The organism is Pseudomonas sp. H9 (assembly GCF_004353925.1).
In the GTDB taxonomy this organism is placed as follows: Bacteria; Pseudomonadota; Gammaproteobacteria; order Pseudomonadales; family Pseudomonadaceae; genus Aquipseudomonas.
Genome location: NZ_SMOK01000027.1, coordinates 171,952 through 227,543, shown reverse-complemented (window position 1 = coordinate 227,543; position 55,592 = coordinate 171,952). Strand labels below are relative to the sequence as shown.

Annotated in this window: 56 protein-coding genes, 2 tRNA genes and 3 pseudogenes (2 of these 61 only partly in view); 30 read left to right on the top strand and 31 right to left on the bottom strand. The window is 59.3% G+C overall.

Features of this window, described 5'->3' with window-relative positions; all coding sequences use genetic code 11:
• The 3 genes in view from E1573_RS21225 to glyA are tightly spaced (at most 20 nt apart) and all read right to left on the bottom strand, a layout consistent with a single transcriptional unit that may run on beyond the window.
• On the bottom strand, window positions 1-258 hold the 5' portion of the coding sequence (locus E1573_RS21225; protein ID WP_133216526.1) for a sarcosine oxidase subunit delta. Its footprint begins 72 nt before the window's first position; 258 of the gene's 330 nt are visible here — the first part of the coding sequence; its start codon is at window positions 256-258; the stop codon falls past the left edge of the window.
• A gap of 14 nt (window positions 259-272) precedes the next feature.
• Window positions 273-1,523: a sarcosine oxidase subunit beta family protein gene (locus E1573_RS21220; RefSeq protein WP_133216525.1), complete on the bottom strand. Its 1,251-nt coding sequence runs from the start codon at window positions 1,521-1,523 to the stop codon at window positions 273-275.
• A 20-nt stretch (window positions 1,524-1,543) separates the two neighbouring features.
• The gene (gene glyA, locus E1573_RS21215) at window positions 1,544-2,797 is read right to left on the bottom strand and encodes a serine hydroxymethyltransferase (protein ID WP_133216524.1); all 1,254 of its coding nucleotides are present in this window, start codon (window positions 2,795-2,797) and stop codon (window positions 1,544-1,546) included.
• Between glyA and E1573_RS21210 the strand changes: the two genes are divergently transcribed.
• The 3 genes from E1573_RS21210 to E1573_RS21200 all read left to right on the top strand — a co-directional run bounded on the left by E1573_RS21210 (window position 2,787) and on the right by E1573_RS21200 (window position 5,754).
• Window positions 2,787-3,857: a hypothetical protein gene (locus E1573_RS21210; protein ID WP_133216523.1), complete on the top strand. Its 1,071-nt coding sequence runs from the start codon at window positions 2,787-2,789 to the stop codon at window positions 3,855-3,857. The two genes, glyA and E1573_RS21210, sit on opposite strands and share 11 nt — an antisense overlap.
• Window positions 3,858-3,878: 21 nt before the next feature.
• The gene (locus E1573_RS21205; RefSeq protein WP_133216522.1) at window positions 3,879-4,601 is read left to right on the top strand and encodes a hypothetical protein; all 723 of its coding nucleotides are present in this window, start codon (window positions 3,879-3,881) and stop codon (window positions 4,599-4,601) included.
• Between the two features lie 112 nt (window positions 4,602-4,713).
• On the top strand, window positions 4,714-5,754 hold the full coding sequence (locus tag E1573_RS21200; protein WP_133216521.1) for a low specificity L-threonine aldolase: 1,041 nt from the start codon (window positions 4,714-4,716) through the stop codon (window positions 5,752-5,754).
• 107 nt (window positions 5,755-5,861) lie between these two features.
• On the opposite strand, the gene E1573_RS27310 is transcribed toward E1573_RS21200, so the two are convergent.
• From E1573_RS27310 to gbcB, 5 genes and pseudogenes are all read right to left on the bottom strand, one after another.
• On the bottom strand, window positions 5,862-6,590 hold the full coding sequence (locus E1573_RS27310; protein WP_371925204.1) for a methyl-accepting chemotaxis protein: 729 nt from the start codon (window positions 6,588-6,590) through the stop codon (window positions 5,862-5,864).
• Window positions 6,591-6,722: 132 nt separating this feature from the next.
• A pseudogene (locus E1573_RS27305) lies at window positions 6,723-7,754 on the bottom strand (cache domain-containing protein); the annotation flags it as partial.
• A gap of 200 nt (window positions 7,755-7,954) precedes the next feature.
• Window positions 7,955-8,257 (bottom strand): cell division protein ZapA, encoded by a 303-nt coding sequence (locus E1573_RS21190; protein ID WP_133216519.1) that lies wholly within the window; start codon window positions 8,255-8,257, stop codon window positions 7,955-7,957.
• On the bottom strand, window positions 8,254-8,484 hold the full coding sequence (locus E1573_RS21185) for a hypothetical protein (protein WP_133216518.1): 231 nt from the start codon (window positions 8,482-8,484) through the stop codon (window positions 8,254-8,256). The genes E1573_RS21190 and E1573_RS21185 overlap by 4 nt, the downstream gene beginning before the upstream one ends.
• Before the next feature lie 224 nt (window positions 8,485-8,708).
• Complete coding sequence (gene gbcB / locus E1573_RS21180) at window positions 8,709-9,806, bottom strand: glycine-betaine demethylase subunit GbcB (protein ID WP_133216517.1); 1,098 nt, start codon at window positions 9,804-9,806, stop codon at window positions 8,709-8,711.
• Between gbcB and E1573_RS26780 the strand changes: the two genes are divergently transcribed.
• Together E1573_RS26780 and gbcA are read left to right on the top strand one after the other, a co-directional pair.
• Window positions 9,805-9,948, top strand: a complete 144-nt coding sequence (locus E1573_RS26780; RefSeq protein ID WP_165957369.1) for a hypothetical protein — start codon at window positions 9,805-9,807, stop codon at window positions 9,946-9,948. The two genes, gbcB and E1573_RS26780, sit on opposite strands and share 2 nt — an antisense overlap.
• Window positions 9,949-10,092: 144 nt before the next feature.
• Complete coding sequence (gene gbcA, locus E1573_RS21175) at window positions 10,093-11,385, top strand: glycine-betaine demethylase subunit GbcA (protein ID WP_133216516.1); 1,293 nt, start codon at window positions 10,093-10,095, stop codon at window positions 11,383-11,385.
• 652 nt (window positions 11,386-12,037) lie between these two features.
• Here the strand turns inward: gbcA and E1573_RS21170 are convergent.
• The 6 genes from E1573_RS21170 to E1573_RS21145 form a co-directional block, all read right to left on the bottom strand.
• Window positions 12,038-12,808: an electron transfer flavoprotein subunit beta gene (locus tag E1573_RS21170; protein ID WP_133216515.1), complete on the bottom strand. Its 771-nt coding sequence runs from the start codon at window positions 12,806-12,808 to the stop codon at window positions 12,038-12,040.
• A 13-nt stretch (window positions 12,809-12,821) separates the two neighbouring features.
• Window positions 12,822-14,045 carry an electron transfer flavoprotein subunit alpha/FixB family protein gene (locus E1573_RS21165; RefSeq protein WP_133216514.1) on the bottom strand — a complete coding sequence of 408 codons (1,224 nt, stop codon included), beginning with the start codon at window positions 14,043-14,045 and terminating at the stop codon, window positions 12,822-12,824.
• Window positions 14,045-15,994, bottom strand: a complete 1,950-nt coding sequence (gene dgcB / locus E1573_RS21160; protein WP_133216513.1) for a dimethylglycine demethylation protein DgcB — start codon at window positions 15,992-15,994, stop codon at window positions 14,045-14,047. The genes E1573_RS21165 and dgcB overlap by 1 nt, the downstream gene beginning before the upstream one ends.
• Window positions 15,995-16,110: 116 nt before the next feature.
• Window positions 16,111-18,171, bottom strand: coding sequence for a dimethylglycine demethylation protein DgcA (dgcA, locus tag E1573_RS21155; RefSeq protein ID WP_133216512.1), 2,061 nt, complete (start codon window positions 18,169-18,171; stop codon window positions 16,111-16,113).
• 15 nt (window positions 18,172-18,186) lie between these two features.
• Entirely contained in the window at window positions 18,187-18,717 is a 531-nt protein-coding gene (locus E1573_RS21150; RefSeq protein WP_133216511.1) for a DUF5943 domain-containing protein, read from the bottom strand.
• Between the two features lie 77 nt (window positions 18,718-18,794).
• Entirely contained in the window at window positions 18,795-19,772 is a 978-nt protein-coding gene (locus E1573_RS21145; RefSeq protein ID WP_133216510.1) for a dipeptidase, read from the bottom strand.
• 250 nt (window positions 19,773-20,022) lie between these two features.
• On the opposite strand from E1573_RS21145, the gene E1573_RS21135 reads away from it, so the two are divergent.
• Entirely contained in the window at window positions 20,023-20,424 is a 402-nt protein-coding gene (locus E1573_RS21135; protein ID WP_133216508.1) for a lysozyme inhibitor LprI family protein, read from the top strand.
• Window positions 20,425-20,475: 51 nt separating this feature from the next.
• Here E1573_RS21135 and E1573_RS21130 read toward each other — a convergent pair whose 3' ends face one another.
• Window positions 20,476-21,423: a GlxA family transcriptional regulator gene (locus E1573_RS21130; protein ID WP_133216507.1), complete on the bottom strand. Its 948-nt coding sequence runs from the start codon at window positions 21,421-21,423 to the stop codon at window positions 20,476-20,478.
• A 143-nt stretch (window positions 21,424-21,566) separates the two neighbouring features.
• Between E1573_RS21130 and choX the strand changes: the two genes are divergently transcribed.
• The 5 genes from choX (at window position 21,567) to E1573_RS21105 (ending at window position 25,350) form a co-directional block, all read left to right on the top strand.
• Complete coding sequence (gene choX, locus E1573_RS21125) at window positions 21,567-22,511, top strand: choline ABC transporter substrate-binding protein (RefSeq protein ID WP_133216506.1); 945 nt, start codon at window positions 21,567-21,569, stop codon at window positions 22,509-22,511.
• Window positions 22,512-22,598: 87 nt separating this feature from the next.
• Window positions 22,599-23,483 (top strand): 3-keto-5-aminohexanoate cleavage protein, encoded by an 885-nt coding sequence (locus tag E1573_RS21120; RefSeq protein ID WP_133216505.1) that lies wholly within the window; start codon window positions 22,599-22,601, stop codon window positions 23,481-23,483.
• Between the two features lie 15 nt (window positions 23,484-23,498).
• On the top strand, window positions 23,499-24,464 hold the full coding sequence (locus E1573_RS21115; protein ID WP_133216504.1) for an L-carnitine dehydrogenase: 966 nt from the start codon (window positions 23,499-23,501) through the stop codon (window positions 24,462-24,464).
• Between the two features lie 13 nt (window positions 24,465-24,477).
• A complete protein-coding gene (locus E1573_RS21110) occupies window positions 24,478-24,948 on the top strand; it encodes a thioesterase family protein (RefSeq protein WP_133216503.1) in 471 nt (156 codons plus the stop codon).
• Between the two features lie 147 nt (window positions 24,949-25,095).
• Complete coding sequence (locus E1573_RS21105; protein WP_133216502.1) at window positions 25,096-25,350, top strand: hypothetical protein; 255 nt, start codon at window positions 25,096-25,098, stop codon at window positions 25,348-25,350.
• 475 nt (window positions 25,351-25,825) lie between these two features.
• On the opposite strand, the gene E1573_RS21100 is transcribed toward E1573_RS21105, so the two are convergent.
• A complete protein-coding gene (locus E1573_RS21100) occupies window positions 25,826-26,929 on the bottom strand; it encodes a GlxA family transcriptional regulator (RefSeq protein WP_133216501.1) in 1,104 nt (367 codons plus the stop codon).
• Window positions 26,930-27,322: 393 nt separating this feature from the next.
• Window positions 27,323-28,699, bottom strand: coding sequence for an L-serine ammonia-lyase (locus E1573_RS21095; RefSeq protein ID WP_133216500.1), 1,377 nt, complete (start codon window positions 28,697-28,699; stop codon window positions 27,323-27,325).
• A gap of 450 nt (window positions 28,700-29,149) precedes the next feature.
• On the opposite strand from E1573_RS21095, the gene E1573_RS21090 reads away from it, so the two are divergent.
• The 3 genes from E1573_RS21090 to choV all read left to right on the top strand — a co-directional run bounded on the left by E1573_RS21090 (window position 29,150) and on the right by choV (window position 32,187).
• Window positions 29,150-30,097, top strand: a complete 948-nt coding sequence (locus tag E1573_RS21090) for a choline ABC transporter substrate-binding protein (protein WP_133216499.1) — start codon at window positions 29,150-29,152, stop codon at window positions 30,095-30,097.
• 66 nt (window positions 30,098-30,163) lie between these two features.
• Window positions 30,164-31,012, top strand: a complete 849-nt coding sequence (gene choW, locus E1573_RS21085) for a choline ABC transporter permease subunit (RefSeq protein ID WP_177494595.1) — start codon at window positions 30,164-30,166, stop codon at window positions 31,010-31,012.
• A complete protein-coding gene (choV, locus tag E1573_RS21080) occupies window positions 31,009-32,187 on the top strand; it encodes a choline ABC transporter ATP-binding protein (RefSeq protein ID WP_133216497.1) in 1,179 nt (392 codons plus the stop codon). The genes choW and choV overlap by 4 nt, the downstream gene beginning before the upstream one ends.
• A 63-nt stretch (window positions 32,188-32,250) precedes the next feature.
• Here the strand turns inward: choV and hisF are convergent, their stop codons facing one another.
• The 6 genes from hisF to E1573_RS21050 form a co-directional block, all read right to left on the bottom strand.
• A complete protein-coding gene (gene hisF, locus E1573_RS21075; protein ID WP_133216496.1) occupies window positions 32,251-33,021 on the bottom strand; it encodes an imidazole glycerol phosphate synthase subunit HisF in 771 nt (256 codons plus the stop codon).
• An 84-nt stretch (window positions 33,022-33,105) separates the two neighbouring features.
• Window positions 33,106-33,855 (bottom strand): 1-(5-phosphoribosyl)-5-[(5-phosphoribosylamino)methylideneamino]imidazole-4-carboxamide isomerase, encoded by a 750-nt coding sequence (gene hisA, locus E1573_RS21070; protein ID WP_133216495.1) that lies wholly within the window; start codon window positions 33,853-33,855, stop codon window positions 33,106-33,108.
• Window positions 33,856-33,939: 84 nt separating this feature from the next.
• Window positions 33,940-34,203, bottom strand: coding sequence for a DUF2164 domain-containing protein (locus tag E1573_RS21065; RefSeq protein ID WP_133216494.1), 264 nt, complete (start codon window positions 34,201-34,203; stop codon window positions 33,940-33,942).
• Entirely contained in the window at window positions 34,204-34,842 is a 639-nt protein-coding gene (hisH, locus tag E1573_RS21060) for an imidazole glycerol phosphate synthase subunit HisH (protein ID WP_133216493.1), read from the bottom strand. It abuts the gene before it with no gap.
• The gene (gene hisB, locus E1573_RS21055) at window positions 34,842-35,435 is read right to left on the bottom strand and encodes an imidazoleglycerol-phosphate dehydratase HisB (protein ID WP_028942262.1); all 594 of its coding nucleotides are present in this window, start codon (window positions 35,433-35,435) and stop codon (window positions 34,842-34,844) included. Before hisB ends, hisH begins: the two co-directional genes overlap by 1 nt.
• Window positions 35,436-35,650: 215 nt before the next feature.
• Window positions 35,651-37,306, bottom strand: a complete 1,656-nt coding sequence (locus E1573_RS21050) for an OFA family MFS transporter (RefSeq protein ID WP_133216492.1) — start codon at window positions 37,304-37,306, stop codon at window positions 35,651-35,653.
• A 378-nt stretch (window positions 37,307-37,684) separates the two neighbouring features.
• On the opposite strand from E1573_RS21050, the gene E1573_RS21045 reads away from it, so the two are divergent.
• The 6 genes from E1573_RS21045 (at window position 37,685) to E1573_RS21020 (ending at window position 43,111) form a co-directional block, all read left to right on the top strand.
• Window positions 37,685-39,937, top strand: coding sequence for an AsmA family protein (locus E1573_RS21045; RefSeq protein WP_133216491.1), 2,253 nt, complete (start codon window positions 37,685-37,687; stop codon window positions 39,935-39,937).
• The gene (mutY, locus tag E1573_RS21040) at window positions 39,934-41,001 is read left to right on the top strand and encodes an A/G-specific adenine glycosylase (protein ID WP_133216490.1); all 1,068 of its coding nucleotides are present in this window, start codon (window positions 39,934-39,936) and stop codon (window positions 40,999-41,001) included. Before E1573_RS21045 ends, mutY begins: the two co-directional genes overlap by 4 nt.
• Window positions 40,998-41,270 carry an oxidative damage protection protein gene (locus E1573_RS21035; RefSeq protein ID WP_133216489.1) on the top strand — a complete coding sequence of 91 codons (273 nt, stop codon included), beginning with the start codon at window positions 40,998-41,000 and terminating at the stop codon, window positions 41,268-41,270. Before mutY ends, E1573_RS21035 begins: the two co-directional genes overlap by 4 nt.
• Window positions 41,271-41,361: 91 nt before the next feature.
• Window positions 41,362-41,437, top strand: a tRNA-Phe gene (locus E1573_RS21030).
• Between the two features lie 144 nt (window positions 41,438-41,581).
• Complete coding sequence (gene ppk2 / locus E1573_RS21025) at window positions 41,582-42,592, top strand: polyphosphate kinase 2 (RefSeq protein WP_133216488.1); 1,011 nt, start codon at window positions 41,582-41,584, stop codon at window positions 42,590-42,592.
• Between the two features lie 78 nt (window positions 42,593-42,670).
• Window positions 42,671-43,111, top strand: a complete 441-nt coding sequence (locus E1573_RS21020; RefSeq protein ID WP_133216487.1) for a hypothetical protein — start codon at window positions 42,671-42,673, stop codon at window positions 43,109-43,111.
• Window positions 43,112-43,186: 75 nt separating this feature from the next.
• Here E1573_RS21020 and gabP read toward each other — a convergent pair whose 3' ends face one another.
• Entirely contained in the window at window positions 43,187-44,581 is a 1,395-nt protein-coding gene (gene gabP / locus E1573_RS21015; protein WP_133216486.1) for a GABA permease, read from the bottom strand.
• Between the two features lie 233 nt (window positions 44,582-44,814).
• The gene (locus tag E1573_RS21010) at window positions 44,815-44,994 is read right to left on the bottom strand and encodes a hypothetical protein (protein ID WP_133216485.1); all 180 of its coding nucleotides are present in this window, start codon (window positions 44,992-44,994) and stop codon (window positions 44,815-44,817) included.
• A gap of 196 nt (window positions 44,995-45,190) precedes the next feature.
• Between E1573_RS21010 and E1573_RS21005 the strand changes: the two genes are divergently transcribed.
• The 5 genes from E1573_RS21005 to E1573_RS20985 are packed head-to-tail and all read left to right on the top strand — an operon-like array spanning window position 45,191 to window position 49,442.
• The gene (locus E1573_RS21005; protein ID WP_133216484.1) at window positions 45,191-45,964 is read left to right on the top strand and encodes an ABC transporter ATP-binding protein; all 774 of its coding nucleotides are present in this window, start codon (window positions 45,191-45,193) and stop codon (window positions 45,962-45,964) included.
• Between the two features lie 13 nt (window positions 45,965-45,977).
• On the top strand, window positions 45,978-46,739 hold the full coding sequence (locus E1573_RS21000) for an ABC transporter substrate-binding protein (protein ID WP_133216483.1): 762 nt from the start codon (window positions 45,978-45,980) through the stop codon (window positions 46,737-46,739).
• Window positions 46,740-46,795: 56 nt separating this feature from the next.
• Entirely contained in the window at window positions 46,796-47,491 is a 696-nt protein-coding gene (locus tag E1573_RS20995; RefSeq protein WP_133216482.1) for an ABC transporter permease, read from the top strand.
• On the top strand, window positions 47,488-48,177 hold the full coding sequence (locus tag E1573_RS20990; protein WP_133216481.1) for an ABC transporter permease: 690 nt from the start codon (window positions 47,488-47,490) through the stop codon (window positions 48,175-48,177). The genes E1573_RS20995 and E1573_RS20990 overlap by 4 nt, the downstream gene beginning before the upstream one ends.
• Window positions 48,178-48,221: 44 nt before the next feature.
• The gene (locus E1573_RS20985) at window positions 48,222-49,442 is read left to right on the top strand and encodes a methyltransferase (protein ID WP_133216480.1); all 1,221 of its coding nucleotides are present in this window, start codon (window positions 48,222-48,224) and stop codon (window positions 49,440-49,442) included.
• A 239-nt stretch (window positions 49,443-49,681) separates the two neighbouring features.
• Here E1573_RS20985 and mdtI read toward each other — a convergent pair whose 3' ends face one another.
• Window positions 49,682-50,011: a multidrug/spermidine efflux SMR transporter subunit MdtI gene (gene mdtI / locus E1573_RS20980; RefSeq protein WP_133216479.1), complete on the bottom strand. Its 330-nt coding sequence runs from the start codon at window positions 50,009-50,011 to the stop codon at window positions 49,682-49,684.
• Window positions 50,005-50,364, bottom strand: coding sequence for an SMR family transporter (locus tag E1573_RS20975; RefSeq protein ID WP_133216478.1), 360 nt, complete (start codon window positions 50,362-50,364; stop codon window positions 50,005-50,007). The genes mdtI and E1573_RS20975 overlap by 7 nt, the downstream gene beginning before the upstream one ends.
• Window positions 50,365-50,834: 470 nt before the next feature.
• Between E1573_RS20975 and E1573_RS20970 the strand changes: the two genes are divergently transcribed.
• On the top strand, window positions 50,835-51,059 hold the full coding sequence (locus tag E1573_RS20970) for a hypothetical protein (protein ID WP_133216477.1): 225 nt from the start codon (window positions 50,835-50,837) through the stop codon (window positions 51,057-51,059).
• Window positions 51,060-51,133: 74 nt separating this feature from the next.
• A tRNA-Thr gene (locus E1573_RS20965) sits at window positions 51,134-51,209 on the top strand.
• 129 nt (window positions 51,210-51,338) lie between these two features.
• On the opposite strand, the gene E1573_RS20960 is transcribed toward E1573_RS20965, so the two are convergent.
• Window positions 51,339-51,554 (bottom strand): type II toxin-antitoxin system RelB/DinJ family antitoxin, encoded by a 216-nt coding sequence (locus E1573_RS20960; protein WP_133216476.1) that lies wholly within the window; start codon window positions 51,552-51,554, stop codon window positions 51,339-51,341.
• A 113-nt stretch (window positions 51,555-51,667) separates the two neighbouring features.
• The gene (locus tag E1573_RS20955; protein ID WP_133216475.1) at window positions 51,668-51,988 is read right to left on the bottom strand and encodes a DUF6124 family protein; all 321 of its coding nucleotides are present in this window, start codon (window positions 51,986-51,988) and stop codon (window positions 51,668-51,670) included.
• A gap of 462 nt (window positions 51,989-52,450) precedes the next feature.
• Between E1573_RS20955 and E1573_RS20945 the strand changes: the two genes are divergently transcribed.
• On the top strand, window positions 52,451-52,648 hold the full coding sequence (locus tag E1573_RS20945) for a hypothetical protein (protein WP_133216473.1): 198 nt from the start codon (window positions 52,451-52,453) through the stop codon (window positions 52,646-52,648).
• Between the two features lie 61 nt (window positions 52,649-52,709).
• On the opposite strand, the pseudogene E1573_RS27300 reads toward E1573_RS20945, so the two are convergent.
• Window positions 52,710-53,306, bottom strand: a pseudogene (locus E1573_RS27300) (methyl-accepting chemotaxis protein); the annotation flags it as partial.
• A gap of 261 nt (window positions 53,307-53,567) precedes the next feature.
• Window positions 53,568-54,527 (bottom strand): annotated as a pseudogene (locus tag E1573_RS27295) (cache domain-containing protein); the annotation flags it as partial.
• A 299-nt stretch (window positions 54,528-54,826) separates the two neighbouring features.
• Here E1573_RS27295 and E1573_RS20935 point away from each other — a divergent pair.
• Both E1573_RS20935 and E1573_RS20930 read left to right on the top strand, forming a co-directional pair.
• Window positions 54,827-55,027, top strand: a complete 201-nt coding sequence (locus E1573_RS20935) for a hypothetical protein (protein ID WP_133216471.1) — start codon at window positions 54,827-54,829, stop codon at window positions 55,025-55,027.
• A 94-nt stretch (window positions 55,028-55,121) separates the two neighbouring features.
• Window positions 55,122-55,592, top strand: the 5' end (the start) of a protein-coding gene (locus E1573_RS20930) for an NAD(P)/FAD-dependent oxidoreductase (protein ID WP_133216470.1). The gene runs 909 nt beyond the window's last position; the window shows 471 of its 1,380 coding nt (coding positions 1-471); its start codon is at window positions 55,122-55,124; the stop codon falls past the right edge of the window.

Genomic DNA, 55,592 nt, shown 5'->3' with positions numbered 1-55,592 from the left:
GCCGATTGGATAGGTTTCCAGGATTTCGTAAGTCACCGTGTCACGGGTGGCGTTGAAGTACTGGCGGCAACCGGCGGCGTGAATCCACAGCTCGTGGTGCAAGCCGCGTGGGTTATCGCGGAAGAACATGTAGGTGCCCCACTCCTCGTCGGAGCAGGCGGTAGGGTCCAGCGGCCGCGGAATATGCGCCTGGCCTGCGGCGTGGAACTCCTCTTCGGAGCGCAGCTCGCCGCAGTGGGGACAGAAGATATGCAACATGGGAAATTCTCCTGTTAGTGGGCGACAGCGGCGGCGCCGTGCTCGTCGATCAGTGCACCGTTGTAGAAACGGTCGATGGAAAAGGGTTTGGCCAGCGGGTGCATTTCGCCCTTGGCCAGACTGGCGGCGAAAACGTTGCCCGAACCCGGCGTGGCCTTGAAGCCACCGGTGCCCCAGCCACAGTTGAAGAACATGTTCTTCACCGGGGTTTTGGAGATGATCGGGCAAGCATCCGGCGTGGTATCGACGATGCCGCCCCACTGGCGGTTCATGCGCACCCGGGAAAGGATCGGGAACATTTCGACGATGGCTTGCAAGGTGTGCTCGATCACCGGGTACGAGCCGCGCTGACCGTAGCCGACCCAGCCATCGATACCGGCGCCGATCACCAGGTCGCCCTTGTCCGACTGGCTGATGTAGCCGTGCACGGCGTTAGACATGATCACGCTGTCGATGATGGGCTTGAGCGGTTCGGATACCAGCGCCTGCAGCGGGTGCGATTCGATTGGCAGGCGGAAACCGGCGAGCTTGGCCATGTGCCCGGAGTTACCGGCGGTGACCACGCCAACACGTTTGGCGCCGATGAAACCTTTGTTGGTTTCAACGCCGATGACCACACCGTTTTCCTTGCGAAAGCCGATCACTTCAGTTTGCTGGATCAGGTCCACGCCCAAGGCGTCAGCAGCACGGGCATAGCCCCAGGCCACGGCGTCATGACGGGCGACACCACCGCGCCGTTGCACGGTGGCGCCAAGGATTGGGTAGCGGGTGTTTTTCGAGCAATCCAGGTACGGAATCTCGTCGGCAACCTGTTGGGTGTTGAGCAGTTCACCGTCAACGCCATTGAGGCGGTTGGCATTGACTCGACGTTCGGAGTCGCGGATGTCCTGCAGGGTATGGCACAGGTTGTAAACGCCACGCTGGGAGAACATCACGTTGTAGTTGATGTCTTGCGACAGGCCTTCCCAGAGCTTCATGGCGTGCTCATAGAGGTGTGCCGATTCATCCCACAGGTAGTTGGAGCGCACGATGGTGGTGTTACGCGCGGTGTTGCCGCCCCCCAGCCAGCCCTTCTCGACCACGGCTACGTTGGTGATGCCGTGCTCTTTGGCCAGGTAGTAGGCCGTGGCCAGGCCATGCCCGCCACCGCCGACGATGACCACGTCGTAGACCTTTTTCGGAGTGGGCGTGCGCCACATGCGCTGCCAGTTTTCGTGGTGGCTGAGCGAGTGTTTGAAAAGGCCGAAGCCCGAGTAACGTTGCATAGTCTTCACTCCTGAACCACTCAGCGGTAAACCGGGAAATCTGCACAGAGTGCCGACACGTTCTTCGCGACATTGGCCTCGACATCGGCATCACCGAGGTTGTCGAGGATGTCGCAGATCCAGCCGGCCAGTGCCTCGCACTGCGCGACTTTGAAGCCACGACTGGTCACTGCTGGCGTGCCGATACGCAGGCCGGAGGTCACGAACGGCGACTGAGGATCGTTCGGCACAGCGTTCTTGTTGACGGTGATGTGCGCACGTCCCAGTGCCGCGTCGGCATCTTTGCCGGTCAGCCCCTGACGGATCAGGCTGACCAGGAACAGGTGGTTGTCGGTACCGCCGGAGACCACATCGAAGCCACGCGCGACAAACACCTTGGCCATGGCCTGGGCGTTGTCGATCACCTGCTGTTGATAAGTCTTGAAGCCCGGCTCCAGCGCCTCTTTGAAGCACACCGCCTTGGCGGCGATCACGTGCATCAGCGGGCCACCCTGGGCGCCGGGGAATACCGCAGCGTTGAGTTTTTTCTCGATCTCTTCGTTGCTACGCGCCAGGATCAAGCCGCCCCGTGGACCACGCAGGGTCTTGTGGGTGGTCGTGGTGACGACATCGGCGTACGGCAGCGGGTTCGGGTACAAGCCTGCGGCAACCAGGCCAGCCACGTGGGCCATGTCGACAAACAGGTAGGCACCGACTTTGTCGGCGATCTGGCGAAAGCGTGGGAAATCCAGGGTTTTCGAATAAGCCGAGAATCCGGCGACAACCATCTTCGGCTTGTGCTCCAACGCCAGGCGCTCGACTTCGTCGTAGTCGATCAAACCGGTTGTGGTGTCGATGCCGTACTGCACAGCGTTGTACAGCTTGCCCGAGGACGACACCTTGGCACCGTGGGTCAGGTGACCGCCGTGGGCCAGGCTCATGCCCAGAATCGTGTCGCCCGCTTGCAGCAGGGCCAGGTACACGGCGCTGTTGGCCGACGAACCGGAGTGCGGTTGCACGTTGGCGTAGTCGGCACCGAACAGCTGCTTGGCGCGGTCGATAGCGAGTTGCTCAACTTTATCCACATGCTCGCAACCGCCGTAATAGCGCTTGCCTGGGTAGCCTTCGGCATATTTGTTGGTCAGGCCGCTGCCCTGGGCCTGCATCACGCGCTTGCTGGTGTAGTTCTCAGAAGCGATCAACTCGATGTGATCTTCCTGCCGTTGTTCTTCGGCATTGATCGCCGCCAGCAGTGCATCGTCGTAACCCTGGATCTGGTCTTGCTTGCTGAACATCGCGTTTCTCCCGGCAGCGGCATCGGTTCTTGTCGGGCAATTGCCCTTTTGCAGCGATGGTATGACCGACGCAGACCGCCCAGATGCCTGCGCACGCCGTGCAGTGGCGCGTTTACGACATGCGTGCCGACACAAGGGGTTCAAGGGAGAGGGCTGCCAGCTAAGCCAAGGCTCGCGATACCCGCTACGCGAAGGGCTGGGCAACCAGACAATGAACACTTTTTCATTGCATCTAACAACTATTAAAACTGTCAGTTGCATAGCAATTTTACAAATCTTAATTTATTGCATACCACCAAACACAGAGTATGCAGCCATGAGCACAGACAAATTAAATAGCCCTCTTTCTACGCCTGAATCGGTAGCTAACCCTGCCCCTGCGTCAACGCCCCTTAAAGTTGCCGACCCATTAAACCTTCTTAGTGCAGGCGTGGGTGACACCTACGAGCGATATGCCGTTGTATTTCGAGCATTCGTTCTCGGCGCAACAAATGTCGAAGTTTATTTGAGAGACAATCAAGGCAAAGATTATTATTCGACAACAGACCTAGAGACTGTCAAAGGCTACGCCAACCGAAATGATTTATTCTTTACGAACGGCATCTTCAACAGCACTACCAAAAGCGTGCGTCAAACCGAAACCTTTTTAAACCATCACCCAGTACCCCTACAAACACAAGACAAGGGTGAGCATTTTGAAGGTGTATTCAGTCTCGTACGCGACGCAGGCTTCTACGTCAACAGGAACTATCACACCGTTCTAGATCGCTTAATCCTGGAAGACTCCACCACCTACACTTTCATAATCCGAACCACAGACGGCAAAGCGTTCCATCAAATTGGAACAATTGAAGATATTGACAAGTACGCCAAACCTGGCGATTTCAGCATCAATTCGCAGAACAGCCTCTCGATTTGTTACGGGGATCGAATTTCCAACTCGAAAGTCGTGCCGGCGTTTACCTCGGTACAGATCAACCTCAAGAAAAATGTAGTGCCAACACCCCAAGAAGCAATAGATAAGGCCTCAGAGCAGCGCAATTTAGACAGAGACCGCTAGTTCGTCTAAAAGGAATTCGTCATGAACAGTTTCGAAAATCCGGTGCCTACTCGCGCAGCACTATTAAAATCATATGGCACGACACAAGCAGCACAAAACCCTCAAAGCCTGCTGCATGCACACATGGGCAGTTATTACCCTGGCCGCAGTGTCAATCAACGGGTCACCCTACGTTTGATTGAACTGAGCGGCCCCGATGAGGCCACCATTATTATTCGCGTGGAGAACACTCATTACTCAGCTACGGTCAGCCGAGATCTTGCCTACGCTTACGCTGACGCGTTTGACATTATTGTAGAAAATGGTCAGTTCCGTCATATCTCGGAAAAAATTGTTTCTGATACAAACAAGCCCGTAGAGCTGATTACCCTGGAACTCCCACCGGACAGACCAGAACAAGGAGAAAAAAAACCCATTGCACTCTATGCGCCAAAAAATACGGTAATCAGCATCGCCGGAACGTTTGATACCATTAAGCACAGAACGCTGTATCACTTCAAAAATAACACCTCAAAAATTGTTGCGACGACAATCGGCAATAGGGTTTTTGAGCATGAGGTTGATAGCGACACTTTCGGGACATTTGTAGTTCCAGGCGACTTCACCATCTACGAGAATTCGGGCTACATCAGCCTTGTCACCCTGCGCACAATGCCGTTTGACAACCATATTCGCGGAGAAGATTCCCCTATCGTACTGCCTGAAATTTCAAGGCCTGCAAATACCTTAAATATTTTCAGGTAGGCCGACGTGTCCAACGGCAGCTCTGTCGCCCTTCTCGACGGCAGCACTGCCTATGGGCAGCTGTGAGGCGATGATTTAGAGTGCTGTTCTGCGTCGTTCACAGGACAGTGTCATGAAAGATCAAAGCCAGCAATTTGCCAGCGACAACTATTCCGGTATCTGCCCTGAAGCATGGGCAGCCATGGAAAAAGCCAATCAAGGCCATGACCGCTCCTACGGCGATGACCAGTGGACCGCTCGTGCCGCCGAGTATTTTCGCAAGCTGTTCGAAACCGACTGCGAAGTGTTCTTCGCCTTCAACGGCACCGCCGCAAACTCCTTGGCGTTGTCGTCGCTGTGCCAGAGTTATCACAGCGTGATCTGCTCCGAAACGGCCCACGTCGAAACCGACGAATGCGGTGCGCCAGAGTTTTTCTCCAACGGCTCCAAGCTGCTCACCGCGCGCACGGTGGCCGGCAAACTAACCCCCGAATCGATCCGCGAGATCGCCCTCAAGCGCCAGGACATTCACTACCCTAAACCGCGTGTGGTCACCATCACCCAGGCCACTGAAGTCGGCACCGTGTACCGCCCGGACGAACTCAAGGCCATCAGCACTACCTGTAAAGAGCTGGGCCTGAACCTGCACATGGACGGCGCCCGTTTCAGCAACGCCTGCGCCTCGCTCGGCTGCACACCGGCTGAGCTGACCTGGAAGGCCGGCGTCGATGTGTTGTGCTTTGGCGGCACCAAAAACGGCATGGCGGTAGGAGAGGCCATTTTGTTCTTCAACCGCAAACTGGCTGAAGACTTCGACTACCGCTGCAAACAGGCAGGTCAGTTGGCTTCGAAAATGCGCTTTCTGTCTGCCCCGTGGGTCGGCTTACTGGAAGATGGGGCCTGGCTCAAATACGGCGCCCACGCTAACCGCTGCGCGAAGTTGCTCAGTGAACTGGTCAGCGATGTACCAGGGGTCGAACTGATGTTCCCGGTTGAAGCCAACGGGGTGTTCCTGCAAATGTCGGAGCCTGCCCTGGAAATCTTGCGCAACAAGGGCTGGCGCTTCTACACCTTCATTGGTAGCGGTGGTGCACGGTTCATGTGTTCGTGGGATACCGATGAAGCGCGGGTGCGTGAACTGGCGGCAGACATCCGCAGTGCCATGGGCGCCTGACAACAAACTCCGCACTGTCGCGGGGCAAGCCCGCTCCCACAGGGTTCACACAAACCTCTGTGGGAGCGGGCTTGCCCCGCGATCTGGTCACCGATCCATCCGTTCGATTAAAGCCTGAAGCCACCCATCTGCCGCGCCAGGTCATCCGCCAACCCGCGCAAGGCCTGGCATTCCTCACGGCACCCCTGTACTTCCGAGGCCGTCTCACGGGCCAAGTCGGAAATCCCCTGCACTGTGCGATTGATTTCTTCAGTCACCGCCGACTGTTCCTCGGTCGCCGTCGCCACCTGGTGGTTCATGTCGCTGATGTGCTCGACCTGATCGGTAATGGTGCCCAGCGACGCTCCGGTCTGTTGGCTGGATTGCACACCCGTGCCGGTAGCCACTTGCCCGGCCTGCATCGACGCCACGGCACTGCCAGCACCTTGTTTCAGGCGCAGGATCATCTGCTGCACCTCATCGGTAGACACCTGGGTACGCCTGGCCAATGTGCGTACTTCATCCGCCACCACGGCAAACCCACGGCCCATTTCCCCGGCACGCGCCGCTTCAATGGCGGCATTGAGCGCCAGCAGGTTGGTTTGCTCGGAAATGCTGCGGATCACCGCCAACACTTCATCAATCGACGCTACTTCGCTGGCCAGCTCACCAACGGCATCGGCCGCCTGACCAATTTCACCCGACATGCTTTCAATGTGGGCAATCGAACGGCGTACCACTTCCCGAGCTTGAAGCGCTTCGGTGCGCGCGGTTTCTGACGCTTGGGCTGCATTGCCGGCATTCTGGGCAATGTCTTGGACGGTCAGCCCCATTTCGTGCACGGCTGTGGCGACCATTTCGGTCATCTCCTGTTGCCGCCCCGAGCGTTCGGCAGTGTTTTCTACCACCTGGGTGACCTGAGCCACCGAGCTGTGCAGCTGCTCACTGGTGCGCAGCACTTCACCGATCAGATCACGCTGGCTGTCGAGGAAGCGGTTGAAGCCGCGCGCCAGATCACCCAGTTCATCTGCCCGTGTTGCATCCAGGCGTTGCGTCAGGTCGCCGCCGCCATTGCCGATGGCCATCAAGGCACCGGTGACACGGCGAATCGGCCGCACAATGCCTCGCGCCAGCAGCACCACCAACAACAGCGACACCAGCGCTACAGCGGCACCAATCAGGCTGGTCCACCACAGCGCCTCGCGGACCGGGGCGTAGATTTGCGCTTCAGGGACTTCAGCCACCAAGGTCCAGTTCAAGTCGCGCAATGGCAGGCTCAGGGCCAGGTAGCCTTCGCCATCACGCTCGAAGCGGCTGCTCTGCAGGCCTTCATTACGGTTCAACACCGCCTGGGCAGCAGACTCACCAATTTGCTCGGCGAGCTTTCTTTTGCCGCTCAGTTGCTGCTCCGGATGCACCTGTATCAAGCCATCGTTACGCACCAGGAAAACCCGGCCGCGCTCACCAAAGCTGAAGTTGTGGATCAGCGCAGACAGCTCGGTCATGCGTAGGCCAAGCCCGGCAATGCCCACCAGTTTGCCGGCCTTTTCTACCCGGTAGTCGATGAACAAGGCCAGTTCGCCCGTGCTGCCATCAATGTCGATGTTCAACAACCGCGGATTGCCACTGTCGATGAAGCCGTAGAACCATTTGTCCGCCGGGTTACTGCGGCTCAAGGTCCGGTCCAGACCTTTTTCGTTGTAGTAGTGATTAGTTTCAGTCGCTGCGAACAGCGCGGTGAAGGCCTGGTTCTTCTGCCGCACCGCCTCGATGTACTCAATGAATGGCGGCGCTTGAGCAGGATCTTCGCCTGCAGCCAGCCAGTCACGCAGCAAGGTGTTGTTGGCGATATCGGCAGCGGCGGTGAGCGGGCGACTCAGCATCCGTTCAATGTCGTTACGAATTGCCTCAATACTGGCCGGTAAGGCGGTCTCGATCAGGTAACGCTCGGTCAGGCGATTGACCACCACCGAGTAGATCCCGACCACGATAAGAATGCTCACCAACAGGGCTGCGCCCATGCTTGCGATCAATTGCCACTGAATGCTGCGCCGCCAGAACTGCATGTAGCTTCCCCTGAGTAAATAAGCCTGAGCTGCAATAGCCAGGCCAATTGTATACAGGCGAAAATACAATTATTCCATTGATTCACGACAATGCCGCCCACTGCCAAAAAGGCAGTGAGCAAGCAAAAGAATGAAGAACGATTTAGCGGGGCCGATCAGCTGTTGCTGATGGTCCGCGAAATGGCGTCGACCGTGGCGCTGACTTGCTCTTGGTAACGGTCGAGGGCTTGCTGGTGCTGCTGTTGCAGTTCGATCTGCTGCGAGCACAGGTTGAGGGCTGCAAGTACCAGCAGCTTGTCACCAATCAGCGTCGGGTATTTGCGCTTGGTCTCGGCCAGCGACGCATTGAGCATCTGCACGGCCTGCGCCAGGGCCTGTTCCTGGCCTTCGGGAGCCTTGATCGAATAGTCGTTGCCGAGAATCGACACGACATTGATCGGCTGTGCTGAAGTTCTCATGCGTTGACGGTACCGACGCTCGCGCGCTCAACCAGCGCTTGAATGCGTGCTGCGGTAGCGCCTTGCTTTTCCTCTTGTTCCATCAGCGACAGCTGCAGGCTTTCGTTTTCATCTTTGGCCTGGGCCAGTTCTGCGCTGAGTTGCTGATTGCGCTCGGCCAGTTCCTGATTCTTCTGTACCAGGTCGCTGACCAGTTGTTCCAATTGACTGAGGGAAGTTTCCAACATGATTGCCTTCTCGGGTTTTTCAGGGGGCGCACACGATAAAGAAAAGTCCGCGTGCTAGCCAGGGATATCGGGTTAGACGCAACGGCCTGACGCAAATTGACCCATCGATAGCCGTGCGGTTCCCCTGTTTGATACCCGCCTGTCAGGAAAGCAGTGCCTGTTTTCTCGCGGGGCAAGCCCGCTCCCACAGTAGGAGCGGGCTTGCCCCGCGCTATCCGCTCACTTCAATACTCAATGCGTACATCGCCCTTGGGCACGCTGCAGCAGGAGAGGATATAGCCTTCGGCGACGTCATCGTCGGTGATGCCGCCGTTATGCTCCATCTCCACCTCTCCGCCCAGTTTAAGCACTTTGCAGGTGCCGCAAATGCCCATGCCACAGGCCTTGGGAATCATCAGGCCAAGCTTGGCTGCCGCTGCATGCACAGTTTCGCCCGGGGCCACGCGGATGCTCTTGCCTGCCGCAGTAAATTCCACTTGATGCAGGTCGGCGGTATCGGGTTCCGGCGCGTCGGCTGCTTGTTCGGCAAGTTCAACCGCGTCAGCCTTGACCTCTGCCGGGGTCGCCCCGAACGACTCTTCGTGGTAACGGCTCATGTCATAGCCACTGCCTTCGAGCAGACGTTTGACCGCGTGCATGTAGGGCGTCGGGCCGCAGCAGAAGATTTCCCGCTCCATGTAGTCTGGAGCAATCAACTCCATCAGTTTCTGGTTCAGGTAGCCACGGTAGCCGGCCCAAGGCTCGCCCAGGCCGTGCTTCTCACAAATGATGTGCAAGCTGAAGTTGTCGATCCGCGACGCCATGTGCTCAAGCTCGCGGTGATAAATGATGTCTTTCGGTGAGCGCGCGCTGTGCACGAACACCATGTCGACATTGCCGTTGGTGTCGTAGAACCAGCGAGCCATGGACATCACTGGGGTGATACCGACACCGCCACTGAGGTACAGCACTTTCGGGCTGGGAAAGTCGATGGCATTGAACAGCCCCACCGGCCCGTGCACCGCCAGTTCCTGGCCTTCGTGCAGGGTGTCGTGCAACCAGTTGGACACCTTGCCACCGGGCACACGCTTGATGGTCACAGAAAAGCTGTAAGGCACCGAAGGCGAGCTGGAAATAGTGTACGAGCGCATGATCGGCTCGCCGTCGATCTCCAGCTCCAGCGTGACGAACTGACCGGGCTTGAAGAAGAACATGATTGGCTGGTCGGCCATGAAACAAAAGGTGCGCACATCCCAGGTTTCCTGGATCACCTTGACGCAACGGACGATGTGACGGCCGTTGGCCCAGGTCTGGGTGCTGACCGGATTGAGGAAGTTGGACATGCTCGTCTCCACGGCCGACTGCGGCCTGATGTTTGCGATTCTGCGCAAGCTGTGCGGGCGACACATTCCTATCCGCGACATCGGCGTGCTTATCGCGACCAGCCCCCTGCCGCAAGGGCTGGCGCGTCGGAAACGGATCTGATCATGTCGTCCATGGATATGGATCACAGCGGCTTCAACCGCACACTCCATCGCAAATGATCCTGCTGTCTTGCAGCCTTGCGTCGCCATAACAACGATTAGCCACTTTCACCGGCCACCAGCACTGGCCATGAGGACCTACACGATGGACGTCACCGCAACTTTGAGTCTGGGCGATCCACTGGAACCTGCACGCAAGGCGACTGCCGAGATGCTGCAGAGCCGCGAGCGGACCTTCTCGCTGCCGCAGCCGTTCTACTGCGACGAACGCCTGTTCCAGATCGATATGGAAGAGATCTTCCAGAAAGAATGGCTGATCGCCGGGATGACCTGTGAAATCCCGGCCAAGGGCAACTTCCTTACTCTGCAGATCGGCAAGAACCCGATCCTTGTGGTGCGCGGTGCCGAAGGCCAGGTGCATGCCTTTCATAACGTTTGCCGTCACCGTGGTTCGCGCCTGTGCACCAGTGACAAGGGCAAAGTGGCGAAACTGGTCTGCCACTACCACCAGTGGACCTACGAACTCGATGGTCGCCTGTTGTTCGCTGGCACCGAAATGGGTGCCGACTTCGACATGAAGCAGTACGGCCTCAAGCCTGTGAATGTAAAAACTGCGGGCGGCTACATTTTTGTCAGCCTGGCCGAGAACCCGCCGGCCATCGACGACTTCCTCTCCACCCTGGCCCATTACATGGAGCCTTACGACATGGAAAACACCAAGGTGGCGGTGCAAACCACCTTGATGGAAAAGGCCAACTGGAAGCTGGTGCTGGAAAACAACCGCGAGTGCTACCACTGCAATGGTTCGCACCCGGAGTTGTTGAAAACCCTGCTGGAATGGGACGACGTTACCGACCCACGCGCCGATCAGGCCTTTAAAGATCACGTCGCCGCCTCGGCTGCCGCCTGGGATGCAGAAAAGATCCCCTACGCCCATGCCAGCTTCGGCCTGCGCAACCGCATCGTGCGCATGCCTTTGCTCAAAGGCACCGTATCAATGACGCTGGACGGCAAGCAGGGCTGTCAGAAGCTGATGGGCCGGATCAAGAACCCCGACCTCGGCTCGATGCGCATCCTGCACCTGCCGCACTCGTGGAACCACTGCATGGGCGATCACATGATCGTGTTCACCGTGTGGCCGATCAGTGCGCAGGAAACCATGGTCACCACCAAATGGCTGGTGCACAAAGATGCCGTCGAAGGCGTGGACTACGACCCAGCGCGCATGCGCCAGGTGTGGGACGCCACCAACGATCAGGACCGTCGCCTGGCAGAAGAGAACCAGCGCGGCATCAACTCCACCGCTTACCAACCTGGGCCGTATTCCAAGACCTATGAGTTTGGTGTGGTGAACTTTATCGACTGGTACAGCGAGCGCATGCTGAGCAACCTTGGCGCGGCGCCTGCGCCGTACCTCAAAGGCGTAGCTTCGCAATAACTTCTGTAGGAGCGGGCTTGCCCCGCGATTGCGGTGTGTCAGTCATACCGCGATCGCGGGGCAAGCCCGCTCCTACAGAACACAGCTGTTCAAATATTGATCAGCCCGCGCAATCCCCCGGCCCTGCTGGCCGCGTCCATACAGCAAACACTTTATCCACAGGACGGCCCACAGCTAATGTGGGCAAGTCCTTGTTTTTCCCACCAAAAATAATTGATCGTTTTTTGATCAAAACTCTGTAAGCCTTTAAATGCAAGGCTCACAGAGGAAGGCAAACACCTTATCCACAAAGACGCCAACAGACTTTGTGTGCAAAAGTCCTGGCAGTGGAAAAGCGTTGTGGATAACGCCCTGACGCGCGTATATACATGGCGTTGGAGGGGATAAACCGGCGAATTGAGTGTTTTTTGATCAACCTTGCGCAGGCCTTATTCCACGGGGCTTACAGCCAAAGGCGAACATATTATCCACAGAGCCGCCAACAGCGATTGTGGGCAATCTCAGCTTGAGCGATGGGAGAAAAGCTCGAAAATTCCGTCACTTACACTGTCTATTTTTTGACCATAACGCCGAAAGGCACGCCCTGCGTGCCTTCCAGCCATACACAAACACTTTATCCACAGATCGGCCAACAGACTTTGTGAGCAAAAGCTCAGCGCAGCACGCCCTCTTCCACCAGCAGCTTGAGGATGGCTTGGGCACCGGCTTGCGGGCTGACGTCTTTGAGCACTTGTCCACCGCCGCCGCTGGCCTTGGCCGTAGCGGCTTTCATGCGGTCAGCACCGCTTTTGGCCTTGATCACTTTCAAACGCTTGGGCCGTGGCTTTGCCGGTTGCAGCTCGGCGCTTGTGAATAACTCATCGTCCACAACCTGCACCTGACGAGCAGCCAACACACCGCGTCGTGCCGGGCCAAACGCGCTTTGCCGCGGTTTAGGTGCTGCGTTATCCACCGTGGCCAACAGCGGCAAGCGTACCTTGAGCCGACGCCGCTGGCCCCGTGGCAGCGCCTGCAGCACCTGGGCAACGCCGTTGTGGATAGATTCCACTTCGGCCAGGCCTACCACCAGCGGCCAGCCCAGACGCTCTGCGAGCAGGAACGGCAGCATGCCCGAACCTTCACCGGTTTCCGCTTGGCTACCGGTCAAAACCAATTGGGCACCAGCGTCGTGCAAGTAATCACCGAGAACCCCCAAGGCATCGGCCCCAGGTGGCTGTTCGAGCACATCCAGTTGTTCCAGCCCCATCCCCAGGTAAGCGCGCAGGGCGGGCTCCTGGGGGTCGCCAGCATGCAGCACTTGCAAGTTATCCCCAGCCAGCTGCAGGCCCAACTCCACCGCCCGCGCATCCTGCTCGGCCCGTCGGCTGCGGCCTGAGCTGGGATGGGCGCCAATTGAAACCAGACTGATAACCTTGGTATTCATCGTTATCCCCGCCTTATGCCGCGTCACGCTTGGCGTCGTTACGGTAGTTTTCCACAGCCTCGATCAGCGCCTGCAGAATCGCCGCGCTGTCGCCAATCACCGACAGATCGGCGCGTTTGATCATGTCGCAGCCGGGGTCCATGTTGATCGCTACCACCTTGTCGCAAGCGCCAATGCCCTGCAGGTGCTGAATCGCACCGGAAATACCCACAGCCACGTACACCCGCGCCGTTACCCAGGTACCGGTGGCGCCGACCTGACGGTTGCGCGGCATGAAGCCGTCATCCACCGCCACCCGCGAGGCGCCCTCGGTTGCCCCCAGAGCTACAGTCGCCCGGTGGAACAACGGCCAGTCTTTGACGCCGTTGCCGCCAGACACGATGAACTCGGCTTCGGCCATGGCTATGGCCGCCGGGTCGACGGCCACCGGGCCCAGGTCTTCAATACGTGGCAGGCTGCGTGCCACGCTTGTGGATAACTGCTCGGGCAATGCTTCGTGACGGGTTTCACTGACCGGCTCGGCGCACTCGGCCGCCGCCAGAATCAGACGTGGCAAGCCACGTATCAGGTCTTGCTGACCCGCACCGGCGCGGCCGCTGCATTGCCCATCTTTGACCTGCCAGACCCGCGTCGCCGGGCGTTCGTTGATCGCCGCCGCAAAGCGTCGACCCAATTCGCCTCCCCCGGTGCGACTGTCGGGTAACAGCCAGTGGCGCGGGTTGAACTGGTTATCCACAGCGCGTAAGCCCTGCACCAGTTGCTCCGGTGCATAACCGGCGAACTCATCCCCTTCGATGACCAGTAAGCGGTCAACACCGGCTGTGGAAAAGTTGTTTTCCTTGTGCTCGCCAAACACCACCGCCAACACCGCACCGTCGCTGCCGGCCAGGCTGTGCGCCAGGCCGAGCAGGTCGCGATCGTGGCTACCGAGGCGACCGCCGACCATGTCGGGAACCACGGCAACGTAGAACGCCGGCTGTGCGACTTGATGCAGCGGCAGTTCCACCGCCACCACCGCGCTGCGCTTGTTGCTGGTGCCCTGCTGGGCACCGCTGCGGTCGATACGCTTGATGCCGTGAGGGCCGATGAATCCAACCCCATGCGGGTTCTTGCGGATGATGCCGTTAGGGCCCATCCAGCTGTGCTGTTGGTTTTGTTGCATGGCCGCGTGCAGTGGATGCAGGCGGTTACGGGCAATCCACTCGGCGCGTGGATCACGGCGAATGATGTCGCTCATCAGTGCACCTCCGCAGGTTCACGCTTGCTCGGCACGCTCTTGCTGGCCGGGGCCTGCTCTTCCAGCAGGGCATCGGCTACCAGCTCGGCCAGGTCTTTGATCATCGGCCGCGGTTCGACCACCCCTTCGAGCATCGCCGTACACTGTGGACAACCCACCGCCACCAATTCAGCAGCGGTTTCTCGAATGTCATCCATGCGCATGTCGGGAATCCGCTGCTTGCCTGGAATATCGGTGATCGGCGCTCCGCCGCCGCCTCCGCAGCAGCGAGAACGGAAGCCCGAACGCTGCATCTCTTTAACCTCGATACCCAAGGCCCGCAGCACTTCACGGGGCGCTTCGTACTCACCGTTGTAGCGGCCCAGGTAGCACGGGTCGTGATAGGTGACACTGCCACCTTTGTGCTGTCCCAGGTTTAGTGCGCCTGCCGCGATCAGCTCGGCGATGTAGGTGCTGTGATGCTGCACCAGGAACTCGCCACCAAAAGCACCATACTCGTTCTTGAGTACATGGAAGCTGTGCGGGTCGCAGGTGACGATGCGCTTGAAACTGTACTTGGCCATGCTCTGGATATTGCGTTTGGCCAGTTGCTGGAAGGTCGCTTCATCACCCAGGCGCCGGGCTACATCACCACTGTCACGCTCTTCCAGGCCGAGCACGGCAAAGTCCACTTGAGCCGCCTTGAGCACTTTGACAAAAGCGCGCAGGGTGCGTTGGTTGCGCATGTCGAAGGCACCGTCGCCGACCCAGAACAGCACGTCGGTAGTTTTAATCTCGCTGAGCAGGTTCAGGTTCAGGTCTGCTGCCCAGTTCATCCGCCCACCGGGGGCAAAGCCGCCAGGGTTGTCGGTGGCGATGAGGTTATCCAGCACTTCGGCGCCTTTGTTCGGCGTAGCGCCTTTTTCCAGGGTCAGGTGGCGGCGCATGTCGACGATGGCATCGACGTGCTCGATCATCATCGGGCACTCTTCCACACAGGCGCGGCAGGTGGTGCACGACCACAGCGTTTCAGCATCGACCAGGCCGTTGACGATCGGCTGGTGCGGGTTGCCGGCATGTTCACCAATCGGCTTGCCTGGGTAGGGGCTGCCGGCAAATTTGGCATCGGTGCCACCGGCCAGGCCGACGACCATGTCTTGAATGAGCTTTTTCGGGTTCAGCGGTTGCCCGGCAGCAAACGCAGGGCACGCGGCTTCGCATTTACCGCACTGCACGCAGGCATCGAAGCCAAGCAATTGGTTCCAGGTGAAGTCCTTGGGCTTCTCGACGCCCAGCAGCGCCTGGGGGTCTTCCAGATCCAGCGGCTTGAGGCCAGTAGAACGCCCCCCGCCAAAACGTTCGGCGCGACGGTGCCAGGCCAGGTGCAGCGCCCCGGCAAAGGCGTGCTTCATCGGCCCGCCCCAGGTCATGCCGAAGAACAGTTCAGACACGCCCCACAGCACACCCAGGCCCAGCAGGGCCACCAACAACCAGCCACCAAAGCCTTCCGGCAGGATGCCCGCAACCGGCAACGTGGCAATGAAGAAGCTCGCGGCAAATACCAGCAAGCTTTTCGGTAAGCGCATCCACGGTCCTTTGGACAAGCGCGAAGGTGGATTGAGTCGGCGCTTGTAGACGAACACAGCCCCCGCAAACATCAGCACCGTGGCGAACAGCAAGGCATACACCAGGATCGTGTTATGCACACCAAAGCCGTGAACCAGAATCGCTAATGCCGCCGCCAGCACAAACCCACCCGCTGTGGCGACGTGAGTATTGGCCATGTATTTGTCACGGGCGACCACATGGTGCAAATCGACCATGTAACGTCGCGGCATCGCCAACAGACCGCCCAACAGATCGACCTTCGAAGGCCGACCTTGGCGCCACATCCGCACGCGTCGCAGCGCACCGAGGACCGCGAGGCCCAGGGCGACGAACAGGAGGATGGGGATTAGGGTGTTCAACATGGGAAGCTCCCACACAATTTGGAAATACACCTACCTGTAGGAGCGGGCTTGCCCCGCGATAACGGTGTGTCAGTTACATCGCTATCGCGGGGCAAGCCCGCTCCCACCGAGACCGATCAGAAGTCCTTGCACAGGCGCAAGGCGTCGTAGATCGCCGCATGGGTGTTGCGCTGAGCCACGCAGTCACCGATGCGATACAGCAAGTAGCCCTCGCCCGATTGACTGAGGATCGGCTGCGGCTGGATCGCGAACAGTGCCTCGACATCGATTTGGCCTTTGTTGCGCGAACCTTCCTTGAGCCCGTAATAGAGCGCTTCGTCCGGGCGTACGCCGTTTTCGATGACCACCTGATCCACCACTCGCTCCTCTTTGGCGCCGGTGTATTCGTTCTCCAGCACCGCCACCACCTTGTCGCCCTCGCGGTAGACTTTCTCTAGCGCCAGGTCACCGGTCATGATCACTTCCTTGGGGTACATGCTGCGGTAGTAGGTCGGGAACGACGTGCCACCAATCGCCACGCCCGGCTTGATGTCGTCGGTGACGATCTCGACCTGGCTGCCTTTGTCGGCAATGAAGTCGGCCACCGACATACCGGTGAACTCGCAAATGGTGTCGTACACCAATACGTTCTTGCCCGGCGCGACCTTGCCGTCGAGCACGTCCCAACTGCTGACTACCAATCCTTCAGCGGCCCCCCAATGCTCGTTCTGCTCCAGGAACGGATGGCCACCCACGGCCAGCACGATCACGTCAGGGCGCAGGTCTTTGATGGTATCGATGTCGGCAGCGGTGCCCAGGCGCAGGTCTACCTTCAAGCGCGCCAGCTCAAGCTGGTACCAGCGAGTGATACCGGCGATCTGGTCGCGTTGCGGTGCCTTGGCGGCGATGCTGATCTGCCCGCCAATGGCGTCTTTCTTCTCGAACAGGGTTACGTCGTGGCCGCGTTCCGCCGACACCCGCGCCGCTTCCATCCCGGCCGGGCCGGCCCCCACGACCACTACTTTGCGTTTGGGCCCGGTGGATTTTTCAATGATGTGCGGTACGCCCATGTATTCACGGGACGTTGCTGCGTTCTGGATGCACAGCACGTCCAGCCCTTGGTACTGGCGGTCAATGCAGTAGTTGGCGCCGACGCATTGTTTGATCTGATCCACCTGGCCCATCTTGATCTTGGCGATCAGGTGCGGGTCGGCTATGTGGGCACGAGTCATGCCGACCATGTCGACATAGCCGCCTTCCAGAATGCGCGTGGCTTGGTTCGGATCCTTGATGTTCTGCGCATGCAGCACCGGCACCTTGACCACTTCCTTGATGCCCGCAGCCAAGTGCAAGAACGGCTCCGGTGGATAACTCATGTTGGGGATAACGTTGGCCAAGGTGTTGTGGGTATCGCAGCCGGAACCGATCACCCCGAAGAAGTCGAGCATGCCGGTGGCGTCGTAATACTTGGCGATTTCCTTCATGTCTTCGTGGCTGAGGCCATCGGGGTGGAACTCATCACCGCAAATACGCATGCCCACGCAGAAATCCGGGCCGACTTCGGCACGTACTGCTTTGAGCACTTCCAGGCCGAATTTCATCCGCCCTTCGAAGGTACCACCCCATTCGTCAGTACGTTTATTGACCCGCGGGCTCCAGAACTGGTCGATCATGTGCTGGTGCACCGCCGACAGCTCGACGCCGTCCAGGCCGCCTTCTTTGGCGCGGCGGGCCGCTTGCGCGTAGTTACCGATCACCCGCCAGATTTCCTCCGGCTCGATTGTCTTGCAGGTAGCGCGGTGTACCGGTTCACGAATACCCGAGGGCGACATCAGGGTTGGCCAGTTGAAGCCGTCCCAACGCGAACGGCGGCCCATGTGGGTAATCTGGATCATGATCTTGGCGCCGTGCTTGTGCATGGCGTCGGCAAGGTTCTGAAAGTACGGAATGATGCGGTCGGTGGACAGGTTCACCGAGGCCCACCACTCTTGCGGGCTGTCGATGGCTACCACCGAAGAGCCGCCACAAATGGCCAGGCCCAGACCGCCCTTGGCCTTCTCTTCGTAGTATTTCACATAACGGTCGGTAGTCATGCCGCCATCGGTGGCGTAAACCTCGGCGTGCGCGGTGCTCAGCACACGGTTGCGGATGGTCAGCTTGCCGATCTGAATCGGCTGGAACATTGCTTCGAAAGCCATGGCACGATCCTCGACTTACAGCGGCTTGACGATGAACAGGCCGTCGTCGTGGCCTTCTTCCGAGCCGCCGTAGACCTGCTCGGCGACCGTACGAATGGAGCTACCGCGCGCGGCGAGGATCTGATCCATAGCCCCGGCGAACCAGCCGGTGAACATGTAATCGACCTTGCGCCCGACCTTGCCGTACACGTAGACGAATGCTGAATGCTCAAGCTTGACGCTGGCAGTGCCCTTCTCCAGGTCGATGTCCTGGATCTTGAACAGGCCCCAACCACGTTGAGACAAGCGCTTCATGTAGTGCTCAAATACCGCCACGCCTTCCAGGCCGTGGCATTCAGCCTCTTTCTCGCACCAATGCCAGGCCGATTTGTAGCCCGCCTTGTAGAGGATTTCGGCATAGGCTTGAGCGCCCAGCACTTCCTCGATGCCCATGTGGTTGTTAACGAAGAAATGCCGTGGCACGTAGAGCATCGGCAGGGCATCGCTGGTCCAGACACCGGTCTCGCTGTCGACTTCGATTGGCAATTGCGGGGCGATCTTGGCCATGGAAACTCAACTCCATAAAAATTTGATTAATGGCCCCGGCGTTGCTGGCCGAGGCTGAACAGAGGTGGAGTGCGGCGTTATTCGCCCCAGACACTCTTGAGCACGTTGACCCAGTTCTCGCCCATGATCTTGCGTACCACGCGTTCGCTATGGCCGCGCTTGAGCAGGGTTTCGGTGAGGTTGGGGAATTCACCCACGGTGCGGATGCCCAGCGGGTTGATGATCTTGCCGAAGTTGGTCAGGCGCCGGGCGTAGCCCTTGTCGTGGGTCAGGTACTCGAAGAAGTCCTGGCCGTGGCCCTGGGTGAAGTCGGTGCCAATACCGATGGCGTCTTCACCCACCAGGTTCATGGTGTATTCGATCGCTTCGGCGTAATCGTCGATGGTCGAATCGATGCCTTTGGCCAGGAACGGCGCAAACATGGTGACGCCGACAAAGCCACCGTGGTCGGCAATGAACTTCAGTTCTTCATCCGACTTGTTGCGCGGGTGCTCTTTGAGCCCGGAAGGCAGGCAGTGGGAGTAGCACACCGGTTTTTTCGATTCGAGGATGACCTCTTCGGAAGTCTTGGAGCCGACATGCGAGAGGTCGCACATGACCCCCACGCGGTTCATCTCGGCAACAATCTCGCGACCAAACCCTGACAGGCCGCCATCACGCTCGTAGCAACCAGTGCCCACCAGGTTCTGGGTGTTGTAGCACATCTGCACAATACCGACGCCGAGCTGCTTGAACACCTCGACATAGCCGATCTGGTCTTCAAAAGCGTGAGCATTCTGAAAGCCAAAGAGGATGCCGGTTTTGCCCAACTCCTTGGCCTTGCGGATATCGGCAGTGGTACGTACCGGGATGACCAGATCAGCGTTTTCACGAATCAGCTTCTGGCTGGCGGCAATGTTGTTGACCGTGGCCTGAAACCCCTCCCAGACCGACACCGTGCAGTTGGCTGCCGTCAGGCCACCTTTGCGCATGTCTTCGAACAGCTCGCGGTTCCATTTGGCAATGATCAGCCCGTCGATAACGATGCTGTCGGCGTGTAATTCGGCTGGGCTCATCAGGCTGTCCCCTTTTTTGATGTTCCTGCGCCGAATCGTCTGCCGGCGCTTTGGAGCCAGCATATGCCTAGGGGCCAGGTCGCCCAGATGCAAAAACGACAGGGGAATTGCCGAAAGCGTCAAACCGCGACAAAGGGCCGGCGCAAGTTTCATTCGGTGGTGGCAGTGCTTGCGGCTACCCTGTTCTTTGCCCCGGCGCTGAGCGAGAATCGGCGCCGCTGTTTCCACGGTTTTCAGGAGAATGTCGCAGATGAGATCAATGGTTGGCTTGGCTCTGGTGTTGCTGGCGTTCGGTGCCATTGCGGAAGAAGACGAAAGTACGCCCTGCGACAACGTCGAAACCGACCAACAGAACTACGAATGCTCCAACTACAGCCGCCAGACCGCCGAGCGCGAACTCAGTACCGCCTTCAACGACCAGCTTGAACGCATCAAAGAGCAGTACAACGGCCAGACCGCGCAAATTGAAGATTTGAGCAAACGCCTGCGCGACGCCGAAGTCATCTGGAAGCAGTTGCGTGATGCCGACTGCAAGGTCGAAACCTTCGCTGAAAAGCCCGGCAGCAAGGCCTTCGAAACCGCGCAGAACACCTGTTTGGCGCAGCGCAGCGATGATCGTTCGGAATACCTGCAGTCGCTGGGGCTGCAATAACGCGGCTTCATCACCTCTTGCTCTGACACCATTGCGTGCACCCGAGCATACTTACGACAAACGCGTCAGCTGCCGCTCCTCTCTCGGGCACTTGCCAAAGTAGCGCTTGTAGCGCCGGGTGAAGTAAGACGGCAACTCGAAGCCGCAGGCCAGGCTCACCTGTGTGACGCTCATGTCCGTCTGAGCCAGTAGTTGCCGGGCTTTCTCCAGGCGCAGCACCAGGTAGAAATTGCTCGGCGTATCGTCAAGGTGCAGGCGGAACAGGCGCTCCAGTTGCCGCCGGGTGACCATCACCTTCGACGCCAGCTCCAGGGTACTCAGCGGCACCTCTGTGCACTGTTCCATTTCGCCGATGACCTGCACCAGTTTGCGGTTGCTGATGCCATAGCGTGAAGCAATCTGCATGGGCTGGTGATCCCGGCGCTGGCGAATGCGGCCCAGCACGAACTGCTCCGAGACCTTTACCGCCAGCTCGCTGCCGTGCGCCTGGGCGATCAGGTCCAGCATCAGGTCGATCGAGGCCGTACCGCCAGCGCAGGTGATGCGCCGCCGGTCGATTTCGAACAACTCCTGAATCACCTCAAGGCGTGGATAGCGCTCTTTGAAGGCTTCCAGCGCCTCCCAGTGCAGCGTGGCCCGATGACCATCGAGCAACCCCGCCTCGGCCAGCACCATCGCCCCGGTATCGATCCCGCCGAGTATCACCCCGTCATGATCGAGGCGACGTAACGCCTGTTGCAACCGCGGGCCAAAACACGCCAGCGGCTCAAAGCCAGCGACCACCAGCAACAGGCTGGCTCCCTGGCTGTCTGCCAGCGCGCCATCGGCATTGACCGACATGCCATTGCTGGCTTGCACCGGGCCACCATCCAGGCTCAGCACACTCCAGCGATACAGCGCACCACTGAAGCGGTTGGCCACACGCAGCGGCTCCACTGCCGAAATGAAGCCCATGGCAGAGAACCCCGGCAGGAGTAAAAACTGGATGGATTGAGGCATCGGCTGCACCCTCTTTGGCTGGTCGCCTGCGTGCTAGTTATGGTCGCCTCCGTGCGCATTTCGAGCGTGATTCCAGCGTAGCGTGTATTCACGGTCCGAAGAGACCGACCAATAACAATACGCCCTGCCGTTGGAGAGCCATCATGCACAGCTTGATCCGCCGCAGTCTGCTCCCCCTAGCCCTGAGTGTCCCCCTCGCATCCCCGTTATTCGCCGCAGAACCTGCTGTTTGCCAAAACGTACGCCTTGGCGTGGTCAACTGGACCGACGTGATCGCCACCAGTGCCATGACTCAAGTGCTGCTCGACGGCCTGGGCTACAAGACCAAGCAAACCAGTGCCTCGCAGCAAATCATCTTTACCGGTATCCGTGATCAGCGCCTGGACATGTTCCTCGGCTACTGGAACCCGATCATGACCCAGACCATCACCCCGTTCGTCGAGGCCAAACAGGTCAAAGTCCTTGATCAACCAAGCCTGAGCGACGCCCGCGCGACCCTCGCTGTACCCAAGTACCTGGCCGACCAGGGCCTGAAAACCTTCGCCGACATTGCCAAGTTCGAAAAAGAGCTGGGCGGCAAGATTTACGGTATCGAGCCGGGCTCCGGCGCCAATACCCAGATCAAGGCGATGATCAGCAAGAACCAGTTCGGCCTGGGCAAATTCCAGCTGGTTGAGTCCAGCGAGGCCGGAATGCTTGCCGCCGTGGACCGCGCCGTACGGCGTAAACAGGCGGTGGTGTTCTTCGGTTGGGCGCCGCACCCGATGAACGTCAACATCGACATGACCTACCTCAGTGGCAGTGAAGACGCGCTTGGCCCGGACGAAGGCCGTGCCACGGTGTGGACCGTCACCGCCCCCGACTATGCCGAACGCTGCCCCAACGCCAGCCGCCTGCTGAGCAACCTGAAGTTCAGCGCCGAAGACGAGAGCCGCATGATGCAGCCGCTGCTCGAACACAAAGATGCCCTGCAATCGGCGCGGCAGTGGTTGATGGACCATCCCGAAGACAAGGTGCGCTGGTTAGAAGGCGTGACCACCTTTGACGGCAGGCCTGCTGCCGACAATCTCAAGCTGACTGCCAACTGACAGACCGTATCGCGGGGCAAGCCCGCTCCTACCGGTAGGAGCGGGCTTGCCCCGCGAAGGCCCCAACACGCCCAAAGGAAACCGCACATGAACCACGACGTCATTATTACCTGCGCCCTGACCGGCGCCGGCGATACCGCCAGCAAGAGCCACCTGGTCCCGGTTACTCCGAAACAAATCGCCGGCGCTGCCGTTGAAGCGGCAAAAGCCGGTGCCACGGTGGTTCACTGCCATGTCCGCGACCCGCAAACCGGGCGCTTCAGCCGCGACGTAGCGCTGTACCGGGAAGTGATGGAACGCATTCGCGAGTCTGATGTAGACATCATCGTCAACCTTACCGCCGGCATGGGCGGCGACCTGGAAATCGGCCCCGGTGAAACGCCGCTGGAATTCGGCGCAGGCACCGACCTGATTGGCCCGCTGGAGCGCCTGGCGCATGTTGAAGCCCTGCTGCCGGAAATCTGCACCCTGGACTGCGGCACCCTCAACTTTGGTGACGGCAACAGCATCTACGTTTCTACCCCGTCACAGCTACGTGCGGGCGCCAAACGCATCACTGAGCTTGGCGTCAAAGCTGAACTGGAAATCTTCGACACCGGTCACCTGTGGTTTGCCAAACAGATGATCAAAGAAGGCCTGCTCGACGATCCGTTGTTCCAACTGTGCCTGGGCATTCCCTGGGGCGCGCCAGCCGACACGGCCACCATGAAAGCCATGGTCGACAACCTGCCCAATGGCGTTACCTGGGCAGGCTTCGGCATTGGCCGCATGCAGATGCCCATGGCCGCACAAGCCGTGTTGCTCGGCGGCAACGTGCGCGTAGGCCTGGAAGACAACCTGTACCTCGACAAAGGCGTACTGGCCAGTAACGGCCAACTGGTGGAACGCGCCAGCGAAATCCTCAGCCGCCTTGGGGCACGGGTACTTACCCCCGCCGAAGGCCGCGCCAAAATGAACCTCACCCGTCGCTGAGCGCAGGAGAACACGATGACCTTTATCACACAGATCAAGACCTTTGCAGCCTTGGGCAGTGGCGTGATCGGCAGCGGTTGGGTAGCCCGCGCCCTGGCACATGGCCTGGATGTAGTGGCCTGGGACCCGGCCCCCGGCGCTGAAGCGGCATTGCGCAAACGTATCGCCAATGCCTGGCCTGCGCTGGAAAAACAGGGCCTGGCCCCCGAAGCCTCACCGAATCGCCTGCGCTTCGTTGCGACCATCGAAGAGTGTGTTCGCGATGCCGACTTCATTCAGGAAAGCGCCCCGGAACGCCTGGACCTCAAGCTCGACCTGCACCGCAAAATCAGCGCTGCAGCCAAGCCCGATGCGCTGATCGGTTCCAGCACCTCAGGCCTGTTGCCCAGCGAGTTCTACGCGTCAGCAACTCGCCCGGAACGCTGCGTGGTCGGCCATCCGTTCAACCCGGTGTACCTGTTGCCACTGGTGGAAATTGTCGGGGGCAACAAAACAGCGCAAGAGGCCATCGATGCAGCAAAAACGGTATATACCGCTTTGGGCATGCGCCCGCTGCATGTGCGCAAGGAAGTCCCCGGCTTTATCGCCGACCGCCTGCTCGAAGCGTTGTGGCGCGAAGCGCTGCATCTGGTCAACGACGGCGTGGCAAGCACCGGGGAAATCGACGATGCCATCCGCTTTGGTGCAGGCTTGCGCTGGTCATTCATGGGCACCTTCCTGACCTACACCCTGGCCGGTGGTGATGCTGGCATGCGCCACTTCATGGCCCAGTTCGGCCCAGCATTGCAGCTACCCTGGACGTACCTGCCCGCCCCAGCGTTAACCGACAACTTGATCGATGCGGTGGTAGAAGGCACCAGCGAACAACTGGGCGAGCGCAGCATTAGTGCGCTGGAGCGCTATCGTGATGATTGCCTGCTGGCCGTGCTGGACGCAGTAAAAACCACCAAAACCCGACACGGCATGGATTTCAGCGACTGACCGGAGCCCCAGAATGCCTGCATTGACCACCTACGAAACCCCAGTCCTGGCGGACTGGGTCGACTACAACGGGCACCTGCGCGATGCCTTCTACCTGCTGATATTCAGCTACGCCACCGATGCGTTCATGGACCGCATCGGCCTCGACAGTGAAAACCGCAGCGTCAGTGGCAACTCGCTGTTCACTCTGGAGTGCCACCTGAACTACCTGCACGAGGTAAAGCTCGGCACCCAGGTATGGGTACAGACACAGGTCATCGGCTTTGATCGCAAGCGCCTGCACCTGTACCACAGCCTGCACCGCGAGGGTTTTGACGAAGCCCTGGCGGCCAGTGAGCAGATGCTGCTGCATGTGAATCTGGCCGGGCCGCGCTCGGCACCGTTCACGCCTGAGGTTGCGGCGCGTTTGCAGGGGGTTGTTGATGAGCAGGGTGATTTACCAGCACCTGCGTTTGTTGGGCGGGTGATCGGGTTGCCGCACTGATCGCGGGGCAAGCCCGCTTCTACCCGTGTATTTACCCGAAAACGACCTGTTCATAGGTAAAGCTGCCATTGCGACATTCTGCCCTTGCCGCCCTGCTCCAGCGCCCACAGAATCGACTGCGATCACCTGCAAACAAGGACAACAGCCATGATGCATGCCGATTTGATTGATCAAGACGACCTGCTGGGCCAACTGCGCGCCCTGGGCTTCGAGATGCCTGCCGATGCCAGCGCCGAACAAGCCTGCGAATACGCCGTGCGAGGGTTGAGCGAGCCACGGGCCAAAGCCCTCAAGGGCATGGTTGAGCAGATGTACACCGGCAATGCGACCATCCTGCCTGCTGTGCGTCAGGCCATCGAACAGCAGTTATTGCCAGCGTTGGCGCAGTTTCAGAATCGTTGACAGCATCGCGGGGCAAGCCCGCTCCCACAGGGGGTAGATCAACCTGTGGGAGCCACGGGCCAAGGCCCTCAAGGGCATGGTTGAGCAGATGTACACCGGCAATGCGACCATCCTGCCTGCTGTGCGTCAGGCCATTGAACAGCAGTTATTGCCAGCGTTGGCGCAGTTTCAGAATCGTTGACAGCATCGCGGGGCAAGCCCGCTCCCACAGGGGGTAGATCAACCTGTGGGAGCCACGGGCCAAAGGCAAGCCCGCTCCCACAGGGGGTAGATCAACCTGTGGGAGCCACGGGCCAAAGCCCTCAAGGGCATGGTTGAGCAGATGTACACCGGCAATGCGACCATCCTGCCTGCTGTGCGTCAGGCCATTGAACAGCAGTTATTGCCAGCGTTGGCGCAGTTTCAGAATCGTTGACAGCATCGCGGGGCAAGCCCGCTCCCACTGTGGGAGCGGGCTTGCCCCGCGATCTGCGATTTAAAGCCTCACACTGGCAAACGTCGACTCATTACGCGCCTGGCTCAACGCCGACATCGGCCCTGCCAGTGGCGACAACACCATCGCCTGCGGTATCGGCATCATCGCCACCTGTTGCGCCGTGTTGGAACCCACACGCTCATCACGCGGTGGAATACCGAAGTACTCGCGGTAGCACTTGGAGAAGTGCGGCGTGGAAACGAAGCCACACACCGACGCCACCTCAATGATCGACATCGGCGTTTGCTTGAGCAGTTGTCGGGCACGGATCAAGCGCAGCTTCAGGTAATAGCGCGACGGCGAACAATGCAGGTACTTCTGGAACAACCGCTCAAGCTGGCGCCGCGACACCGACACATACACTGCCAGTTCATCCAGGTCGATCGGCTCTTCCAGGTTGGCCTCCATCAACGCAACGATTTCCTGCAACTTCGGCTGGTTGGTGCCGAGCATGTGCTTGAGCGGCACGCGCTGATGATCCTGCTCGTTGCGAATACGCTCGTAGACGAACATCTCGGAAATCGCTGCCGACAGTTCGCGGCCATGATCGCGGCTGATCAGGTGCAGCATCATGTCCAGCGGTGCAGTGCCGCCTGAACTGGTAAACCGGTTGCGGTCGAGGGTGAACAGGCGGGTGCTCATGCTCACCCGTGGGAAGGCTTCCTGCATCGCGGCCAGACATTCCCAGTGGACGCTGCAATCGAAACCGTCAAGCAACCCGGCGCAAGCCAGCGCCCAGCTCCCAGTGCACACCGCACCCAAACGGCGCGACTGGCGTGCCTGGCTCTGCAGCCAGGTCACATGTTCACGGGTCACGGTGCGCTGAATGCCGATACCGCCGCAGACAATCACCGTGTCCATGGGCGGTGCCTTGTGCATTGATGCATCGGGAGTGATCTGCAAGCCGTCGCTGGCCCACACTTGTCCTCCGTCCACACTCAAGGTGCTCCAGCGATACAGCTCTCTGCCGGAAAGCTGGTTGGCCATGCGCAGCGGTTCGACCGCGGAGGCCAGGGAGATGAGGGTGAAGTTATCCAGCAACAGGAAGCCGATGGATTGGGGTGTGCGGTTCTGGGTTGGGGTCCCGGAGTTGTACGACGTCATCGCGGTCTCTCCTCACACAATGCAGGGTGCGCCTCAGGCAGGCACGGGCTCTTTTTTTTTCACGGCCCCGATTCGAATGCAGGGGCTTTGCCAATCGCAACGCAAATGCCATGCCGGAAATTGAATGAGCATTCAATAAAACCCAAAAACGACGTCGCGCAGCGTCTATATGGCAACTGCTACAGCGTAGTGCCTTTAGCGAAAACCAGCGTGCTAGCGCCACTGCATTGGTGAGCTGAGCAATTCGGTAGCACTTGTGGGAAGGATGCCCAGAAACGACATAAACAAGTGTCACCCAAGGCGCGATTTCCCGGGGTGACAGCTGTTTAAAGATGTAGGATCTGACCGCGCGCTAAAAGGTGGCACGCGTGCGCACTAACGGCGCAAAGTGGCTCAGCACTCGATGGCGTTGACTGCCAGGCCTCCACGCGAGGTTTCCTTGTATTTGTCGTGCATGTCAGCACCGGTGTCGCGCATGGTACGGATGACCCGGTCGAGTGAAATGAAATGCTCGCCGTCACCCCGCAAGGCCATCTGCGCCGCATTGATCGCCTTCACCGCCGCAATGGCGTTGCGTTCAATGCACGGCACCTGAACCAACCCGCCCACCGGGTCGCAGGTGAGCCCCAGGTTATGCTCAAGACCAATCTCGGCGGCGTTTTCCAGTTGTGCCGGCGTGGCGCCCAGCACTTCAGCCAAGCCAGCTGCTGCCATGGCACAGGCCGAACCCACTTCGCCCTGACAACCAACCTCAGCGCCCGAGATAGACGCATTTTTCTTGCACAGAATGCCCACCGCCGCCGCGCCGAGAAAGAAGTCCACCACACAGGCTTCGCTGACCTCGTCGCTGAACCGCATGTAGTAATGCAGCACCGCAGGAATGATTCCGGCCGCGCCATTGGTAGGCGCCGTGACCATGCGCCCACCGGCCGCGTTCTCTTCGTTGACCGCCAGCGCATACAGGTTGACCCACTCCATCGCACTCAGGGTCGAGCCGATGACATTGGGCTTGTTCAGTTCCTGCAGGCTGCGGTAAAGCTTGGCAGCCCGGCGCTTCACATTCAGCCCGCCCGGTAGAATCCCTTCGTATTTGAGGCCGTTCTCGACGCAGGCCTGCATGGCATGCCACAGCTTGAGCAAACCGGCCCGGATTTCCGCTTCGCTGCGCCAGACCTTCTCGTTTTCCATCATCAATTGCGACACGCGCATGTCGTTTTCCCGGCACAGCGCCAACAGCTCCACTGCGCTGTTGAAATCGTAGGGCAGCACGGTGTTGTCAGCATCCAGAACGCCGCTTGCAGCCTGGGCCGCATCCACCACAAAGCCACCGCCGACCGAGTAATAAGTGTCGCAATGCAGCTCGCCTGCCGTGCCGTCGGCGATCAGGGTCATGGCATTGGGGTGGTAAGGCAGGTTTTCATCAAGCAGGCGCATATCGCGCGTCCAGACAAACCCGACCGCAAGCCGGCCATCGAGCAGCAGCGTGTTGGTTTCACGCAGAGCAGCAATACGCGGGGCGATTTGCGACGGGTCGATTGCGTCGGGCCATTCGCCCATCAAGCCCATGATTACCGCGTTGTCGCTGCCGTGACCGATACCGGTGGCCGAGAGCGAGCCATACAACCGCACTTCAATACGCTTGACCTGCTCAAGCTCACCGCGCTCACGCAACCCCTGGACGAACAATGCCGCCGCCCGCATGGGCCCGACGGTATGCGAGCTGGATGGGCCGACACCGATCTTGAACAGGTCGAACACACTAATGGCCATGCCACCTACCTCCTGATTGAGCCGCCGCCCTCAGCCAAGCCAAGGGCGTTGCAACTGCTACGCTTAATAGGCGGCAATCCGCCGAATTCGCGCATCATCAGGCTTTTAACCGGACGTTTGACGTCTGCAACCGACGCGCTCTTGCCCAGCAACGCCGCCAGCTGTCACGACCGTTTCTGCGCCGTTTTTTTGCGGTGCAGAAGCAGCAAAACTGCGTTTACGGGGCGATAAAAATCTGTAAACGACCTCACCGACACTGGATGCGACCCTGTCTGTACTGGATACGACGCACCCTGTAGGCGTTTGATTTTCGCTGTTAGATGATCGGTATCGACTCGATTGCACGGCACCTGTCCCGCTATCGCCAGATAGTCAGGCCCGACCGAATGCAAGCCATAAAGCACGGCGGTCCCGTGGGACATCCGAGAAAAAACATCAGGAGTCCATCGTATGAAAGCTTCACCCTCGCTCTTGCTGACAGCGCTACTGAGCGTGCCGCTACTGACCCAGGCCGCCGAACCCGAACAGTGTCATACCGTTAACTTCTCCGATGTCGGTTGGACCGACATCACCGTGACCACGGCCATGACCAGCGTTGTCCTGCAGTCGCTGGGCTACAAAACCAAAACCACCATGATTTCGGTGCCGGTGACCTACAAGTCGCTGGCCGACGGCAAAAACATGGACGTGTTCCTCGGCAACTGGATGCCGACCATGGAAAACGACATCAAGCAGTACCGCGATGCCGGCACGGTGGAAACCGTAAGGGCGAACCTGGAAAACGCCAAGTACACCCTGGCCGTACCCCAGGCGCTGTATGACAAAGGCCTGAAAACCTTCGCCGACATTCCCAAGTTCAAAAAGGAACTGGACGGCAAGATCTACGGCATCGAGCCAGGTAACGACGGCAACCGCACCATCCAGAGCATGATCGACAAGAACGCCTTCGGCCTCAAAGACGCCGGGTTCAAGGTGGTCGAGTCCAGCGAGGCGGGCATGCTTTCTCAGGTCGATCGTGCGCAACGGCGCGATCAGGCGGTGGTGTTCCTGGGTTGGGAACCGCACCCGATGAACACTCGCTTCAAGATGAAATACCTGGACGGCGGCGATGACTTCTTCGGCCCCGAATATGGCAAGGCCACCGTCCTCACCAACACCCGCAAGGGCTACGTACAGGAATGCAGCAACGTTGGTCAGTTGCTGAAGAACCTGTCGTTCACCCTCGACATGGAAAGCACCCTGATGGGCAACGTCCTGGACGACAAGATGAAACCCGATGCAGCAGCCAAAGCCTGGCTGAAAAAGAACCCTCAGGTACTCGATACCTGGCTGGCCGGAGTCACCACCATTGATGGCAAACCAGGCCTGGAGGCGGCCAAAGCCAAGCTCACGCAGTAAGCACCACCTGCGGCGGGCTCGCCCCGCCGCAGGCTGTCTTCAATCTTTTGCAGGTGGACGCTCGCTATCATGCTGATCGATGAAAAAATACCACTGGGCCAGTACATCGCAGGCTTCGTTGAATGGCTGACGCAACACGGCGCCAACTATTTCGATGCCTTCGCCGAAGCACTGGAATTGATGATTCACGGCGTGACCGGGGCGCTGACCTGGTTCAACCCTTTCGTCCTGATTGGCCTGATTGCAGTCGTCGCGCACCTGATCCAGCGTAAGTGGGCGCTCACCGCTTTTTGCGTGCTGTCTTTCCTGCTGATCCTTAACCTCGGTTACTGGCAAGAAACCATGGAGACCCTGGCCCAGGTGCTGTTCGCCACCATGGTCTGTGTGGCCATTGGCGTGCCCCTGGGCATCCTCGCTGCGCATAAACCGATGTTCTACACCGCCATGCGCCCGGTCCTCGACCTGATGCAGACGGTGCCTACCTTCGTTTACCTGATCCCGACCCTGACCCTGTTTGGCCTGGGCGTGGTCCCCGGGTTGATCTCTACGGTGGTGTTCGCCATCGCCGCCCCGATCCGCCTGACCTACCTGGGGATCTGTGACGTGCCCCAGGAACTGCTCGACGCCGGCAAGGCCTTCGGTTGCTCACGCCGCCAGTTGCTGTCGCGCATCGAGCTGCCCCATGCCATGCCGAGCATCGCCGCCGGGGTCACCCAGTGCATCATGCTGTCGCTGTCGATGGTGGTGATTGCCGCCCTGGTGGGCGCCGATGGCCTGGGCAAACCAGTGGTCAATGCACTGAACACGGCCGATATCGCCCTGGGCTTTGAAGCAGGTCTTGCCATCGTGCTGCTGGCGATCATGCTTGACCGTATCTGCAAACAACCCGACCTGCCGGTGAGGAGTGAAGCATGAGCATTATTCGCTTCGAAGACGTAGACGTTATCTTCTCCAACCGACCGCGTGAGGCCCTCAGCCTGCTAGATCAAGGCCTTTCGCGGGAGCAGATCCTGAAGAAAACCGGGTTGGTAGTCGGCGTCGAAAAGGCCAACCTGGATATCAACAAAGGCGAGATCTGCGTACTGATGGGCCTGTCCGGCTCGGGCAAATCCAGCTTGCTGCGTTGCATCAACGGCCTGAACACCGTCAGCCGTGGCAAATTGTTTGTCGAACACGAAGGCGCCCACATCGACATTGCCCATTGCACCCCGGCGGAACTGAAGATGATGCGCACCAAACGCATCGCCATGGTGTTCCAGAAGTTCGCCCTGATGCCCTGGCTGACGGTGCGTGAAAACATCAGCTTCGGCCTGGAGATGCAAGGCCGGCCGGAGAAAGAACGGCGCAAGCTGGTCGACGAGAAACTGGAGCTGGTTGGCCTGACGCAATGGCGCAATAAGAAACCCGATGAACTCTCAGGCGGCATGCAGCAACGTGTTGGCTTGGCCCGCGCACTGGCAATGGATGCCGATATCCTGCTGATGGATGAACCCTTCTCTGCCCTTGACCCGCTGATTCGTCAGGGCCTGCAAGACGAGCTGCTGGAGCTGCAAACCAAGTTGAGCAAGACCATCGTCTTCGTCAGCCATGACCTGGACGAAGCGCTGAAACTGGGTAGCCGTATCGCCATCATGAAAGACGGCAAGATCATCCAGTACAGCAAGCCGGAAGAAATCGTGCTGAACCCGGCCGACGAATATGTACGCACCTTCGTTGCCCACACCAACCCGCTCAACGTGCTGTGCGGCCGCAGCCTGATGCGCACGCTGGACAAGTGCAAGCGCATCAATGGTTCGGTGTGTATCGATCCGGGGGGCGACTCCTGGCTGGACCTGGCCGAAGGCAACACCATCAAAGGCGCACGTCAGGGTGCCAATGGCATGGACCTGCAAAACTGGGCACCGGGCGAAGCGGTGGAAGGCCTGGCCCGTAAGCCGACTCTGGTCAGCGCCAGCATTGGCATGCGTGAGGCCCTGCAGATCCGTTATCAGACCGGCAATAAGCTGGTGTTGCAGGAAGGTAATTCAGTGGTGGGGATCCTTGGTGACAGCGAGTTGTATCACGCGCTGTTGGGCAAGAATCTGGGGTGAAAGCTATCGCGGGGCAAGCCCGCTCCCACTGTGGGAGCGGGCTTGCCCCGCGATAGAGGACCGTCAGCGAACCACGATCCCTTGCTTGGCCATGAACGCCTTGGCTTCTGGCACGGTGTACTCACCGAAGTGGAAAATACTCGCCGCCAGCACTGCACTGGCGTGGCCTTCAAGGATGCCGTCGGCCAGGTGCTGCAGGTTGCCCACACCACCCGAAGCAATCACCGGAATACCCAGGGCATCGCTGATGGCCCGGGTGACACCCAGGTCAAAGCCGTTCTTCATGCCGTCCTGATCCATGCTGGTCAGCAGGATCTCACCGGCCCCCAGGCCTTCCATCTTCTTGGCCCACTCCACCGCGTCCAGGCCAGTCGGCTTGCGACCGCCGTGGGTGAAGATTTCCCAGCGCGGGGCTTGGCCCGGGCCTGAAACCTTCTTGGCGTCGATGGCCACCACGATGCACTGCGAACCGAAATGCGCGGCAGCTTCGCCCACGAACTCCGGGTTGAACACCGCAGCGGTGTTGATCGACACCTTGTCGGCACCGGCATTGAGCAGGTTGCGGATGTCTTGCACGGTACGCACGCCGCCACCTACGGTCAGCGGAATGAACACCTGGCTGGCCATACGCTCGACGGTATGCAGGGTGGTGTCACGGCCATCGACGCTGGCGGTGATGTCGAGGAAGGTGATTTCGTCCGCGCCTTGTTCATCGTAGCGACGGGCGATTTCAACCGGGTCGCCAGCATCGCGAATGTTCTCGAACTTGACGCCTTTGACCACGCGGCCGTTATCGACGTCCAGGCAAGGGATGATGCGTTTGGCCAGGGCCATAGGGAGTCCTCAAGTTGCAAGCTTTAAGCTTCAAGCTGCAAGTAAAGAGCGACGCGGTCGCGCTTCGAACTTGCAGCTTGCCGCTTACGACTTGGAGCTAACCGAATAGGTGTCGCAGAAGGCTTGTGCCTCGGCGACATCCAGGGTGCCTTCGTAGATTGCCCGGCCGGTGATCGCACCGATGATGCCTGGCGCCTTGGCGTCGAGCAGGGCCTTGATGTCACCCAGGTTGTGGATACCGCCGGAAGCGATAACCGGGATTTTGGTGGCAGCGGCCAACGCAGCGGTGAACGGTACGTTGCAGCCCTGCATCATGCCGTCTTTGGCGATGTCGGTGTAAACGATGGCCGAGACGCCGTCGGCTTCGAAACGCTTGGCCAGGTCGATGACCTGCACCGAGCTGACTTCAGCCCAGCCGTCGGTGGCGACGAAGCCGTCTTTGGCGTCGAGGCCGACAATCACCTTGCCCGGGAAAGCGCGGCACGCTTCGGCAACAAACTCAGGCTCTTTGACCGCCTTGGTGCCGATGATCACGTAGCTGACGCCGGCTTTGACGTAGTGCTCGATGGTTTCCAGCGAGCGGATACCGCCACCGATCTGGATCGGCAGGTTCGGGTAGCGCTTGGCAATCGCGGTAACCACTTCGCCGTTGACCGGCTGGCCTTCAAAGGCACCGTTCAGATCGACCAGATGCAAACGACGGCAGCCGCCCTCGACCCATTTGGCAGCCATGCTCACCGGGTCATCGGAAAATACTGTGGAATCTTCCATGCGGCCTTGGCGCAGACGTACGCAGGCACCGTCTTTAAGATCGATAGCGGGAATAATCAGCATGCTTTTTTCCTTCGTAAAAAAGAGCTGCAAGCTGCAAGCCACAAGCTGCAAGCATGCATGTCTGGTCTCTTGCAGCTTGTCGCTTCAGCTGCTTTTCTCTAGCGCCCACAGGTCGCTTTCGATGCTTTCGAACCTCTCTTTGAGGTGCGCCTGCACGTCGAAAATCGCCCTGTTGTAGTAATGCGGAGCAATTTCTTTGCTGAACAGCTCCAGTACCTCGGCCACCTCGAACGACCCCAGCTGCAGCTCGAAACGGTCTTCGAGAAAGCGCTTGAGCACGTCCAGCGCCTCGCGCTCCTGTTCCGGTGCGAGGGTGAGGATCGGGGCCTTGGTCCTGGATTTGCTCATTTACCAGCGGCCATCCCAGGCAGCGAAGTTCTGCAGCAACTGCAGGCCGTGGGTATGGCTCTTCTCCGGATGGAACTGCACGGCAAAACGCGAGCCTTCAGCCAGCGCCGCGGCGAAATCGACGCCATAGTGACCACGGCCCACCACCTGCACGGCCTTGGCCGCGGTGATGTAGTAGCTGTGCACGAAATAGAAACGCGCCAAGTCAGGAATGTTGTGCCACAGCGGGTGGTCGATGGACTGGGTGACTTCGTTCCAACCCATGTGCGGCACCTTCAGATGCTCGCCGTCTTCGTGCAGGTCTTTGCCGAAGAACTTCACCTGGCCAGGGAACATACCGATGCAATCGACACCGTCGTTCTCTTCGCTGTGATCGAGCAGGGCCTGCATGCCCACGCAAATGCCCAGGAACGGACGGTCCTGGCTGACTTCACGCACCAGGCTGTCAAAGCCCAGACGGCGAATTTCGGCCATGCAGTCGCGAATCGCGCCCACGCCCGGGAATACCACACGGTCGGCCTCGCGGATCACCGCAGCATCGCTGGTGATCAGCACTTTGCCGGCGCCAACGTGCTCCAGCGCCTTGGCCACCGAGTGCAGGTTGCCCATGCCATAGTCGATAACGGCAACTGTCTGCATTACAGGCAACCCTTGGTCGACGGCATCTGCCCGGCCATGCGCTCATCCAGCTCGATGGCCATACGCAGCGCGCGGCCAAACGCCTTGAACACCGTTTCGATCTGGTGGTGGGTGTTGTGCCCACGCAGGTTGTCGATGTGCAGGGTGACGTTGGCGTGGTTGACGAAGCCCTGGAAGAACTCCTGGAACAGGTCAACATCGAAACCGCCTACCGAAGCGCGGGTGTACGGCACGTGCATCTGCAGGCCTGGGCGGCCGGAGAAGTCGATGACGACACGCGACAAGGCTTCGTCGAGCGGTACATAGGCGTGACCGTAGCGGCGGATACCCTTCTTGTCGCCAATAGCCTGATTGAAGGCCTGGCCCAGGGTAATACCGACGTCTTCGACGGTATGGTGATCGTCGATATGCAGGTCGCCCTTGCACTCGATGTCGAGATCAATCAGCCCATGTCGGGCGATTTGGTCGAGCATGTGTTCAAGGAAAGGCACGCCGATATCAAATCGGGCCTTGCCGCTGCCATCCAGGTTGATCGAGGCCTTGATCTGGGTCTCCAGAGTATTGCGCTCGACGGAAGCCTTACGTTCGACCATCACCAGCTCCGCAAAATCATTGGGCGAAAAAGGCGATCATTATAGGCCCAGAAGCGCGCAGCATGAAACGAAGATGACATGTGGCAGGGGAATTACCTGCAAAAGCCCTGACTTACACAATTTCCTACGGTAGGAGCGGGCTTGCCCCGCGATAGCGATCTGTCAGTCACATCGTATCGCGGGGCAAGCCCGCTCCCACCGAGCTCTGCATTCCGTCAGTTGAACAGTACTGCGGTTTTTTGCAGGGTCACCCAGATGCCCCAGGCCAGCGGAATCCCTACCGCCAACCAGGCGGCGATCACCAATGGCAGGCTGCCCGGCGCTGCATGCCACTCCAGCACACGCGCGTTGCCCTGGTCATGGCCCAAGGCCTGTTCAGCCGCCAATTGTGCGTCGGTCATGAAGTGCTTGTCGGCCACCGGGCGCACCAGCAGGTTGCAAACAAAGCCCAGCACCAGCAGGCCGGCAAGGATGTACAGGGTGATGTCGTACACCGCAGCACGCTCAACGCCCAGTGCCAGCTGATACTCACGCAGATAGGTGATCAACACCGGCCCCAGCACGCCAGCCGCTGCCCAGGCAGTCAGCAGGCGACCGTGAATGGCACCGACCATCTGCGTACCAAACAGATCCGCCAGATACGCCGGCACAGTGGCGAAACCGCCGCCATACATCGACAGAATGATGCAAAACGCCGCCACGAACAGGGCGATGTTGCCCAAATGGCCCATGTTCGGAATCAGCGCATACAGCGCTACACCCAAGGCGAAGAAAGCGAAATAGGTGTTCTTGCGGCCGATATAGTCGGAGAACGAAGCCCAGAAAAAGCGCCCGCCAATGTTGAACAGGCTCAACAGGCCGGTAAACCCGGCAGCAATGGCCGCGATCTGGGTCAATTGCACGGTGCTGAGTTCGCTGAAGCTCAGGTCATTACCCAACAACTTGCCAGCAAACACCTCCTGCAACAGCGGCGAGGCCATGCCGAGAATGCCAATACCTGCCGACACATTCAGGCAAAGCACCAGCCAGATCAGCGCGAACTGTGGGGTTCTCCACGCCACACTCACGTGCACGTGACGGTGGGTGATCATTGCATTGCTGGCCTTCTTCAACGGCGCGGCCCAGCCTTCAGGTTTCCAGCCGGTGGGCGGCACACGGTAGGCCAAGGCACCGCCGATCATGAACACAAAGTAGATGCCAGCCATCACCACAAAACTCTGCCACACGCCGACACTGTCCGGGGTGGCAAAGTGGTTCATCAACGCTGCGGCCAACGGTGCGCCAACCATCGCGCCACCGCCAAAGCCCATGATGGCCATGCCGGTAGCCATGCCGCGCTTGTCGGGGAACCACTTGATCAGGGTCGAAACCGGGGAAATGTAGCCAAGGCCCAAGCCAATACCGCCAATAACACCCGACCCCAGCCACATCAGCCACAGTTGGTGGATGTAAATGCCGTATGCCGACATCAGCAAACCACAACACCAGCAAAGCGCCGACACCACCCCGGCCTTGCGCGGCCCGGCATGCTCCAGCCAACCGCCCCATACCGCAGCAGAGCAGCCAAGGAACACGAAGAACAGCGTGTAGATCCAGCTCAACATCGAGATCTGCCAGTCGCACTCGCTGCTGAACAAGCGGGCGAAGAAGCCCATGTCAGGTGCACAGGCAACCGGCGCGGTGATGCCAATCGCTTGCGACAACGGCAACCAGAACACCGAGAAGCCATAGGCCATACCAATGCACAGATGAATCGCCAAGGCCGCTGGCGGCACCAACCAACGGTTAAAGCCCGGCGCGGCAATGATCCGCTCCTTGACCAGAAAACCCGGGCCGCCAGTGAGCGCGCCAGCCGTGATACTGCTGTTCATTATTGTGTTCCCTTCAAAGAGATGGTCAGCTCACGGCTCTCGACCTTGGCCCATCGGCAACTGATCGTTTTTGGCACAACTGCCCTACAAATTGCGACATTTCGCCACAGCAGGGCCTGTGAGCGGCGCAAGAGTAGCATTAGCCTCCCAGTTTGAAAGCAAACTGATATCGTCAATTACCGGGAATCTGAGGCTTACGCGCAAGGAACTGCCATGCCTATCGCTGTCGAAATCCTGACCACCGCAGGTCAGTGACAGCGGCAATATCCGGCAATGTTGCAGGAGAACTCCGTAATAAGCCGTGCTTGTCCCCAGTGGCAACATGCACAGCGCTATACTCTGCGGCTAAATTTTGAATCGGACTACAAGGACTCGCCCATGAAAGCGTTCGGCAAAATCCTGGGGCTAGTGCTTCTCGGGTTGTTGCTGATCATTGTGGCTCTGGGTTTTGCCCTGACCCACCTCTTCGATCCCAACGACTACAAAGACGAGATTCGCCAGCTTGCACGCGACAAAGCCCACGTCGAGCTGACGCTCAATGGCGATATTGGCTGGAGCCTTTTCCCTTGGCTGGGGCTGGAATTGCATGAGGCCAGCATTGCCACACTGAACAACCCGAAAGTGCCGTTCGCCGACTTGCAGATGCTTGGTTTGTCGGTACGCGTGCTGCCGCTGTTGCGCCGTGAAGTGCAGATGAGCGATGTGCGTGTCGAAGGCCTGAACCTGATCCTGAGCCGCGACGAGCAAGGACATGGCAACTGGGAAGACATCGGCAAGCCGCTGCCGACCGCCACCGCAGCGACCACTGACAGTACAGCGCCCGCCCCTGCCAGCGATACCAACACCAAAGCCGAAAGCAAGAGCGACAGCAGCGAGCGCCCGGTCAAGCTCGACATCGACAGCCTGACGGTAAACAACGCCCGCGTTCAGTACAGCGATGCCCGCACCGGCCAGACTTTCGGCGCCGAAAGCATCCAGCTGAGCACCGGCGTGGTGCATGAGGGGGTGAACATCCCACTGAAAATGACTGCGTTTGTCAGCATGGGTCAGCCGGTTCTCAAGGCCCGCACCGAACTTGTCGGTGAACTGCGCTTTGACCGTCGCCTCAAGCGCTACCAGTTCGAAGACATGAAACTCAGCGGTGAAGCGTCCGGCGAACCACTGCAAGGCAAAACCCTGACCTTCGCGGCCCAGGGCCAACTGCTGGCCGACCTTGCCGCCAACGTTGCTGAATGGAACGGCCTGAAACTCTCTGCCAACCAGTTGCGCGCCCTTGGCGAGCTGAACGTGCGTGAGCTGGACAAAACCCCGCAATTGAGCGGCGGCCTGTCTATTGCTCAGGTCAACCTGCGCGCCTTCCTCGACAGCGTCGGCGTGACGCTGCCAGCCACCACTGACGCCACCGCCCTGAGCAAGTTCGAAATGGTCAGCCGCCTGCAAGGCAGCCCCAACAGCCTGGCCCTCGAAGACTTGGCGGTAAAACTCGACGACAGCGCCTTCAGCGGCCGCCTGGCCATTGAAGACTTCGCCAAGCAAGCCCTGCGCATCCAGCTCAAAGCCGACAAATTCGACGCCGACCGTTACTTCCCGGCCAAGAGCGAAGCAGCAGCCAGCGCTTCGGCGGCGCGTCAGGCCGAGGTCAAGAGCAAGGAACAAAGCGCCCTGGCCAGTGCCGGTAACACCCCACTGCCCGACGCCCCGACCCAGGAAGCCTGGAGCAACGACAAGCTGTTGCCGGTCGATCGCCTGCGTCAGCTCGATTTGCAGGCTGACCTGAGCTTCGGTTTGCTGACCCTGGAAAAACTGCCGATCGAGAACGCCCACCTGAAAACCCAGGGCCAAGGTGGTTTGATCACCCTCGAAGCGCTGCGTGGCGGCCTCTACGATGGCAGCTTTGAAACCAAAGGCACCCTGGATGTGCGCCCGGCAGTACCGCAGATTGGCCTGAACACCAAGGTCACCCGTGTACCGGTCGAGCACTTCATCAAGAGCCAGACCGAAACCCCACCAGTCAAAGGCCTGCTGACCCTGAACAGCGACCTGACCGCCACCGGCAACAGCCAGAAGGCGCTGGTCGAAACCCTCAACGGCAACGCCAGCTTTGTCATCAACGACGGCATCCTGGTCAACGCCAACCTTGAACAGCAACTGTGTCAGGCCATCGCCACCCTCAACCGCAAATCCCTGAGCGGCGAACCGCGCGGCAAAGACACACCGTTCCAGGAGCTTAAAGGCAGCCTGGTGCTGCGTAATGGCGTGGCTACCAACCCTGATCTCAAGGCCCGCATTCCCGGCCTGAGTGTCAATGGCCATGGCGACCTCGACCTGCGCGTGCTGGGCATGGACTACCGGGTGGGCGTGATCGTCGAAGGCGACAAGCGCGACATGCCCGACCCGGCCTGCCAGGTGGGTGAACGCTATGTCGGCCTTGAACTGCCATTGCGCTGCCGTGGCCCGCTGGAGCTGGGCGCCAAGGCCTGCCGTCTGGACAAAGACGGCCTGGGCAAAGTCGCCGCCAAGCTTGCGGGCGACAAAGTCAGCGAGAAACTCAGTGACAAGATCGACGAGAAGTTAGGTGACAAGGTGAGCCCAGAAGTCAAAGACGCGCTCAAGGGGCTGTTCAAGAAATGAGCCCCGAGCAGTTTTCCAGCGCGGTGCTGGAGTGGTACGACCGGAACGGCCGTCATGACCTGCCCTGGCAACAGGGCATTACCCCGTATCGGGTGTGGGTTTCCGAGATCATGTTGCAGCAGACTCAGGTGAGCACGGTGCTCAACTACTTCGGCCGCTTCATGGAGGCTTTGCCGACCGTGCAGGCCCTGGCCGCAGCGCCAGAAGACGAAGTGCTGCATCTGTGGACCGGCCTGGGTTACTACACCCGGGCGCGCAACCTGCAAAAAACCGCGAAGATCGTCGTCGAGCAGTATGGCGGCGAGTTTCCGCGTGATGTCGAGAAGCTCACCGACCTGCCCGGTATCGGTTTGTCCACAGCTGGCGCGATTGCCAGCATCAGCATGGGCCTGCGGGCGCCGATCCTCGACGGCAACGTCAAGCGCGTGCTGGCCCGCTATACCGCTCAGGAAGGCTACCCGGGCGAACCGAAGGTGGCTAAAGCGCTGTGGGCCAATGCCGAGCGCTACACGCCGCACCAGCGCGTCAACCACTACACCCAAGCGATGATGGACCTGGGCGCCACGCTGTGCACCCGTAGCAAACCCAGTTGCCTGCTGTGCCCGCTGCAAATCGGCTGCGAAGCGCACATGCTTGGCCAGGAGATCCGTTACCCAATACCCAAGCCGCGCAAAGAGCTGCCACAGCGCCGCACGTTGATGCCACTGCTGGCAAACCGTGAAGGTTCCATTCTGCTGTACCGTCGCCCCTCTACGGGGCTGTGGGGCGGTTTGTGGAGCCTGCCGGAACTCGACAGCCTGGATCAGCTTGAAGACCTGGCTGAACAGCACGGCCTGAACCTTGGCGTACAGCAGGCACTTGATGGCCTGACCCACACTTTCAGCCATTTCCAGCTGGCCATCGAGCCGTGGTTGGTCCGGGTCGATGACACCCGGGCGCACGTGGTCGAGCCCGACTGGCTCTGGTATAACCTCGCCACCCCGCCGCGCCTGGGCCTTGCCGCCCCGGTGAAAAAGTTGCTGAAACGCGCGGCCGACGTATTGCTTACAGGAGAGCCGCGATGACCCGCACCGTAATGTGCCGCAAGTACAAAGAAGAACTGCCAGGCCTGGACCGTCCACCGTACCCAGGCGCCAAAGGCCAGGACATCTTCGAGCACATCTCGCAGAAGGCCTGGGCCGACTGGCAGAAAGAGCAGACCATGCTGATCAACGAGAAGCGCCTGAACATGATGAACGCCGAGGACCGCAAATTCCTCCAGGGCGAGATGGACAAGTTCTTCTCCGGCCAGGAATTCGAAAAGGCCGAAGGCTACGTTCCGCCTAGCGAATAACCCCCGAAAAACGTAAGCGACGGAATTAATTTAAAAAATTTTCAAAAAAAGTTTGACGTAACCCTGAAAAAGCCTTTTAATGCGCCCCGTTGCCCAGATAGCTCAGTCGGTAGAGCAGGGGATTGAAAATCCCCGTGTCGGCGGTTCGATTCCGTCTCTGGGCACCACTAATACCGAAACCCCTGAATCGCGAGATTCAGGGGTTTTTTGTTTGCGCCGAAAAAAACGAGGGCCATTGACCGCCGTCAGTACGCGACTGGCACCTCGCCTTATGCTGCCTGTGGACACTTGAAAAAACCAACAGGCCCCTAATGACCGAAGAATCTACCGCCCTGCCTCTGCCTGCGCCGACCTCAGACATATCGGCGACCACCAGCCTGCCCCCTGCCCGCCCACGGCGAGCACGCACCACGCGCAAACCTGTCGACGCCGAGATCAGCACCATCAGCCAACAGCCAGCGGCGCTGAAGGTTGCCACTGCACCGCGCGGCTCCAACGAAGACAGCACCACCGCGAAGCTACCTGCCAGCTACCCCTACCGCACGCGCATGCGTCGCGCAGAATACGAAAAGGCCAAGCACGAACTGCAGATCGAACTGCTCAAGGTGCAAAGCTGGGCCAAGGAAACCGGCCAACGCATCGTCGTACTGTTCGAAGGCCGTGACGCAGCGGGCAAAGGCGGCACCATCAAACGCTTCATGGAGCACCTGAACCCTCGCGGCGCTCGCATCGTCGCCCTGGAGAAGCCCTCCGAGCACGAAAAGGGCCAGTGGTACTTCCAGCGCTACATCCAGCACCTGCCCACCGCCGGGGAAATGGTGTTCTTCGACCGCTCCTGGTACAACCGCGCCGGTGTCGAGCGAGTGATGGACTTCTGCACACCTCTGCAGTACCTGGAGTTCATGCGTCAGGCACCGGACCTTGAGCGCATGCTGTGCAACAGCGGCATCCTGCTGTTCAAGTACTGGTTCTCGGTGAACCGCGAAGAGCAACTGCGCCGCTTCATCTCGCGCCGCGATGACCCGCTCAAACACTGGAAACTGTCGCCCATCGACATCAAGTCGCTGGACAAGTGGGATGAGTACACCGCCGCCAAGGAAGCCATGTTCTTCCATACCGACACCGCCGATGCGCCGTGGACGGTGGTCAAGTCCGACGACAAGAAGCGCGCACGGATCAATTGCATCCGCCACTTCCTGCATTCGCTCGACTACCCCGGCAAGGACCTCAGCGTGGCCCACAAGCCCGATCCGCTGCTGGTTGAGCGCGCGGCACGGGTGCAAGCCGAAGAAGACCGTGGCGAGCCGCTACAGCCCGCCTGAGCGAAGCCGTCGGCTGCACTTGGGTTTCTTTGCCAACTAGGCTTCAATACGCAAAATTTTTCGACTCAGGGTTCACCGATGGCTTCCAACAGCAAACAACAGAAACGCGCCAAACGTGCCGCCGCCAAGGCACGCGAGAACCGCATGGTGCGTAGCGGCCAGGCGGTCAAAAGCTCCGGCGAAAGCTCCAGCGCCAGCGTCGAGCAGGTGTTCAACAAAGCCATGGAATCGGGCAGCTACAACGCCCTGTTCGAGAAGATGAAACAAGCCCAGGAAGGCGGCCTGGTGCCGCTGATCTCGGTGTTCCTGGTTGATCCGTTGCTGGCCCTGGTACTTAAAGGCCACAAGGAAGAGCACGCCACTGACTACATCGTCATGGTCTTCACCGCCTACCGCAAATGGCTGGACGGTGCCGATGAAGACACCACCATGGCCTGGCTGGAAAGCGACGAGTTCCAGGCGGCTTATGTCTCGGCCTCCGAAGCGGTGGCCAAGGTACAACAGAAGCAGTTTGGCTGACTTCAGGAACCTATCGCGGGGCAAGCCCGCTCCCACAGTGGACCACTTGTAGGAGCGGGCTTGCCCCGCGATCAATCAGCTCTCCAACACCACACGCCCAGCCGCCTCGGCCTTGCGCTTACGCGCCACCAGCAGCCCCGCCGCCACCACAGCAATCGACAGCAAGCCGGTCGCCACGATCTCGATGCGATGATCCGGACGGATCAGCATCACGGTCAGAATGGCAACAATGAACGCGATGGTCGCCCAGGTCAGGCCCGGGAACAGCCACATCTTGAACGCGATCTTCTCGCCCCGCGCCATGCGCTGACGGCGCATGCGCAGTTGCGACACAGCAATCACCAGGTACACCAGCAAGGCGATAGCGCCAGAGCTGGCCAGCAGGAACTCAAATACCGCAGCAGGCGCCACGTAGTTGGCAATTACAGTCAGGAACGCGGCGGCGGTCGACAGCACCACGGCAACGTACGGTGTACCGCTGGAGGTGGTGCGCTGAGCCACAGCAGGCGCATCACCACGCTTGCTCAGGGAGAAGAGCATGCGCGAAGAGGTGTACAGCGCCGAGTTCAGGCAGCTGGTTACCGCGATCAACACCACGATGTCGACGATCAGCTTGGCGTTAGGAATGCCCATAAAGTTGAGCACGGTCTGGTACGAACCAACTTCAGCCAGGTCACTGTTGTTCCACGGCACCAGCGCCACGACCAGGAAGATCGACACGAGGTAGAACAGGAAAATCCGCCAGATCACCGAATTGGTGGCGCGGGAGATCTGCTTGCCCGGATCCTTGGATTCAGCAGCAGCAATGGTAACGATCTCGGTACCCATGAACGAGAACATGGTAGTCAGCATGGCGGCCAGCACCGCTCCCAGGCCGTTAGGCATGAAGCCTTGGGTGTCGAACAGGTGGCTGACACCGCTGACCTGGCTGTTGGGCAGGAAGCCGAACACTGCAGCTACACCCAGCACGATGAAGCCAATGATCGCGACGACCTTGAGCAGCGCAAACCAGAACTCGAATTCACCGTAGTTCTTCACACTGAACAGGTTGGTGGCGGTCAACAGCAGGGTAATGACCAAGGTAAACACCCAGATCCCGACTTCAGGGAACCAGGCATGCAGAATGGTTGCGGCGGCGTTAGCCTCCAGCGGGATCACCAATACCCAGAACCACCAGTACAACCAACCGATGGTGAAGCCGGCCCAATGGCCGATGGCCTTGTCGGCATAGGTGGAGAACGAACCGGTGTCGGGCGAGGCAACTGCCATCTCCCCGAGCATGCGCATCACCAGCACCACCAAGGTACCGGCAGCAGCATAGGCCAGCAGAACGGCTGGGCCGGCTGCCGCGATGGCATGGCCCGAACCTACGAACAGACCGGCGCCGATCACGCCAGCAATGGACAGCATAGTGACATGCCGCTGTTTGAGCCCCTGAGCGAGGTCATTGGAATTGTGCGTACCGCTCATAAAACTACCTTTGAAAGGAGTGGCTTTCTGAATCCTGTTTCGTCAGGTGCACCCTTTAGAAAGAGTGCTACATCCTGTTGCCGGGTAGTCAGGCAATAAGCGCGCCAGCGATATGACCGTTCGTATGAAATATCTGACAGCCTCGTGCAACAAGGCTTACAGGCCTTTCTGCCAGGCGTTGGCCGAAAGCCCCTCAAAAATCCGCAGAAATGCACAATTACTGAAATACTCACTTACAAATGCTTGGGTGCACCAAATCCTTCCAGCGGTAACACCTTCTGCACAACCTCAGGGCAAAAAGGCGCAACCTCAGGGCGCAACCTTTCACCGCATTCACCCGCCAAAGCTGTCTTAAAGGTCATAAACAACTTCCCAGCACCGGCCAAAACTGGCACCATCGCGCCTTTTTTCATCAAGGCTCCGGCCCTGGAAAGGACGGTAAGTGGTCATCCGCGCGACAGTCCGCTGCAGCGATGCGACACTCACCCTCCTGGCAACCCCTTGCCCCTCCCGACCTTGTTGGCTGTCATTCCGCCGCTATGCTAGCTTGGCGCTCGCCAAGAACGGCCGCCAACGGCAGGAGCGCACCAGAACACATGAGGACCGCACATGGCTGAGGCCACGCCCGCGCTGGAAATCCGCAACCTGCACAAACGCTACGGCGATCAGGAGATTCTCAAGGGCATCTCGCTGACTGCACGCGATGGCGATGTGATCTCGATCCTGGGATCCTCCGGCTCCGGCAAGTCCACTCTGCTGCGCTGCATCAACCTGCTGGAAAACCCGCACCAGGGTCAGATTCTGGTGGCGGGTGAAGAACTGCGGCTCAAGCCCGCAAGAAACGGCGACCTGGTGGCAGCCGATAACAAGCAGATCAATCGCCTGCGCAGCGAAATCGGCTTTGTGTTCCAGAACTTCAACCTCTGGCCGCACATGAGCATCCTCGACAACATCATCGAGGCCCCCCGCCGCGTACTCGGCCAGAGCAAGGCCGAAGCCATCGAGCATGCCGAAGCGCTGCTCAATAAAGTCGGCATTCATAACAAGCGCCACAGCTACCCGGCTGAACTGTCCGGTGGTCAGCAGCAGCGCGCCGCCATTGCCCGCACCCTGGCAATGAAGCCGAAAGTCATTCTGTTTGACGAGCCAACCTCGGCACTGGATCCGGAAATGGTCCAGGAAGTGCTTAACGTTATCCGCGCCCTCGCCGAAGAAGGCCGTACCATGCTACTGGTTACGCACGAAATGAGCTTTGCCCGCCAGGTGTCCAGCGAAGTCATCTTCCTGCACCAAGGGCTGGTCGAAGAGCAAGGAACGCCGCAGCAGGTTTTTGAAAACCCGGTCTCGGCACGTTGTAAGCAATTCATGTCCAGCAACCGCTAACGGAGCAACACGCATGCAGACCTATAAGAAATTCCTCCTGGCCGCTGCCGCCACGCTGGTGTTCTCGGCCAATGCAATGGCTGCCGAGAAACTGAAGATGGGCATTGAGGCGGCCTACCCGCCGTTCAACAACAAGGACGCCAGTGGCCAGGTTGTTGGCTTCGACAAAGACATCGGCGACGCTCTGTGCGCCAAGATGAAGGTCGAGTGCGAAGTGGTCACCTCCGACTGGGACGGCATCATCCCGGCCCTGAACGCCAAGAAGTTCGACTTCATCGTCTCTTCGCTGTCGATCACCGACGAGCGCAAGCAGGCCGTCGACTTCACCGACCCGTACTACTCGAACAAGCAGCAGTTCATTGCGCCGAAAAAGGTCGACTTCAAAACCGACAAAGCTTCGCTCAAAGGCAAGACCCTGGGCACCCAGCGTGCCACCCAGGCGGCTACCTGGCTGGACGATAACGGCGGCATGGACGGCGATTTCAAAGTCAGCCTGTACGACACCCAGGAAAACGCCTACCTCGACCTGACCTCCGGCCGTGTCGATGCCCTGCTGGCTGACAAGTACGCCAACTACGACTGGCTCAAGTCCGAAGCGGGCAAGAACTACGAGTTCAAAGGCGAGCCAGTGAACGAAAGCGACAAGGTCGGTATCGCTGTGCGCAAAGGTGACGACGAGCTGCGCAACAAGCTCAATGCTGCCCTGAAAGAAATCGTTGCTGACGGCACCTACAAGAAGATCAACGACAAGTACTTCCCGTTCAGCATCTATTGATTCGCCCCGACCGGCATTGCCTGCAGGCGATGCCGGTCCCTTGAACAAACCTGCCCATGAATATTGATCTCTACGGATTCGGTCCGGCCTTGTTGGCCGGGACGCTGATGACCGTCAAACTCGCGTTGTCGGCCCTGCTGCTGGGGCTGGTACTGGGGCTGCTCGGCGCCCTGGCCAAGACTTCGCCGTACAAACCCCTGCAAATGCTCGGCGGTTTCTACTCCACGCTGGTGCGCGGTGTGCCCGAGCTGCTTTGGGTGTTGTTGATTTACTTTGGCACCGTCAGCCTGATGAACCGGCTGGGCGAAGCCCTGAATATCCCTGGCCTTGAGCTCAACGCCTTCGCTGCTGGCGTTATCGCTCTGGGCTTGTGCTTCGGTGCCTACGCCACTGAAGTCTTCCGTGGCGCGATCCTGGCCATTCCCAAAGGCCACCGTGAAGCGGGCCTGGCACTGGGCCTGTCAAAAGGGCGGATTTTCTCCAAGCTGATCTTGCCGCAAATGTGGCGCATCGCCCTGCCCGGCCTTGGCAACCTGTTCATGATCCTGATGAAAGACACCGCACTGGTTTCGGTGATCGGCCTGGAAGAGATCATGCGCCACTCGCAGATCGCCGTAACGGTAACCAAGCAGCCGTTCACCTTCTACATGGTTGCTGCAGTGATCTACCTGGGGCTTACCATCTTGGCCATGACCGGCATGCACTTCATGGAAAAACGTGCCGCACGCGGCTTCGCGAGGCCTAACCAATGAATTGGGAAGTCATCATCAAGTGGCTGCCACGCCTGGCTCAAGGTGCCACGCTGACTCTGGAACTGGTCGCCATCGCTGTGATTGCCGGTTTGATCCTGGCCATCCCGCTGGGTATCGCCCGCTCCTCACGGCATTGGTATGTGCGCGCCCTGCCTTTCGGCTACATCTTCTTCTTCCGCGGAACACCGCTGCTGGTGCAGCTGTTTCTGGTGTACTACGGCCTGGCCCAGTTCGAAGCCGTCCGTAACAGCGCCCTGTGGCCCTACTTGCGTGATCCGTTCTGGTGCACGGTGCTGACCATGACCCTGCACACCGCCGCCTACATCGCCGAGATTCTGCGCGGCGCATTGCAGGCCGTACCACGCGGCGAAATCGAAGCGGCGCGGGCGCTGGGCATGTCCAAGGCCAAAGCGCTGTTCTACATCATGCTGCCGCGCGCTGCGCGCATCGGCCTGCCAGCCTACAGCAACGAAGTGATCCTGATGCTCAAGGCCAGCGCCCTGGCCAGTACCGTAACGCTGCTGGAGCTGACCGGTATGGCGCGGACGATCATCGCCCGTACCTACTTGCCGGTAGAGATCTTCTTCGCCGCCGGCCTGTTCTATCTGGTGATCTCGTTCCTGCTGGTGCAGGCGTTCAAGCTGCTTGAACGCTGGCTACGCGTCGACGCCTGCCAGGGTCGCTGAACCTGTATAACGGGGCTATCACAGCCCCGTTTTCGTACCTGCCCATGACCACACCTCGCCCCCTAGAAAGTCACCAATTGCTGAGCCGTTTCCAGGCTCTGGACAGCTTTCTGCGCGAGCACCAGCAACTGTGGCGGCCACGTCCCTTCACCGAGCTGGCTTTGCCGTGGGAAGCCGAGCACCCGGCGTTGGCCACCTGGCTACGACAACGCTCGCTGAGTGAAGCAGAAGCAGCCCACAATCATCCCGAACAGTTGGATGCTCCGGCGCCCTTCCCAGCATTGGCACTTACCGCAATGCAGCTCTCCGAGGTGGGCGAGCTATCCACAATCGCTGTGCCCACAGCGAGCCACCGCCTCAATGTCGATGTACCAGGGCGCAAGTGGCAACAGATCGAAGCATTCGCCAGCCACCTGAACTTCAGCGCACATCCGCGCCACTGGCTCGACTGGTGTTCAGGCAAAGGCCACCTCGGGCGCCGCCTGCTGCAGGCCGACACACAACAGCTGACCTGCCTGGAGTACGACCCGGCCCTGGTCGAAGCCGGGCAGATACTCAGCCAGCATCACCAACTGGCCAGCCTGCATCACTTGCAGGACGTACTGGCCGAAGGCGCGGACCGTCACCTCAGCAGCGAACACACCGCCGTGGCCCTGCACGCCTGTGGCGACCTGCATGTACGCCTGATTCAGCTTGCCAGCCAGCAAGGTTGTCGCCAGCTGGCCATTGCGCCGTGCTGCTACAACCGTATCCGCGCACCGCACTACCAGCCCTTGTCCGTAGCTGCCCGCGCATCCAGCCTGCACTTATCGATCGATGACCTTGGCCTACCGCTGAGCGAAACCGTCACCGCCGGCGCACGGGTGCGGCGTCAGCGCGACGAGTCGATGGCCAGACGCCTGGGCTTCGACCTGCTGCAACGCCAATTGCGCGGCATCGATGAATACCTGCCGACACCGTCATTACCGGTGAGCTGGCTGCACAAACCCTTCGCAGACTACTGCCGCGACCTTGCCGCACTCAAAGACCTGCACATTCATCACGCCCCCGACTGGGACGCATTGCAGGCCAAGGGTTGGCAGCGCTTGGCCGAGGTGCGCAACCTGGAACTGCTGCGCAACCTGTTCCGCCGCCCACTGGAATTGTGGCTGGTACTGGACCGTGGCTTGTACCTGCAAGAGCAAGGCTATCGGGTACAACTGGGAGTGTTTTGCGAACAACCGCTGACACCGCGCAACTTGATGCTTCTGGCCGAACGCCAGTAGCCCACCACACCTGTGCGCAGCCTGTGGATAACTCTGTGGGCAACCTTTTGACAAAACCCTCAAAAACCTTGGATCCAAGCGCTCTCAGCGATTGATCGTTTTTTGCCCAGTGGTTTATAGCCAGCAAAAACAGCTATTTGCGCAAAGACCAACGGAGCGAATTGCGCCGATGTGTGGAGGGCATGGCTGGCATGCCCCTTGTGCATAAGCCCTGACGTGAATAGTGCTAAAGCGGCAAATCAAGCCAGTTTCAGCAAGCTCATACCGGCCAACAACAGCACCAGCCCGAGCCAGCCACGCCCTGCCAGACGCTGACCAAACAAGGCCCAGCCCATGGCGACCGTGGCGAGAATGCCAAACCCACCCCAAATGGCGTACGCCAGCGACAGTTCAATATCGCGAACAGCCTGCGCCAGCGCCGTAAAGGCTGCCAGCACACACAGAATCGAAGTAATCCCCAAACCACGCTTGCGGAAACCATCGGAATACTTGAGCAGCAGGTTAGCGACGACTTCCAGCGCAATGGCCAGGCCAAGCCAGGCAAACGGAATCCAGTTCATGCTTAGCATGGCAAGGCCTCCATGTTGCGCTCGGCAGCGGCGGGGCGAGTACCGGCCTTGATCAGCAAGATACCGGCGATCATCACACCCAGGCCCGCAGCCTTGAGCAGGCCCAGGCTTTCGCCCAGCCAGGTAACGCTGATCAGGGTGATCAACACAATGCCGATGCCTTCCCACAGCGCATAGGCAACGCCCACCGGCACCCGCTTGACCGCCAAAGCGAGGAAGAAGTAGGACAGGCCGATCATGGCGTACATCAAGCCATGGCCAACAACAGGGTGTTCAGTCGCGGCGAATTTCATCGACGCGGTGCCGATCACCTCAGCGGTGATCGCAATAAACAAATAGATCCAGGAACGCATGATGCCCTCCCACGGGCAGCAACAGACAAAAAGTAGAGAAAACGCTGCTTGTCGAGGGAGGCGCTACAGACCGCCGGTCCAGTGATTTTCACGGGAGACCAGACGAGAGGTGGGGAGCAGAAACGCTTTACTGTTCAACATAATGAACAGAAGATTAGCTCAAGGCATCGCCAAAATCAAATCGATAGAAACAGACTAATTAAATATCGCGTATCTAAAGCGTTATTCAGTTGAAACCCCTTAAAGCTTGCTGAAAGCTTCGTAAACTATATTCACCAACCACCTCCAGCCGGTGGGAGCGGGCTTGCCCCGCGATACGATGAACCTACCCGACCGATGTATCATCCACCGCCACAGCCCAACATCCGAAGGACCGGTCAACCCATGCAAAAGGCTTACAAGTGGCCTGCGGCGGCTCCATCGAACGCGTCCTTCTTCAAGACGCAGGCTTATAGAAAACGGAATTCCGCATGAAGACGCTACTACCCCTCGCTGCACTCACCCTGACCTTGGTCGGCTGCAGCAGCCCCTCGGCTGACTGGGATACCCCACAACCCCGAATGACCGGCGACAACGCCCCGCCATACCAGCCAACCATGCACTGCACTAAGAAGGGCTGCCATCAGGACAAACCGATGCTGTTCGACCCAACCAAGGCCGAACCCGACGCCACGACATTGCACCGCGGCTGGTAGGAAATAAGAGTTTGAAAGGAATGTTGCAGAAGTAGTTTACAGACGCAAACTGATCGCTATAATGACGCGCCTGTGCCGGTATAGCTCAGATGGTAGAGCAACTGACTTGTAATCAGTAGGTCCCGGGTTCGATTCCTGGTGCCGGCACCATACGCAGTAACAAAGAGGCTCACCGAAAGGTGGGCCTTTTTTGTTTGTGCCTGACACAACCTGGTAGGAGCGGGCTTGCCCCGCGATCACGGTTTGTCAGTCACACCGCATCGCGGGGCAAGCCCGCTCCTACACAGGTCGAGCAGCAAGCCGTTCGCGTACTGCCGCCAGTAGAGCCTCATCCTCCTCTGTCAACAGCACCTGTTTGAAGGGCAACTGGCCCCGCTCTGCAACGTAAAGCAGCACCTGAAGCATCAGCTCGGACGGTGTGAGGCCGTGTGCTTCTAGCACACGATAAGCTCGTGCCTTAAGGTCTTCGTGGATGTAAACATTGATAGACACCATGGTTCTGATCCCAAGTGGCGGGCAATTCTGTTTCGGTGGGAGCGGGCTTGCCGCGCGATAGCGGTGTGTCAGTCTCACCGCGATCGCGGGGCAAGCCCGCTCCCACAGGGCCGCTAGGCTAGGCCTTTGCGTCTCAGGGCTTCGTTGTCGATGCCATCGAGCACGGCATCTACCAAGCCTTTGGCCAGCTCGGCTGAGTGCAAGGTGGACCAGAGCAGGCCTTTCTTGGGCAGGCCATGGATGTGTTCGCAAGCCTGCTGGGCGGTGTCGTAGATGCCTTGCAGCAATTGCGAAACATGCACCAATGCGTCTTCGGCTTCGATGCCGTCACGTACGGTAAACAGAGGTGGGTGACCAGCGTCGCAGGCGCCGAAGGTGGTTGCGGCGGTTTTGCCGAACAAGGATTGCGGGGGATCGGGAACTATTTTTTTCATTGTGAAGCTCCTTCTGTAGTGGAGCTGTCACCGCTTGCGACCAAGCAAGTTGGGTGGCAGCTGTACGCAGGTTGGTCGACCGGGACAAAAGGCAAACCCGGCAGGCACGAATGCCTCCCGCGCACAGCGGCCATAACACGAAGACGCAGACGAAGACCGTCAGCATTCATGAATGAGAGCTTATGCATTTTGTTTGCTCGGGCGACCAAACCCGATCGCTGATTTTGCAGCGACGGGGGAAGCCTAACGTTCATCTTCGGGCGAGGCAAGCAGGCGAAGCACACCGGTGGGAGCGGGCTCGCCCCGCGATTGCGGTTTGTCAGGCACATCGCATCGCGGGGCAAGCCCGCTCCTACAGAAACATCACCCAATCGATGAGCGGTTAGGGCCAAGAATCAACAGGGCGGCATAATGGCATCGATTTTTCTTCAAGCCCCCGCCACCGTTGCGAGCCCCTTTTTAATGAACACCGAAACACGTTACTCGATCATCCTGGAACGCAGCGCCGAGGTGCTGCTCGAAAACGCGCTGATGGCTCAGGTGGAAGCATTCTGGGACGCCAATGACACCCGCTACTTCGGGCTACGCATGGAAAATGAGCACACAGCTCACGCGCGAGTCATGGTTACCGATGAAGTCCCTGACGATGACGCTGAGTGACAGCTGCCATCACACGCCTACAAGGCTTGCTGTGTAGGCGTGGGACTTAGGCAGGAACGGGTCAGATACGGAAGCTGCCCACCAGGTGTTTCAGGCGAGAGGCTTGCTGCTCCAGGTCGGTGCAGGCACGCAGGGTCGATTGCAGGTTTTCGACACCTTCCTGGTTGAGCATGTTGATCTCGTTGATGTCCATGTTGATCGCCTCAACCACAGCCGTTTGCTCTTCGGTGGCGGTAGCTACCGATTGGTTCATGCCGTCAATCTCGCCGATGCGCAGGGTCACGCTACCCAGACGCTCACCGGCCTGGTTGGCAATCTCGACGCTGTCTTGGCTATGACGCTGGCTCTGGCCCATGGTGTCAACCGACTCGCGGGCGCCAACCTGCAGCTCCTCGATCATGTTCTGTACCTGCTGTGCCGACTCCTGGGTGCGGTGCGCGAGGTTACGCACTTCATCAGCGACCACCGCAAAACCGCGCCCGGCTTCACCGGCCCGGGCCGCTTCAATGGCGGCGTTTAGCGCCAGCAGGTTGGTTTGCTGGGAAATGCTGGTGATCACTTCGAGGATCTGGCCGATGTTCACGGTCTTGCTGTTGAGCGTCTCGATGTGCGAGCTGGACGTGCTGATCAGGTCTGACAGGCGATTCATCGCCGCAATGCTGCGATCAACCACCTGCTGGCCTTCTTCAGCCAGGTGACGCGCCGAGCTTGCCTGTTGCGAGGCCTGGGCGGCGTTATGGGCGATCTCTTGGGCGGCGGCGCCAAGCTCGTTGATCGCGGCGGCGACGCTGTTGGTACGATTGGATTGTTCGTCGGAGTTGATCATCGACGAATTGGAGGCGCTCACCACTCGCAGGGCCACTTCGTTAACTTGCTCGGTGGCCGAAGAAACTTCTCGGATTGAGGTGTGAATACGTTCGACGAAACGGTTGAACGCACTACCCAGCGCACCGAATTCGTCTTGGCTGTGGATGGTCAGGCGCTTGGTCAGGTCGCCTTCACCTTCGGCGATGTCTTCCATGGCGCGAATCATCGTGTTCAACGGTTGCAGCAGTACGCGAATCAGCAGGCCGAGCAGGGTAATGATGATGGCCACCGCGATCAGCGTGGCAATGATCGCTGAGGTGCGGAAATCGCTGAGCATCGCATAGGCCTTGTCTTTGTCTACCGACAGGCCAACGTACCAATTGGCCGAAGGCAGCCCCTTGATCGGCGCAAAGGTCAGCAGACGCGGCTGGCCATCGACCTCGACTTCGGTCAGTTCACCCGACAGTTTCGGTGTGCGCTCGGGGTACAGGTCCGACAGCGACTTCATCACCAGCGTGTTGTCTGGATGAACCAGGATCTTGCCTTGGTCGTTGACCAGGAAGGCATAACCCATGCCGCCGATGTTCAGCGAGTTGATGATTTCCACCAAGCCGTCCAACGACAGATCGCCGCCGACCACACCGATGCTGGAGGAGACCTTGCTGAGGATGCCGATGACCATCTTGTTGGTGGTCAGGTCGATGTAGGGTTCAGTGAGTATCGCGCCGTTGGCACTCATGCCGTCCTTGTACCAAGGGCGAGTGCGCGGATCATAGCCATCGGGCATCGTGGCGTCTGGGCGAACACTGAAGCCGCCATCGACTTTGCCCAGGTAGACGGTGAGAAAGCTTGAGATCAGAGCATTCTGCCCCATCAGCGTCTCGGCGCTGGCGGGCTCCTGAGCAATGTTCTGTGCCAGGTTTTCCACCAGAGTGATCCGCCCGTCCAGCAGGTTCTTGATATTGGTGGAAGTCGATTTACCCATTTCAGCCAGGTAGTTTTCCAGGCTGGTGCGCGTCGCGTTGCGCTGCAGGTAGTCGCTGTACAGGGTGAACAGCGTAAAAGCGAGCATCACAATCAATGACGCGACTAGAAGGATTTTATGGCTGAAGCGAAGGCTCTTGTTCATGGCTTGTTGTATACATCTTCTACCGGGACAATTGATCGGTATCGGCCGCAGGCGAGTAAACCTTGAGCTACATGTAGGAGCGGGCTTGCCCCGCGATGCGATGTCCCTGACAAACCGCAATCGCGGGGCAAGCCCGCTCCCACAGCACGCCCGCTCCTACACAGGGCAGCCTTGAAATCTCTGGACCCTTCCGTTATAGCTAAAAAGGCATCCATAACGAAAAGAGGCAGAATCAGCCCGACATGAACGAGAACACACGTATCTTTCGCCACCAAGGCCCGTTTGCCGCGCTGTTCGGCAAGCCTTTCGGGCCCACCTTCGCCGCTGACCTTTCGCTGTCCAGCTCCCCGCTTTCGACGTTGTTCCACACCCTGTCGATTCCACCCCGCGACGCCCTGCTGGTGCACAAGCGCAAGCGCCCTGTCCCTCCGCCTGCTCGCTGACAACTGAATTTCTCGCTTTCCATCGCTCTGGCTTTCGCCGTTCAGGGCTGGAGACGCTTTGCATTTTTTTCAGTGTTTTCTAGCAGGAAATCTTATGACTATTCGTGTTGCCATTATCGGTGCCGGCCCTTCTGGCCTGGCGCAATTGCGTGCGTTTCAATCCGCTCATGCCCAGGGCGCTGCGATGCCCGAGGTGGTCTGCTTCGAGAAGCAGGCCGACTGGGGCGGGATGTGGAATTACACTTGGCGCACCGGCCTGGATGAGCACGGTGAGCCGGTGCACGGCAGTATGTACCGCTACCTGTGGTCGAACGGGCCAAAGGAATGCCTGGAGTTCGCCGACTACAGTTTCGATGAGCACTTCGGGCGACCGATTTCGTCGTACCCGCCGCGTGAGGTGCTGTGGGATTACATCCAGGGCCGGGTGAAGAAGGCCGGTGTGCGCGACTACATTCGCTTTAACACAGCGGTTAAGGCGGTACGCTTTGATGAGGCCAGCCGTACCTTCACGGTCAATGCCCACGACTACAGCCTCGGCCAGAGTATCGAGCAGGTGTTCGATTTC

Bases quoted from the DNA above. Each gene is read 5' to 3' on its own strand.
- E1573_RS21115 (WP_133216504.1), top strand. From the start codon at position 23,499: ATGACCTTTATCACACAGATCAAGACCTTTGCAGCCTTGGGCAGTGGC.
- E1573_RS20995 (WP_133216482.1), top strand. From the start codon at position 46,796: ATGAATATTGATCTCTACGGATTCGGTCCGGCCTTGTTGGCCGGGACG.
- dgcB (WP_133216513.1), bottom strand. From the start codon at position 15,994: ATGTTGAACACCCTAATCCCCATCCTCCTGTTCGTCGCCCTGGGCCTC.
- E1573_RS21135 (WP_133216508.1), top strand. From the start codon at position 20,023: ATGAGATCAATGGTTGGCTTGGCTCTGGTGTTGCTGGCGTTCGGTGCC.
- hisF (WP_133216496.1), bottom strand. From the start codon at position 33,021: ATGGCCCTGGCCAAACGCATCATCCCTTGCCTGGACGTCGATAACGGC.
- mutY (WP_133216490.1), top strand. From the start codon at position 39,934: ATGAGCCCCGAGCAGTTTTCCAGCGCGGTGCTGGAGTGGTACGACCGG.
- choX (WP_133216506.1), top strand. From the start codon at position 21,567: ATGCACAGCTTGATCCGCCGCAGTCTGCTCCCCCTAGCCCTGAGTGTC.
- E1573_RS21005 (WP_133216484.1), top strand. From the start codon at position 45,191: ATGGCTGAGGCCACGCCCGCGCTGGAAATCCGCAACCTGCACAAACGC.
- E1573_RS21120 (WP_133216505.1), top strand. From the start codon at position 22,599: ATGAACCACGACGTCATTATTACCTGCGCCCTGACCGGCGCCGGCGAT.
- hisB (WP_028942262.1), bottom strand. From the start codon at position 35,435: ATGGTCGAACGTAAGGCTTCCGTCGAGCGCAATACTCTGGAGACCCAG.
- E1573_RS21045 (WP_133216491.1), top strand. From the start codon at position 37,685: ATGAAAGCGTTCGGCAAAATCCTGGGGCTAGTGCTTCTCGGGTTGTTG.
- glyA (WP_133216524.1), bottom strand. From the start codon at position 2,797: ATGTTCAGCAAGCAAGACCAGATCCAGGGTTACGACGATGCACTGCTG.
- E1573_RS21035 (WP_133216489.1), top strand. From the start codon at position 40,998: ATGACCCGCACCGTAATGTGCCGCAAGTACAAAGAAGAACTGCCAGGC.
- E1573_RS21165 (WP_133216514.1), bottom strand. From the start codon at position 14,045: ATGAGCGACATCATTCGCCGTGATCCACGCGCCGAGTGGATTGCCCGT.
- E1573_RS21105 (WP_133216502.1), top strand. From the start codon at position 25,096: ATGATGCATGCCGATTTGATTGATCAAGACGACCTGCTGGGCCAACTG.
- E1573_RS21220 (WP_133216525.1), bottom strand. From the start codon at position 1,523: ATGCAACGTTACTCGGGCTTCGGCCTTTTCAAACACTCGCTCAGCCAC.
- E1573_RS21095 (WP_133216500.1), bottom strand. From the start codon at position 28,699: ATGGCCATTAGTGTGTTCGACCTGTTCAAGATCGGTGTCGGCCCATCC.
- E1573_RS21200 (WP_133216521.1), top strand. From the start codon at position 4,714: ATGAAAGATCAAAGCCAGCAATTTGCCAGCGACAACTATTCCGGTATC.
- E1573_RS21170 (WP_133216515.1), bottom strand. From the start codon at position 12,808: ATGAATACCAAGGTTATCAGTCTGGTTTCAATTGGCGCCCATCCCAGC.
- E1573_RS20945 (WP_133216473.1), top strand. From the start codon at position 52,451: ATGAACACCGAAACACGTTACTCGATCATCCTGGAACGCAGCGCCGAG.
- E1573_RS21185 (WP_133216518.1), bottom strand. From the start codon at position 8,484: ATGTTGGAAACTTCCCTCAGTCAATTGGAACAACTGGTCAGCGACCTG.
- E1573_RS20960 (WP_133216476.1), bottom strand. From the start codon at position 51,554: ATGGTGTCTATCAATGTTTACATCCACGAAGACCTTAAGGCACGAGCT.
- E1573_RS21050 (WP_133216492.1), bottom strand. From the start codon at position 37,306: ATGAACAGCAGTATCACGGCTGGCGCGCTCACTGGCGGCCCGGGTTTT.
- dgcA (WP_133216512.1), bottom strand. From the start codon at position 18,171: ATGGCTTTCGAAGCAATGTTCCAGCCGATTCAGATCGGCAAGCTGACC.
- E1573_RS20985 (WP_133216480.1), top strand. From the start codon at position 48,222: ATGACCACACCTCGCCCCCTAGAAAGTCACCAATTGCTGAGCCGTTTC.
- ppk2 (WP_133216488.1), top strand. From the start codon at position 41,582: ATGACCGAAGAATCTACCGCCCTGCCTCTGCCTGCGCCGACCTCAGAC.
- E1573_RS20975 (WP_133216478.1), bottom strand. From the start codon at position 50,364: ATGCGTTCCTGGATCTATTTGTTTATTGCGATCACCGCTGAGGTGATC.
- E1573_RS21020 (WP_133216487.1), top strand. From the start codon at position 42,671: ATGGCTTCCAACAGCAAACAACAGAAACGCGCCAAACGTGCCGCCGCC.
- mdtI (WP_133216479.1), bottom strand. From the start codon at position 50,011: ATGCTAAGCATGAACTGGATTCCGTTTGCCTGGCTTGGCCTGGCCATT.
- E1573_RS21145 (WP_133216510.1), bottom strand. From the start codon at position 19,772: ATGAGCCCAGCCGAATTACACGCCGACAGCATCGTTATCGACGGGCTG.
- E1573_RS27310 (WP_371925204.1), bottom strand. From the start codon at position 6,590: ATGGTCGCCACAGCCGTGCACGAAATGGGGCTGACCGTCCAAGACATT.
- E1573_RS20955 (WP_133216475.1), bottom strand. From the start codon at position 51,988: ATGAAAAAAATAGTTCCCGATCCCCCGCAATCCTTGTTCGGCAAAACC.
- E1573_RS21065 (WP_133216494.1), bottom strand. From the start codon at position 34,203: ATGAGCAAATCCAGGACCAAGGCCCCGATCCTCACCCTCGCACCGGAA.
- E1573_RS21110 (WP_133216503.1), top strand. From the start codon at position 24,478: ATGCCTGCATTGACCACCTACGAAACCCCAGTCCTGGCGGACTGGGTC.
- E1573_RS21090 (WP_133216499.1), top strand. From the start codon at position 29,150: ATGAAAGCTTCACCCTCGCTCTTGCTGACAGCGCTACTGAGCGTGCCG.
- gabP (WP_133216486.1), bottom strand. From the start codon at position 44,581: ATGAGCGGTACGCACAATTCCAATGACCTCGCTCAGGGGCTCAAACAG.
- hisH (WP_133216493.1), bottom strand. From the start codon at position 34,842: ATGCAGACAGTTGCCGTTATCGACTATGGCATGGGCAACCTGCACTCG.
- E1573_RS21000 (WP_133216483.1), top strand. From the start codon at position 45,978: ATGCAGACCTATAAGAAATTCCTCCTGGCCGCTGCCGCCACGCTGGTG.
- E1573_RS20990 (WP_133216481.1), top strand. From the start codon at position 47,488: ATGAATTGGGAAGTCATCATCAAGTGGCTGCCACGCCTGGCTCAAGGT.
- E1573_RS21205 (WP_133216522.1), top strand. From the start codon at position 3,879: ATGAACAGTTTCGAAAATCCGGTGCCTACTCGCGCAGCACTATTAAAA.
- E1573_RS21190 (WP_133216519.1), bottom strand. From the start codon at position 8,257: ATGAGAACTTCAGCACAGCCGATCAATGTCGTGTCGATTCTCGGCAAC.
- gbcB (WP_133216517.1), bottom strand. From the start codon at position 9,806: ATGTCCAACTTCCTCAATCCGGTCAGCACCCAGACCTGGGCCAACGGC.
- E1573_RS21010 (WP_133216485.1), bottom strand. From the start codon at position 44,994: ATGAAAAAAGGCGCGATGGTGCCAGTTTTGGCCGGTGCTGGGAAGTTG.
- E1573_RS21150 (WP_133216511.1), bottom strand. From the start codon at position 18,717: ATGGCCAAGATCGCCCCGCAATTGCCAATCGAAGTCGACAGCGAGACC.
- hisA (WP_133216495.1), bottom strand. From the start codon at position 33,855: ATGCTGATTATTCCCGCTATCGATCTTAAAGACGGTGCCTGCGTACGT.
- E1573_RS21130 (WP_133216507.1), bottom strand. From the start codon at position 21,423: ATGCCTCAATCCATCCAGTTTTTACTCCTGCCGGGGTTCTCTGCCATG.
- E1573_RS26780 (WP_165957369.1), top strand. From the start codon at position 9,805: ATGCTCGTCTCCACGGCCGACTGCGGCCTGATGTTTGCGATTCTGCGC.
- E1573_RS21100 (WP_133216501.1), bottom strand. From the start codon at position 26,929: ATGACGTCGTACAACTCCGGGACCCCAACCCAGAACCGCACACCCCAA.
- E1573_RS20935 (WP_133216471.1), top strand. From the start codon at position 54,827: ATGAACGAGAACACACGTATCTTTCGCCACCAAGGCCCGTTTGCCGCG.
- gbcA (WP_133216516.1), top strand. From the start codon at position 10,093: ATGGACGTCACCGCAACTTTGAGTCTGGGCGATCCACTGGAACCTGCA.
- E1573_RS20970 (WP_133216477.1), top strand. From the start codon at position 50,835: ATGAAGACGCTACTACCCCTCGCTGCACTCACCCTGACCTTGGTCGGC.
- choV (WP_133216497.1), top strand. From the start codon at position 31,009: ATGAGCATTATTCGCTTCGAAGACGTAGACGTTATCTTCTCCAACCGA.